General features: G+C 68.8%; 48 protein-coding genes and 3 pseudogenes (2 of these 51 only partly in view). 31 read left to right on the top strand and 20 right to left on the bottom strand.

The features are described 5' to 3' along the window. From ACIQHQ_RS09040 to ACIQHQ_RS09020, 5 genes and pseudogenes are all read left to right on the top strand, one after another. Window positions 1-823, top strand: the 3' portion of a protein-coding gene (locus tag ACIQHQ_RS09040; RefSeq protein WP_402611618.1) for an ABC transporter ATP-binding protein. The gene continues 110 nt to the left of window position 1, outside the view; the window shows 823 of its 933 coding nt (coding positions 111-933); its start codon lies beyond the left edge, outside the window; its stop codon occupies window positions 821-823. Next, the gene (locus ACIQHQ_RS09035; RefSeq protein ID WP_402611091.1) at window positions 820-1,917 is read left to right on the top strand and encodes an ABC transporter permease subunit; all 1,098 of its coding nucleotides are present in this window, start codon (window positions 820-822) and stop codon (window positions 1,915-1,917) included. The genes ACIQHQ_RS09040 and ACIQHQ_RS09035 overlap by 4 nt, the downstream gene beginning before the upstream one ends. 234 nt (window positions 1,918-2,151) lie before the next feature. After that, on the top strand, window positions 2,152-2,388 hold the full coding sequence (locus ACIQHQ_RS09030; protein ID WP_402611090.1) for a hypothetical protein: 237 nt from the start codon (window positions 2,152-2,154) through the stop codon (window positions 2,386-2,388). A gap of 283 nt (window positions 2,389-2,671) precedes the next feature. Continuing rightward, window positions 2,672-3,010, top strand: a complete 339-nt coding sequence (locus tag ACIQHQ_RS09025) for a hypothetical protein (protein WP_402611089.1) — start codon at window positions 2,672-2,674, stop codon at window positions 3,008-3,010. A gap of 319 nt (window positions 3,011-3,329) precedes the next feature. Continuing rightward, window positions 3,330-3,461 (top strand): annotated as a pseudogene (locus ACIQHQ_RS09020) (DUF4158 domain-containing protein); the annotation flags it as partial. Window positions 3,462-3,566: 105 nt separating this feature from the next. Here the strand turns inward: ACIQHQ_RS09020 and ACIQHQ_RS09015 are convergent. From ACIQHQ_RS09015 to ACIQHQ_RS08990, 6 genes are all read right to left on the bottom strand, one after another. Continuing rightward, window positions 3,567-4,817 (bottom strand): NAD(P)/FAD-dependent oxidoreductase, encoded by a 1,251-nt coding sequence (locus ACIQHQ_RS09015; RefSeq protein WP_402611088.1) that lies wholly within the window; start codon window positions 4,815-4,817, stop codon window positions 3,567-3,569. Continuing rightward, window positions 4,781-4,972, bottom strand: a complete 192-nt coding sequence (locus ACIQHQ_RS09010; RefSeq protein ID WP_402611087.1) for a ferredoxin — start codon at window positions 4,970-4,972, stop codon at window positions 4,781-4,783. Before ACIQHQ_RS09010 ends, ACIQHQ_RS09015 begins: the two co-directional genes overlap by 37 nt. Window positions 4,973-5,014: 42 nt before the next feature. Next, window positions 5,015-5,923 carry a pyridoxamine 5'-phosphate oxidase family protein gene (locus ACIQHQ_RS09005; protein WP_402611086.1) on the bottom strand — a complete coding sequence of 303 codons (909 nt, stop codon included), beginning with the start codon at window positions 5,921-5,923 and terminating at the stop codon, window positions 5,015-5,017. Window positions 5,924-6,004: 81 nt separating this feature from the next. Further along, window positions 6,005-6,460 (bottom strand): hypothetical protein, encoded by a 456-nt coding sequence (locus tag ACIQHQ_RS09000; protein ID WP_402611085.1) that lies wholly within the window; start codon window positions 6,458-6,460, stop codon window positions 6,005-6,007. A 100-nt stretch (window positions 6,461-6,560) separates the two neighbouring features. Next, a complete protein-coding gene (locus ACIQHQ_RS08995) occupies window positions 6,561-7,037 on the bottom strand; it encodes a VOC family protein (protein WP_391692302.1) in 477 nt (158 codons plus the stop codon). Between the two features lie 662 nt (window positions 7,038-7,699). Then, entirely contained in the window at window positions 7,700-8,650 is a 951-nt protein-coding gene (locus tag ACIQHQ_RS08990; protein WP_402611084.1) for a DUF6615 family protein, read from the bottom strand. A gap of 1,001 nt (window positions 8,651-9,651) precedes the next feature. Between ACIQHQ_RS08990 and ACIQHQ_RS08985 the strand changes: the two genes are divergently transcribed. After that, entirely contained in the window at window positions 9,652-12,495 is a 2,844-nt protein-coding gene (locus ACIQHQ_RS08985) for a carbohydrate-binding protein (protein ID WP_402611083.1), read from the top strand. Window positions 12,496-12,524: 29 nt separating this feature from the next. Beyond that, entirely contained in the window at window positions 12,525-14,231 is a 1,707-nt protein-coding gene (locus tag ACIQHQ_RS08980) for a ThuA domain-containing protein (protein WP_402611082.1), read from the top strand. Window positions 14,232-14,835: 604 nt separating this feature from the next. Here ACIQHQ_RS08980 and ACIQHQ_RS08975 read toward each other — a convergent pair. The 3 genes from ACIQHQ_RS08975 to ACIQHQ_RS08965 form a co-directional block, all read right to left on the bottom strand. Then, window positions 14,836-16,170 carry a ricin-type beta-trefoil lectin domain protein gene (locus tag ACIQHQ_RS08975; RefSeq protein WP_402611081.1) on the bottom strand — a complete coding sequence of 445 codons (1,335 nt, stop codon included), beginning with the start codon at window positions 16,168-16,170 and terminating at the stop codon, window positions 14,836-14,838. 29 nt (window positions 16,171-16,199) lie between these two features. Next, window positions 16,200-17,690, bottom strand: coding sequence for an arabinofuranosidase catalytic domain-containing protein (locus ACIQHQ_RS08970; RefSeq protein WP_402611080.1), 1,491 nt, complete (start codon window positions 17,688-17,690; stop codon window positions 16,200-16,202). 71 nt (window positions 17,691-17,761) lie between these two features. Continuing rightward, window positions 17,762-21,316, bottom strand: a complete 3,555-nt coding sequence (locus ACIQHQ_RS08965) for a ThuA domain-containing protein (RefSeq protein WP_402611079.1) — start codon at window positions 21,314-21,316, stop codon at window positions 17,762-17,764. Between the two features lie 658 nt (window positions 21,317-21,974). On the opposite strand from ACIQHQ_RS08965, the gene ACIQHQ_RS08960 reads away from it, so the two are divergent. The 7 genes and pseudogenes from ACIQHQ_RS08960 to ACIQHQ_RS08930 all read left to right on the top strand — a co-directional run. Further along, complete coding sequence (locus ACIQHQ_RS08960; protein ID WP_402611078.1) at window positions 21,975-23,486, top strand: sugar ABC transporter ATP-binding protein; 1,512 nt, start codon at window positions 21,975-21,977, stop codon at window positions 23,484-23,486. Further along, window positions 23,483-24,454: an ABC transporter permease gene (locus ACIQHQ_RS08955; protein WP_402611077.1), complete on the top strand. Its 972-nt coding sequence runs from the start codon at window positions 23,483-23,485 to the stop codon at window positions 24,452-24,454. The genes ACIQHQ_RS08960 and ACIQHQ_RS08955 overlap by 4 nt, the downstream gene beginning before the upstream one ends. A 1-nt stretch (window position 24,455) precedes the next feature. Further along, window positions 24,456-25,442 (top strand): ABC transporter permease, encoded by a 987-nt coding sequence (locus ACIQHQ_RS08950; protein WP_402611076.1) that lies wholly within the window; start codon window positions 24,456-24,458, stop codon window positions 25,440-25,442. Window positions 25,443-25,450: 8 nt separating this feature from the next. Beyond that, window positions 25,451-26,623, top strand: a complete 1,173-nt coding sequence (locus ACIQHQ_RS08945; RefSeq protein ID WP_402611075.1) for an ABC transporter substrate-binding protein — start codon at window positions 25,451-25,453, stop codon at window positions 26,621-26,623. Between the two features lie 4 nt (window positions 26,624-26,627). Then, window positions 26,628-27,506 carry a sugar phosphate isomerase/epimerase family protein gene (locus ACIQHQ_RS08940; protein WP_402611074.1) on the top strand — a complete coding sequence of 293 codons (879 nt, stop codon included), beginning with the start codon at window positions 26,628-26,630 and terminating at the stop codon, window positions 27,504-27,506. Between the two features lie 327 nt (window positions 27,507-27,833). Next, a complete protein-coding gene (locus ACIQHQ_RS08935) occupies window positions 27,834-30,134 on the top strand; it encodes a ricin-type beta-trefoil lectin domain protein (RefSeq protein WP_402611617.1) in 2,301 nt (766 codons plus the stop codon). Window positions 30,135-30,399: 265 nt separating this feature from the next. After that, window positions 30,400-30,741: pseudogene (locus ACIQHQ_RS08930) on the top strand (glycoside hydrolase family 9 protein); the annotation flags it as partial. Between the two features lie 55 nt (window positions 30,742-30,796). On the opposite strand, the gene ACIQHQ_RS08925 reads toward ACIQHQ_RS08930, so the two are convergent. After that, window positions 30,797-31,567 (bottom strand): FadR/GntR family transcriptional regulator, encoded by a 771-nt coding sequence (locus ACIQHQ_RS08925; protein WP_402611073.1) that lies wholly within the window; start codon window positions 31,565-31,567, stop codon window positions 30,797-30,799. 158 nt (window positions 31,568-31,725) lie between these two features. Between ACIQHQ_RS08925 and ACIQHQ_RS08920 the strand changes: the two genes are divergently transcribed. From ACIQHQ_RS08920 to ACIQHQ_RS08870, 11 genes and pseudogenes are all read left to right on the top strand, one after another. After that, on the top strand, window positions 31,726-32,997 hold the full coding sequence (locus tag ACIQHQ_RS08920; RefSeq protein WP_402611072.1) for an ABC transporter substrate-binding protein: 1,272 nt from the start codon (window positions 31,726-31,728) through the stop codon (window positions 32,995-32,997). A 175-nt stretch (window positions 32,998-33,172) separates the two neighbouring features. After that, the gene (locus ACIQHQ_RS08915; RefSeq protein ID WP_402611616.1) at window positions 33,173-33,982 is read left to right on the top strand and encodes a carbohydrate ABC transporter permease; all 810 of its coding nucleotides are present in this window, start codon (window positions 33,173-33,175) and stop codon (window positions 33,980-33,982) included. Further along, window positions 33,982-34,809 (top strand): carbohydrate ABC transporter permease, encoded by an 828-nt coding sequence (locus ACIQHQ_RS08910; RefSeq protein ID WP_402611070.1) that lies wholly within the window; start codon window positions 33,982-33,984, stop codon window positions 34,807-34,809. The genes ACIQHQ_RS08915 and ACIQHQ_RS08910 overlap by 1 nt, the downstream gene beginning before the upstream one ends. Window positions 34,810-34,812: 3 nt before the next feature. Next, a complete protein-coding gene (locus ACIQHQ_RS08905; protein ID WP_402611069.1) occupies window positions 34,813-36,018 on the top strand; it encodes a mandelate racemase/muconate lactonizing enzyme family protein in 1,206 nt (401 codons plus the stop codon). Continuing rightward, window positions 36,015-36,263, top strand: coding sequence for an SDR family oxidoreductase (locus tag ACIQHQ_RS08900; protein WP_402611068.1), 249 nt, complete (start codon window positions 36,015-36,017; stop codon window positions 36,261-36,263). Before ACIQHQ_RS08905 ends, ACIQHQ_RS08900 begins: the two co-directional genes overlap by 4 nt. 113 nt (window positions 36,264-36,376) lie before the next feature. Continuing rightward, window positions 36,377-37,225, top strand: a complete 849-nt coding sequence (locus ACIQHQ_RS08895) for an RNA polymerase sigma factor (protein WP_402611067.1) — start codon at window positions 36,377-36,379, stop codon at window positions 37,223-37,225. 382 nt (window positions 37,226-37,607) lie between these two features. Beyond that, window positions 37,608-38,222: an endo-1,4-beta-xylanase gene (locus ACIQHQ_RS08890; protein WP_402611066.1), complete on the top strand. Its 615-nt coding sequence runs from the start codon at window positions 37,608-37,610 to the stop codon at window positions 38,220-38,222. A 240-nt stretch (window positions 38,223-38,462) separates the two neighbouring features. Next, window positions 38,463-39,941, top strand: coding sequence for an RICIN domain-containing protein (locus ACIQHQ_RS08885; RefSeq protein WP_402611065.1), 1,479 nt, complete (start codon window positions 38,463-38,465; stop codon window positions 39,939-39,941). A gap of 40 nt (window positions 39,942-39,981) precedes the next feature. Continuing rightward, a pseudogene (locus ACIQHQ_RS08880) lies at window positions 39,982-40,314 on the top strand (sugar phosphate isomerase/epimerase family protein); the annotation flags it as partial. Between the two features lie 144 nt (window positions 40,315-40,458). Beyond that, entirely contained in the window at window positions 40,459-43,311 is a 2,853-nt protein-coding gene (locus ACIQHQ_RS08875; protein WP_402611064.1) for a glycosyl hydrolase family 95 catalytic domain-containing protein, read from the top strand. A gap of 557 nt (window positions 43,312-43,868) precedes the next feature. Beyond that, a complete protein-coding gene (locus ACIQHQ_RS08870) occupies window positions 43,869-43,994 on the top strand; it encodes a hypothetical protein (RefSeq protein ID WP_402611063.1) in 126 nt (41 codons plus the stop codon). Window positions 43,995-44,179: 185 nt separating this feature from the next. Here the strand turns inward: ACIQHQ_RS08870 and ACIQHQ_RS08865 are convergent, their stop codons facing one another. The 6 genes from ACIQHQ_RS08865 to ACIQHQ_RS08840 all read right to left on the bottom strand — a co-directional run bounded on the left by ACIQHQ_RS08865 (window position 44,180) and on the right by ACIQHQ_RS08840 (window position 48,019). Continuing rightward, a complete protein-coding gene (locus tag ACIQHQ_RS08865; RefSeq protein ID WP_402611062.1) occupies window positions 44,180-44,755 on the bottom strand; it encodes an adenylate kinase in 576 nt (191 codons plus the stop codon). Then, the gene (locus ACIQHQ_RS08860) at window positions 44,755-45,312 is read right to left on the bottom strand and encodes a hypothetical protein (protein ID WP_402611060.1); all 558 of its coding nucleotides are present in this window, start codon (window positions 45,310-45,312) and stop codon (window positions 44,755-44,757) included. The genes ACIQHQ_RS08865 and ACIQHQ_RS08860 overlap by 1 nt, the downstream gene beginning before the upstream one ends. Beyond that, entirely contained in the window at window positions 45,309-47,282 is a 1,974-nt protein-coding gene (gene acs, locus ACIQHQ_RS08855; protein ID WP_402611059.1) for an acetate--CoA ligase, read from the bottom strand. Before acs ends, ACIQHQ_RS08860 begins: the two co-directional genes overlap by 4 nt. A gap of 160 nt (window positions 47,283-47,442) precedes the next feature. Next, window positions 47,443-47,631: a hypothetical protein gene (locus ACIQHQ_RS08850; protein ID WP_402611058.1), complete on the bottom strand. Its 189-nt coding sequence runs from the start codon at window positions 47,629-47,631 to the stop codon at window positions 47,443-47,445. Next, window positions 47,625-47,756 carry a hypothetical protein gene (locus tag ACIQHQ_RS08845; protein ID WP_402611056.1) on the bottom strand — a complete coding sequence of 44 codons (132 nt, stop codon included), beginning with the start codon at window positions 47,754-47,756 and terminating at the stop codon, window positions 47,625-47,627. The genes ACIQHQ_RS08850 and ACIQHQ_RS08845 overlap by 7 nt, the downstream gene beginning before the upstream one ends. 14 nt (window positions 47,757-47,770) lie before the next feature. After that, window positions 47,771-48,019: a hypothetical protein gene (locus ACIQHQ_RS08840; RefSeq protein ID WP_402611054.1), complete on the bottom strand. Its 249-nt coding sequence runs from the start codon at window positions 48,017-48,019 to the stop codon at window positions 47,771-47,773. Between the two features lie 294 nt (window positions 48,020-48,313). Here ACIQHQ_RS08840 and ACIQHQ_RS08835 point away from each other — a divergent pair, with 294 nt between their 5' ends. The 6 genes from ACIQHQ_RS08835 (at window position 48,314) to ACIQHQ_RS08810 (ending at window position 53,440) form a co-directional block, all read left to right on the top strand. Continuing rightward, the gene (locus ACIQHQ_RS08835) at window positions 48,314-49,474 is read left to right on the top strand and encodes a GAF domain-containing protein (RefSeq protein ID WP_402611053.1); all 1,161 of its coding nucleotides are present in this window, start codon (window positions 48,314-48,316) and stop codon (window positions 49,472-49,474) included. 126 nt (window positions 49,475-49,600) lie between these two features. Then, window positions 49,601-51,118: an aldehyde dehydrogenase family protein gene (locus ACIQHQ_RS08830; RefSeq protein WP_402611052.1), complete on the top strand. Its 1,518-nt coding sequence runs from the start codon at window positions 49,601-49,603 to the stop codon at window positions 51,116-51,118. Next, entirely contained in the window at window positions 51,118-51,522 is a 405-nt protein-coding gene (locus tag ACIQHQ_RS08825) for a DUF779 domain-containing protein (RefSeq protein WP_402611051.1), read from the top strand. The genes ACIQHQ_RS08830 and ACIQHQ_RS08825 overlap by 1 nt, the downstream gene beginning before the upstream one ends. A 192-nt stretch (window positions 51,523-51,714) precedes the next feature. Then, window positions 51,715-52,251, top strand: a complete 537-nt coding sequence (locus ACIQHQ_RS08820; protein ID WP_402611050.1) for an ATP-binding protein — start codon at window positions 51,715-51,717, stop codon at window positions 52,249-52,251. 362 nt (window positions 52,252-52,613) lie between these two features. Beyond that, a complete protein-coding gene (locus tag ACIQHQ_RS08815; RefSeq protein WP_318197911.1) occupies window positions 52,614-52,769 on the top strand; it encodes a hypothetical protein in 156 nt (51 codons plus the stop codon). Between the two features lie 530 nt (window positions 52,770-53,299). Continuing rightward, complete coding sequence (locus ACIQHQ_RS08810) at window positions 53,300-53,440, top strand: hypothetical protein (RefSeq protein ID WP_402611049.1); 141 nt, start codon at window positions 53,300-53,302, stop codon at window positions 53,438-53,440. 89 nt (window positions 53,441-53,529) lie between these two features. On the opposite strand, the gene ACIQHQ_RS08805 is transcribed toward ACIQHQ_RS08810, so the two are convergent. The 4 genes from ACIQHQ_RS08805 to ACIQHQ_RS08790 all read right to left on the bottom strand — a co-directional run. Further along, window positions 53,530-54,954 (bottom strand): glycoside hydrolase family 32 protein, encoded by a 1,425-nt coding sequence (locus ACIQHQ_RS08805; protein WP_402611048.1) that lies wholly within the window; start codon window positions 54,952-54,954, stop codon window positions 53,530-53,532. 116 nt (window positions 54,955-55,070) lie between these two features. After that, window positions 55,071-55,943 carry a carbohydrate ABC transporter permease gene (locus ACIQHQ_RS08800; RefSeq protein ID WP_402611047.1) on the bottom strand — a complete coding sequence of 291 codons (873 nt, stop codon included), beginning with the start codon at window positions 55,941-55,943 and terminating at the stop codon, window positions 55,071-55,073. Between the two features lie 2 nt (window positions 55,944-55,945). Beyond that, a complete protein-coding gene (locus ACIQHQ_RS08795) occupies window positions 55,946-56,872 on the bottom strand; it encodes a carbohydrate ABC transporter permease (RefSeq protein ID WP_402611046.1) in 927 nt (308 codons plus the stop codon). Between the two features lie 86 nt (window positions 56,873-56,958). Then, window positions 56,959-57,195: the 3' end of an extracellular solute-binding protein gene (locus tag ACIQHQ_RS08790; RefSeq protein WP_402611045.1), read on the bottom strand. The gene runs 1,029 nt beyond the window's last position; 237 of the gene's 1,266 nt are visible here — the last part of the coding sequence; the start codon falls outside the window, past its right edge — the gene reads right to left on this strand; it ends in the stop codon at window positions 56,959-56,961.

Here is a 57,195-nt window from a genome sequence, read left to right as displayed (position 1 = left end):
GCTGGTCGGCCCCAATGGGGCGGGCAAGACGACGCTGCTGAACATCGCGGCCCATGTTCTGAAGCCGACGCAGGGCTCGCTCAGTCTGTTCGGTGGGGCGCCGGGTTCGGTGGAGTCGGGTCGGCGTACGGCCTTCCTCGCGCAGGACAAGCCGCTGTTCCGTCGCTTTACCGTGGCGGAGACCCTGCGGCTGGGGCGGGAGTTGAACCCGGGCTGGGACCAGCGTGCCGCCGAGGACATCGTCCGCGCGGGCAATGTGCCCTTCGATGCGAAGGTCGGCACCCTCTCCGGTGGCCAGCGCACCCGGGTCGCGGTCGCCCTCGCGTTCGGTAAGCGTCCCGACCTGTTGCTGCTTGACGAGCCGATGGCGGACCTCGACCCGGTCGTGCGCCACGAACTCATGGGCACGCTCCTCGCCGAGGCCGGCGAGCGTGGCACCACCGTGGTGATGTCGACGCACGTGCTCGCCGAGCTGGAGAACGTGTGTGACTTCCTTGTCGTCGTCTCCGGCGGCGGAGTGCGCCTTGCCGGTGACGTGGATGAGCTGATGGCCATGCACACCGTGGTCACCGGGGTCAGGGAGGGCGAGGGTCTGCCCGCCGTCCTCGGGTACCACACCCTCGTGGAGGCCCGGACCAGCGGACGGCAGTTCACCGCGCTCATCCGCCCGGAGGGCCCGGCCACCGGCCCCTGGGAGGTGGCCGCCCCGAGTATGGAGGAACTCCTGCTCGCCTATCTCCGCTCACCCGACGCACCACCGCTGATCACTCCCACCGCCCAGGTCCAGGGCCAGGCGTTCGGCACCGGGACGGTGGCGGCATGAGCACCTTCACCAACCCCTCGACCGACGGCAGGAACGGGACGGCGAACCGGACGATGAACGCGACGATGAACGCGACCAGGAACGGACCCAGGCACGGGGCGGGGAACACGAGCACCACGAAGGCCCCCCGGCGCCCCCGCCTCAGCGGTATGACGTGGCTGGTCTGGCGCCAGCACCGGGCCGCGTTCTGGACCGTCATCGCCGCCACCGTGCTCTGCGTGGCCTGGATGATCTACCAGCGCGCCCAGCTGATGGACTTCCTCAACGCCTACGGCTTTCCCGCCAAGAACCTCGACGAGGCGGGAAGGCGGTTCGACCCCTACGTCGGCGCGTTCTCTTCCGTCACCACCGGTCTCACGGCGATACCCGTCATACTCGGTGTCCTCCTCGGCGCCCCGCTGCTCGCGGGTGATTTGGAGAGCGGCACGGCCAAGCTGATCGCCGCCCAGTCCGTGAGCCGCAACCGCTGGCTGGCCACGAAGCTGGGACTGGCCGGGCTGGTGGTGACGGTGAGCACGGTGACGCTGTCGGCAATGTTCGCCTGGTGGTGGAACCCCATCAAGCTCCATTACGCGGACATCGACTGGACCTCCCGGGAGTTCTTCAACACCACGGGTCCGGTGCCCGTCGCCCTCGCCCTCCTTTCCGTGTTCGGCGGGGTGCTGATCGGTGTGATCCTGCGCCGCACGCTGGCGGCCATGGTCGTGACCCTCGGATTCACCGTCGCCCTCCAGGCCGTCTGGGGCTACTTCAAGCTGTCGCTCGGCGACATCGTCACCGCCACCAGCAAGCCCATCAGCCCCGGCGATTCGGTCATCACTTTTCCGGAGGTGCCCCGCACCGCGCACGTGCTCGACACCTCGTATGTCAGCGGCAGCGGGAAACTGTTCGACCTGACCACGTGCACGGACACGCTGTCGCACGAGGCGACCACGTCGTGCATGAAGAAAGCGGACATCGTCGGCGCGTCGATCGACTACATCCCCATCTCACAGATGAGCAGTATGCAGTGGTACGGAGCATCGATTCTGTTCGCCCTGACCGCCGGCACCGTGGCCTTCCTCTTCATCTGGGGACGTAAGCGGCTCGTCTGAACAGCCGTTCACACCCCCACGGGGGGCACCCCCTCTCCGCAAACCGCCGAAGGCGACGAGCGCTTGAGGTTTCGACGCCCCCGCTCACCTCCGCGGCCCTAACCGCGGCCCCGACACCCCGGTGACGACCCCGTCGAACAGGCCGCGACGTCTGTTCACACCGCCACAGCACCTTCACCAGGCGCCCACCTGCCGCACGATTCCCATCAGTGCCAAACAGTCCCAGGAGAAAACATGCGCACCCGTACAGCTATCACAGCCGTCCTGATCGCCCTCGCCGCTACGACAGCCGCCTGCAGCAGCAGCAGCGACAAGCCCGACCTCGCCGCCTGCAAGGCCGCCATGGAGAAGCAGTACAAGGACGCCAAGAAGAGCGAACAAGACAAGCGCCCCGACGCATGCGACGGCGTCGACACCAAGACCATGGACCGGTACACCCAGGAGATCTTCGACGACCAGACGACCAAGTAAGTCGAGGACCTGGAGACCTCGACGCCGGCTTGAGACGGATCCGCCGGAGTCGTCAGCGCCTGTGGTGGGACTTAGGCCCGCGGCTGCCCACCAGGCGAGGCGTCAGAGCAGGGCGGCCCCGTCAGTCCGGGGTTGAGCGTCGGCTGAGCCAACGGTCAGCCAGGCAGTGAAAACGCCGAGAGCCCCGGTCCAGACGGGATCTGGACCGGGGCTCTGACGAGCACGCTCCCGACAACACTTCTTCCTGCGCTACCCAGGGTTCCTGGAACGTGCCCACGCCGCCATGCCGCAGGCCGTGCCGCTCGGTGACGCCTTCTTGGCCCAGGACTCCACTGAGGTCGAAGCGCCCATGGTCCGCCATCGCTACGGCCCCTGGGGCCACCGCTACCGGCAGTTCCTGGCCTTCCTCGTCTCACGCGAATTGGTCACCGTCACCACCAGCCACAAGCCCGAACGCATCAAGCTCAAGGCCGCCGGCCGCAAAGCCGCGGAGCGGCTCGCGCGCACGCCTCAGTTCCAGCCGCTAATCCGCTGCTGCGAAGCCATGCAAGGCAACCTCGCCGGCATGACCGGCACCCCGCTCGAAGACCGCGCCTCGTCGGCCCGTGCGGCGGACTCGTAAAGCATCTTCCACTGCGTCTTCTCCCGCAGCGCGACGTCGAGGCGCCACAGGGCGGCGATCTGGTTCTCCGCGAGAGCCCTGGTGCGGTCCGGCGGTACCGACCGCCGCTCGATGCCGATCGTGGGATCGCCTTCGATTTTGGGTTCCAGTAGTTCTCGCCGAAAAAACAACGTTGCGCCTGGGCCAAGGGCCTGAACTGGCCTTTCCCCTTTGGTCGCGTCTTCCGTTGCTGGCGTGGGGCGGACTCGTGAGGCCAAGTGAGTGGTGGCCGTGACGGGAGGGGCGGGGCGATGGCGACGCGGGTGTTTTCTCGGATGAGGAGCTGGAGGGGTTGCGTTCCTTCCCAGCGATCGGCAAGGACGAGCTGATCCGCCACTTCACCCTCACCTCGGCCGACGAGGCGTTCCTGCGGAAGTTCCGCCGATCCCAGAACGTGCTCGGCGCCGCCGTGCAGCTGTCCGCTCTGTCTGGCTGGGCTTCGTCCCCGACGACGTGCCCGCCGCGTTGCCTGCGGCAGGCGTCGACCTTGGCGACGTTCACGCCGAACGTGTACGGATTACTCGATACCGGCCGCCAGTTCAGCGGCCAGGCGGCGTTGGTGGCCTGCGATCCGGCTGATCCGGTTGGCGGTCAATACCCCGACCATGTTCCCCTGGCGGTAGTAAACGACCTCAAGGCGCCGAGCGATGGAGTCGCTCTCAACAACCTCCGCCTCGTCACCCAGGGCCGGAATGCCTACGGAGCGGAACCTCACGCCGTATTGGTCGGACCAGAACGACGGCACGGGCAGATAGGGACTCAGCTCGCCTTCCTTTGCCAGGAGTGTTGCTGCTGCAGCCTCCGCCTGCTCGATGGCGTTGCTCCAGTGCCCAAGGGAGATGGCGCTGTCGCCAGCCCAGGGATGAGGCCACTTGGCCACGTCCCCGGCCGCCACCACGGCAGGCGCGGGGCTGCCGTCGGACAGCAAGGCGCGGCAGTAGGTGTCGCAGACGACCCCGCGGTCGAGTAGCAGGCCTGAGTCAGCGAGCCAGTCCGTGTTGGGGACCGCGCCGAGGGCGACGACAGCGACAGTTGCGTCGAGGTCGGTTCCGTCGGAGAGTGTCGCCCCGGTGAGCTGGTCCAGACCGGCGAATGAGCTGACCGAGGTGCCGGTCTTGAGGTCGACCCCGGCGGCCCTGTGGATCTCGGCCAGGAACCGGCCGGCCTCTTCCCCCATCGCACGCCGCAGGGGCTGGGACTCGGCCTCGACCAAAGTGACGTGGGCCCCTAGTTCCCGTGCGGTCGCGGCCACCTCGCTGCCGATGAAGCCGCCGCCGACGACCAGCAGCCTTGCCTCGGTGTCGAGTTGGGAGCGCAAAGCGAGCGCATCGTCCCGGCCGCGCAAAGTGTGTACGCCGCGTGGAAAGCGGTCTGGCCACGGGCGCGCCGCGGCGCCGGTGGCGATCACTAGGCCGGCAAACGGCAATCGCGTGGAGTCAGCGAGTTCGATGGTCCGGGCGTCCAGGTCGAGGCGCACTGCAGGTACTCCCAGGCGCAGCGTGATACCGAGGTCCGGGTCGAGTGGGAAGCTGAGCGCCTCGGGGGCGGAAGTTCCTGCGAGGAGCGCCTTGGAGAGCGGCGGGCGGTCGTATGGGGCGTAGGGCTCGTCGCCGACCAAGGTGAGCTGCCCTCGGTACCCCCGGGCGCGCAGTGCCTCGCTGGCCCGCAGGCCGGCCAGCGAGGCGCCCACCACGATGATGCCGAGAGAAGGCTGACGGCACGTCGTCATCATCAGTGGTCGGCCACGCGGATCGCCCGCACCGGGCATGTCGCAATCGCTCTGGCGACTGCTTCGTGCTGGGTGTCGTCCGGAGTCGCGTCGTAGACCACGTAGTCGTTCTCATCGAATGAGAACACCTCGGGCGCGGCGAAGACGCACTGTCCGTGACTGTCGCACAGGTCCATGTCGATCTCGATTTTCACAGCAGCCTTCCTTTCAGGGCGGAGTTCAGGGTGAATGAGGGCTCAAGGCGCCGGGTTGAAGCGGGAGTACTCCGGCGCGCTCCAGCGCAGCGGGCTGGCTCCGGAAACCTCGACGACCTCGGTGATGTCGAACTCCACCAGGCGCTGCGCGCCGGGAACCTGCGCTGCGTGCTCCGGATTCCAGTCGGTCGAGGCAGTGCCGGTGAGGTGGAGGAAGGACCCGGAATCCCAGTCCGGGATCAACAGCCCGGCCTTGGGGTTGACCAGCAGGTTGCCTAGTGTCATGAACATGGCATTTCCGACGTAGTCCGGCCACCGCAGCTTGGTGGGGGAGAGGACCTCAACGAAACCGGGGTTGCCGCCCCTGTGCGAGGCGTCGGCGTTGCCGCGCTCGTCGGCGGTTGCCACGAAGAAGGTGTCGGCCGTGGTGATCCGCAGTTGCTGGGCTGCGGTGAGGGCAGGTTGCCTGCTCGCCGAGGTCTCCCCTGTGGGTCCGGCCCCCGTCGCGGGGACCGTGAGCTTGCGCTTCTGCAGGTACTTGGGGCAGTTCGCGAAGACTTGGTCGAGGTTGACCCGCAGGCCGCCGCCCTCGGGGCTCGCGGTGCCGTTCATCCGCATCCGGCGGCGTGTGACCGGCTCGATCGCGATCATTCCCACATGGGCCTGGTCTGAGAGCAGTTCGGCCAGCGGATCGAGTGGTCCGGGCAGAGCCTCAATGGCGAGAGTGCGCTCGTCTGCCGCGCGCATGAACCCAGCGGGTCCAGTGAGCAAGGACGACCAGACCTGACCGTGGCGGTCGGTACCGCCGATCACCACCATGGGCTGGGCGGTGAGGAACTCGGCCGCAATGGGCGGGATCGTGTCTTTGATGGCCTGGCCGGACGAGGAGGCCGCGGACTCAAGGCCAGCCCGACGTTGTACCTCGACCTCACCAGGGTGGTAGATCGTCACTCTCGCCCTTCCCATACTCATGTGTTGGTGTGGCGGGGCGCCGGACGGGCACCCCGACAGTGATCGGCTCGGAGAGCCGACTTAGAAGAAGCCGCAGGTGGGGGCAGTTCCGCTGGGGGCGGGGGCGACGTCGGCACCGGTCGGGGTGAAAATCTCCAGCCGGATGCCGTCCGGGTCGAAGAAGAAGATCCCGCCGGAGGCGGCGCGCTCGCGGCGCTGGATGTACTTCATGCAGTTGGGGTAAGCCCGCTCGACGCTCATGACCACTCCGCCGGCGTCATGGCGGAGGGCGCCGTTGATGCGAGCCCGGTTGCGACGGCCGAGGTCGATGGCCAGCAGGCCGGCCCGCTTCCCGCCGGCCGGCCTGCCAGGTTCCGCAAGGGATCGCTGGTCACAGGGGAGCGCGTCGATCCGTACGGTCGTCTCGTCGGCGGCACGCACGAAGCCGGGTGCGCCGACTACGGGCGACGCCCATACGCGGCCTGCGGTGTCTGTGGCGCCCACGATGATCCAGCGCTGCGTGGCAAGGAATCTCATCAACGGTGCAGGCAGGCTGGTGCGGAACGTACGGGCCATGGCCGCGGCCTGCTCGACCGTGCCTGTACCGCCAGTTCACCCTCGTGGTAGTGCTGCGGCATCAGAAGAAACCACAGCTGGGTGCGCCGTCCTCAAGGGTGGGGAGGTGCTCGAGTCCGGAGGCGGTGCAGATCTCGATGCGGATGCCGTCTGGATCGGTGAAGAAGATGCCGCCAGATGCCAGGCCGGGCATGTGGGCCAGAATCCTGTCGTAGATCAGGGGCGTGCCGAGTTCCTGCAGACGGGCTACAGCAGCTTGGACGTCGTCCAGCGTGGGCACGTTGAACGACAGATGGTGCAGTCCGGACCGATCGGCGGCGAAGCCGTCACGACTCTGCTGCCACAGCGTGAGTACGAGTTGATCGCCACGGCCGAGGAAGGCGTAGCGGCGGTCGTCCTCGGTGCTCTCGCCGAGCAGGTCGAAGCCGAAGACCTGCTGGTAGAAATGGATCGAACGGGTCACGTCGGTGACGTTGAGCCCGACATGGCCGGTGGCGGCTGCGGTCACCGGACCTGGCGAGGGCTGGGTCGTGGTCATGGTTCTCCTTGGCAGAGGGATCCTGGACGGGATCGGGTCGGGCGACCCCGAGGTGGGGTGAGCCGGCACGCACCGGCCCTGCCCCGTCATTCGTCTCAGCGACCGAGGGCCGGACGGCCGAGCGGAAGGCCGCGCCCGAAAGTGGCGGGTGGGTGATGGACCGCGGCGGTGTGGCGGCCGCCGTGTCGTGGATGACTTTCATGCCGCATGGTTGGCGGAAAGTTGGCGCCTGCCACGCACGCCCAGCGGCATGTGCCGCCGGGCTATGCGGCCACGATGCCCTCCGCGCGGGTCGCCGATCCGGCTGCTGATCCCCGGATGCGCGGAGTGCTGCTGGACGGACACATGTCCACGACCGGGGCAACGTCGCTTGGTGACCTCCCGGCGGAGGTAGCTCGCCGCCGCGCAGTCCGGCGCTCGTCGAGCGGTTGCAATCCGGCCAAGTGCGCGGCGGCGGAAGCGTGTCCGACGCAGAGATCCGCAGGCTGGTGGCGGCGGCGCTGCGATGACCCGCCGCGAGGCGGGAAACGATCTACGACAGCGCGGGAATCGACCTCCGTGGGTGAACTCGCTGGCGGAGTCTTTCGACGGGCGAGCATGACAGTTGCACGGAAGCGGCCCCGCGGGGCTCGTAGGGCAGCAGTAGTAGAGCGGAGCTGCCTTCACAAATAGGTGATGATGATCTTGTCCACGGCAGCCGTTACCTCGGCAGGCAGACGGTCGACTCGTCCGGCCTCAGCGTCGCGGACGTATTGCGGGACACTGCGGCGCAGGCCCCTCAGCACATCGCGGAAGTAGGGTCGAGAGAAGTGCCCTCGGTCGGCAGGGAGGAGGTCATAGACTGGATTCCCTCGCGGTACGACGGCGAGTTCGAACGAGGGGTGAGCCTTGGTGAAAACCGTGCTGCGCAGGGCTGATACCTGATCGAATAGCTGTTTGGCGACACGCGCCGCACCGTACTGCGGTTGGTTGAGGAACTTCTGTACGTCGCCGGTACAGCTCTCGAAGTTCGTTTCCCACATAGCGCCGTCGGGTGCCTTTGGTGCGACCAAGTCCTCCAGCGGCTGGGACCGTTGAAAGGCTGTCACCGCGCAGCCGGTGGGGTCACGGTCATACAGGTACTCGGCGCCGAGCGCGGAGAGCACTGAGACACCTGCGCGAGGGCAGATCGTGCAGTCGCTTGTCGAATGTGCCCGGCACTGAAGGCCTGCTCTGTACTCTTCGTTGCCGCAGTACAAGATATAAGTGGCGGGGACATCCAATGAGTCCGCCGCGCTCAGCAAGAGTTTGATCTGCATGCCGTTCTTGTTGGCCTGGTCAAAGCCGATCGTCCAGCGTTTGCCGTCCTTCTTCAGATTTTTCGCCTGACAGAGCATGCCGAAGCACCTATCGGTGTCCCGATCGATGAACCACCACAACCAGTCGGCGCCGATGCGTGCCTCCTGGGGCCGGTTGAACGTGATGGGGCGCAGGTACGGAGCAGACTGCTCACACAGACGTGCCGTGGCGGTCTCTTCCTCCCACTTGCCGTTGACAGTCAGCCAGAACGCGACGGTTTCATCTACCGCTTCACGTCCCCGGACGAGTGCGGAGCGTAGTTCAGTGTTGGTCACGTGTGTCCTGGCCTGCTCGTGCTGTCAATGGATCGCTCGGAGAACCGATTGGGTACCCAGTCAGCGGCGGAGCCCTCGGATCGCTGGGACGGCAAGTCGGTGTACACGGTGAGGATATGTGTTCGCCCCTCAGCGAGGGGGCCGTACTTCTTCTTCGTGGCTGTGCCAGAGTCAGGACCCGCCCGTGCCCTCAAGCTGCTCTTGCGCACCGGGCATGCTGCGACATGGGTGCAGACACCGCCGCTGCCAGTGATGCGCCACGTTGAACTCCCACACCGCCCAAGGCGCTCCCCATTCGCCCTTCTCGGTACGCGGAAGGCGGGGCCGAGCCCCGGCCCCGCCATCTCTGCGAGTCCCTACACCGGTGGCAGGGGCAGGGCATGGGTGACCATGCGGCACAGCGCGGGCCGCGGTCACAGCGGCGGCGTCGAAGGTCTCGGTCCATCCGCCGGCGGGCATCCGCTCGACGGTCAGGTAAGGGCCGTGCCCTCGGCGCGCAACTGCTTCAGCACGGTCTGCTCGACGCAGTAGGCGGCCGCGCCAGTGCCGAACAGCCAAGGTGCGCACCACTGCCCAGCCCGAGCCCTGCAGGCGGGCGATGCGGTCCTCGCGGGTCTGGCGTCCTGTGATGCCGATCTTGACCGCGCCGAAGACCACGTGGACCATGAGATGGCACCGAGTCCTGACAGGGCTCGGGCCCTTCGTGATTTTCCTCCTCAACAGACCAAACCCTGGCTGGTCCGGAGGGAAGTGTGGACACATCGGGCTGAAGTCTTCTAGCCTTGCCGGCAGACCTTCACGGTCGTCGATGTGACCCGACAGCGCGGTAGCCATCGACTTCTACTGTTCCGAGCGGTTGCCCCCGCTCGGCCCCGCTCGGCGTAGTGGCCTGCTGAAGCACACCTGGCGGGCCCAAGCGGCGACATCCCGCTACGGCATCGGCGCGGCAGCGCGCGCCCCAAGCCTGGCAGCCACCTGTTCAGGAAGGGGAGTGCATTGTCATGTTCATGAGAATCAGGAGGGCTGCAGCCGCGCGTTGGCCGGCCATCGGTTCGGCTCTGCTCCTGGTCGCGGCCACTCTCAGCGCGGCCTTGTCCAGTGCGGCCCCGGCCTCGGCACACCCGATCAACCCCGCCGACTTCCAGCAGGTCCAACTGGCCCGCGGAGTCGCGGAGGTCGGTGAGCCGATGTCGCTGGCCGTACTCGCCGACCGGTCGGTGCTGCATACCGCTCGCAACGGGACCGTGCGCCGCACGGATGCGGGCGGCACCACCAAGGTGATCGGCAGCATCCCCGTATACGCGCACGACGAGGACGGCCTGCAGGGCATCGGCATCGACCCGGGTTTCGCCACCAACCGGCACATCTACCTCTACTACGCCCCGCCGCTGTCCACACCAGGAGGCGACGCACCGACCACCAACGGCAACTGGACGACGTGGCAGGGTGTCAACCGGCTTTCCCGGTTCACGCTCAATGCCGACTTCACGATCAACCAGTCCAGCAAAGTGGACATCCTCGACGTGTCGGCCGACCGAGGCATCTGCTGCCACGCCGGCGGAGACATCGACTTCGACGCGGCAGGCAACCTGTACCTGTCCACCGGCGACGACACCAACCCGTTCGAGTCCGCCGGGTATTCCCCACTCGACGAGCGGTCCAACCGCAACCCGGCGTTCGACGCGCAGCGCACCGCCGCCAACACCAACGACCTGCGCGGCAAGATCCTCCGCATCAAGGTGAACGAGAACGGGTCGTACTCGATCCCGGCAGGCAACATGTTCCCGCCCGGCACGGCCAGGACCCGCCCGGAGATCTACGCGATGGGCCTGCGCAACCCGTTCCGGATGAGCGTGGACAAGGCCACCGGCATCGTCTACGTCGGCGACTACGGCCCCGATGCCGGCGCCACCTCGGCGCGCGGGCCGCAGGGCCAGGTCGAGTTCAACCGCGTCACGGGCCCGGGCTTCTACGGCTGGCCGTACTGCACCGGCACGAACACGAGCTCCGAGACGTACGCCGAGTGGGACTTCGCCACCAACTCGGCGGGCGCGAAGTACAACTGCTCGGGCGGCCCGACGAACAACTCGTTCCGCAACACCGGCCTGAGCACGCTGCCGCCCGCGAAGGCCGCCTGGATCCGTTACGGCGGCGAGGCCGGCAGCCCGCCGGCGTTCGGCGGCGGCTCGGAGTCACCGATGGCGGGCCCGGTGTACCGGTACGACCCCAACCTCAGCTCGCCCACGAAGTTCCCGCAGTCGTTCGACGGGCAGTTCTTCGCCACGGAGTTCGGCCGCGGCTGGATCAAGCCGATCCACCTCAACGCCGACGGCTCCCCGGGGACCATCGACAGCTTCCCCTGGACCGGCAAGCAGGTGATCGACTCGGCGTTCGGCCCGGACGGCTCCTACTACGTGCTGGACTACGGCGCCGGGCTGTACCAGGGCGACCAGTACTCCGCCCTCTACCGCTTCGACTACGTCGGCGGCGGCAACCGGGCGCCCACGGCGATGGCCGGCGCCAACCGGACCTCCGGCGCGGCGCCGCTGACCGTGACCTTCTCCTCGGCCGGCTCATCCGACCCCGATGGTGGGGCACTGACCTATGCGTGGAGCTTCGGTGACGGCACCAGCTCCACCGCCGCCAACCCGACGAAGACGTACGACACGAACGGCAACTACACGGCCACGCTGACCGTGCGCGACCCGGAGGGTGCCACCGGGACCGCCGACGTGCGGATCACCGTCGGCAACACCGCGCCGACCGTGACCATCAACAGCCCGGCCGCGGGGGAGATCTTCGCCTTCGGTGACACCGTGCCGTACCGTCTCACCGTGACGGATCCGGAGGACGGCACCGTCGACTGTGCCAAGGTCAAACTGACGTACATCGTCGGTCACGACAGCCACGGCCACCCGATCACCTCGAAGACCGGTTGCTCCGGCACGATCACCATCCCGGTCGACGGTGAGCACGACGACGCGGCGAACATCTTCGGGGTCTTCGATGCCGAGTACACCGACAACGCCGGGCTCACCACGCACACGCAGCACGTCCTGCAGCCGAAGCACCGGCAGGCCGAGCACTACAAGACATCGTCCGGCATCGCCGTCCTGGACAAGTCGACCGCCGAGGGCGGCAAGTCCGTCGGTAACATCGAGAACGGCGACTGGATCGCGTTCGAGCCGTACCAGCTGAGCAACGCCACGTCGTTCAGCGCCCGGGTGTCGTCAGGTGGCGCGGGCGGCACGTTGCAGGTTCGGGCCGGCTCGCCGACCGGCACCATCCTCGGATCCGCCACCGTCCCGGTCACCGGCTCGTGGACGAACTTCACCACCGTGGGCGGCTCCATCTCCGGTGCGCCGGCCGGCACCACCACGCTCTACCTGACCTTCGCCGGGGGCTCCGGATTCCTCTTCGACATCGACGCGTTCACCTTCAATCCCGGCGGCGGGCCGACGCCCGGCGCGGGTCCGATCGTGGGGCTCGGGGGCAAGTGCCTGGATGTCCGTGACGGCGGCTCGGCGGACGGGACGGCGGTGCAGATCTCGTCGTGCACGGGCTCGGCGAGGCAGCAGTGGACGGTGACGCCGGGGTCGACGGTCAAGGCGTTGGGCAAGTGCCTGGATGTCAGCGGTAACAGCACGGCCGACGGGGCGAAGGTCCAGTTGTGGTCCTGCAACGGTGGCGCCAACCAGAACTGGCAGGCGAACCCGGACGGGGCGCTGCGGAACCCGCAGTCGGGCAAGTGCCTGGACGTGTCGGGGTCCAACTCCGCGGACGGCACCCTCGTGCACCTGTGGACCTGCCACGGCGGAGCAAACCAGAAGTGGACCCTGCCCTGATTCCTGTCATCCAGAAGAGAGCGACGGACATGCGCAGACAACTCCGAACCCTGCTTGGTGGGGCGACCGCGACACTCGCCGCCCTGGCCCTCCTCGGGCAGCCCAACCCCGCCCATGCCGCGGACGCCCCCTACGACGTCCTCGTGTTCTCCAAGACGGCAGGTTTCCGGCACGACTCGATCCCGGCAGGGATCCAGGCCGTGCGAGACCTCGGCGCGGCGAACAGTTTCACGGTGACGGCCACGGAGGACGGCAACCACTTCACCACCGGCAACCTGAGCCGTTACGAGGCGGTGATCTTCCTCAACACCACCGGCGACGTTCTGAACGACTCCCAGCAGTCGGCGTTCCAGTCGTACATCGGCTCCGGCGGCGGCTTCGTCGGCGTCCACTCGGCCGCGGACACGGAGCACAACTGGCCGTTCTACGGCGATCTGGTCGGCGCCTACTTCGCCTCGCACCCCGCTGTCCAGCAGGCCAACATCAAGGTGGAGGGGCGGGCGCACGCGGCGACCGCCCACCTGCCGCAGACATGGACCCGCACCGACGAGTGGTACAACTTCCGGGCCAACCCCCGTACCACCGCGCGCGTGCTCACCACGCTGGACGAGTCGTCGTATTCGGGCGGCTCGATGGGCGCCGACCACCCGCACTCCTGGTGCAAGACCCACTCGGGTGGCCGGGCCTTCTACACCGGCGGCGGGCACAGCCAGGCGTCGTACGCGGAGCCGGCGTTCCGGGCGCACCTGCTCGGCGGCATCCGGTACGCGGCAGGCCGGGCCAAGGCCGACTGCCGGCCCGAGACCGGCTATACGACCCTCTACAACGGCTCGACCACCGGCTGGTCGCAGGCCGGCCCAGGAGGCTTCACCAACTCGGACGCCACCCTCGCCTCGCACGGCGGCATGGGCATGCTCTGGTACAGCGCCCGGCAGTTCACCAACTACTCGCTGAAGCTGGACTGGAAGATGCCCGGCGACGACAACTCCGGCGTGATCGTGGGCTTCCCACCGTCGAGCGACCCGTCGTCGGCACTGAACAACGGCTACGAGGTCCAGATCGACGCCACCGACGCGCCTGACCGCACGACTGGCTCGATCTACGCCGTCAAAGCCCCGGACACGGCTGCCCGGGACGCGGCACTCAACCCACCGGGCGAGTGGAACACCTTCGAGTTGCTGGTGGAGGGCGAGCGGCTCCAGGTGTGGCTCAACGGCGTGAAGATCAACGACTTCACCAACACCGACCCCGCCCGCTCGCTCGCCGGCCACGTCGGCATCCAGAATCACGGCACGGGGGACGACGTATCGTTCCGCAACGTCCGGATCAAGGAGCTGGGCGGCGGCCCGACACCCGGCGCGGGTCCGATCGTGGGGCTCGCGGGTAAGTGTCTGGACGTCCGTAACGGCAGCTCGGCGGACGGCACGGCGGTGCAGATCTCGTCGTGTACGGGCTCGGCGGGGCAGAAGTGGACGGTGACGCCGGGGTCGACGATCAAGGCGTTGGGCAAGTGCCTGGATGTCAGCGGTAACAGCACGGCGGACGGGGCGAGAGTCCAGTTGTGGTCCTGCCACGGTGGCGCCAACCAGAACTGGCAGGCGAACCCGGACGGGTCGCTGCGGAACCCGCAGTCGGGCAAGTGCCTGGACGTGTCGGGCGCCAACTCCTCGGACGGCACCCTCGTGCACCTGTGGACCTGCCGCGGCGGAGCCAACCAGAAATGGACCCTGCCCTGAGCTGACGCGGCACGCTGGAAGGGCCACCTGCCACTGTGCGGTGGCCCTTCGGAGTTCCCAGGGCCGGGGTGGCTGACGTCAGGCTGTGCCGCGCTCCGGTGCGGGCAGGGCCGAGTACGTGCTCACGAGCAGGCCGGGACGCCCGGCGCATGCGCGTGCGCCCCCGCCTGAAGGACCGCCGCGGCGGCGAGTGCGGGCTCGGCCCGCGTGGTGAGGATACGGCGGCGCGTCAGGATTTCGGGCGCTGGGAGCCGCTGAAGTACATGTTCCGCGTGTACCACTCATCGACGAACGCCGGGTCGGCCGACGGAAGATCCTGGCGGGATCCACTCGGGGTACCGCTGCTTCACGCAGTCGACCATCGAGATGGTCCCGACCGGGTCACTGCCTCCGCCGCGCCGCCGCGCCGTGGCGACGCGACCGCCGGCCGTCCGAGCGACGCCACAGTGATGGCGAGCACCGTGGCGACCGTCATGAAGATCCGTCTCATCTCCGGGCCCCTCGGTAATCGGTAAGACCACGGTGATGGAGTGGTGCGCCCAGCGCTCGCCACGGAGGGAGTGAAGGCGGCACGTGATGTCACGTACCGCCTTCACTCGTGCGTCTATGCCCGCGTCCAGCGCTGGTTGGCGCCGTCGTGGCAGCTCCACACGATGACCGCGGAGCCGTTGGCGGTGCTCGCGCCGTTGACGTCCAGGCACAACCCGTTCTGACCGTTGCGGATCGTGCCGTTGCCGTTGAAGACCCACTGCTGGCTCGCGCCACCGGTGCAGTCCTGGATCTGAACCCGCGTGCCGGCGGCGGCGTCCGGCGGAACGTTCAGGCACTTGCCCAGCACCTGCAGCGCCGCACCATTTTGGGTGAACTGCTGGTTGGCGTTGCCGTGGCAGTCCCAGATGATCATCGGTGTGCCGTTGGCCCCGTTTGCGCCGTCGACGTCCAGGCACCGGCCCGAACCCTCGTTGCGCAGCCGGAACGTGGCCGGGTCCGGCGGCGGGGTGGGCGTCGTGTCGTCGAACTGCGTGAAGAAGTTCCACACCACCGCCCGGGTCCACGACCTCTCACCCGGTTCGTAGTCGCCGGCCGATCCATCGACAGGACCGGGCGTATGACCCGCGTCGAACGCGGCCCATGCCACGGGGTAGCCGGCGCGGCACCCCGAGTAGGTCGTGACGACGTGCGTGAGGCTGCCCCGTGCCGGCTCCGGCGGGTTCTGGGGAGTGCAGCCGTTGTTCCGCACGAACCTGTCCCGCAGCGAACGTCCCGTGGAGATCGGGAGCACCGGGTCCCGCAAGCCGTGCAGTCCGATGTACGCGACCGGCTGGGTGCCGCCGTTGCACCCGCTCAACTGTCCGCCCGCGTAGACGGCGACCGCGCGGAACACTGTCGGCCGGGCGCACGCGAGTGCGAAACTCATGCCGCCGCCGTAGCTGAAGCCACCGGCGAAGCGCTGGTTCGTGTCGACACACAGGCCCGCGTCGATCTGCCTGATCATGTCGTCCACGAAGGTCAGATCCTGGCCATTGGAGTTGGCCCAGCCGTTCCCCAGGCCCTGGGGGGCGACGAAGATCGTGCTGTCGTTCGAGAGCGCCCGCAGGCCGTAGTACGACCAGGAATATCCGCTGGTTCCGCCGGAGTCGACGTCGCCCGCGGTGCCGCCGTTCCAGTGGAAACCGAAGACCAGTCGGTACGGGCGGTTGCTGTCGTAGTTGGCGGGCACCCGCAGGATGTAGTTCCGCGTCCTGCCGCTGCTCTGAATCGTGCGCGGACCGCTCGACAGCGTGGGGGGCTTGCCACATCCGGCGCTCGCGGCGACGGAGTGGACCTCGGCGGCGGCGGACGTCAATCCGATGCCGCTGATGCCGGCCGCGGCGAGTAAGAGCGTGATGGCCACGGCGATCGGCGTGCGCCATCGGTGACGATTGTTGCCTTGTCGCATCACATTTCTCCCTTCATGGATGGAGCGACTCAGCGGTAGCCGGCGGCGACGATGTTGGCTTGTACCGCGTTCTCGGTCGCGTCGGACGGGTATCCGGACACCATCGCGCCCTCGTAGAAGGTGCCGGCGCTGAGGTTCGCGCCGCCGCCGGGCTTGCAGCAGTCACCGCCGCTGCCGAGGATGATGGCGCCCTGCTTCTTCATGGGGCTGTAGCCGGGCGGAAGCGCGCCGTCCCAGAGCGTTGTCAGGCTTCCGGTCTGGCCGTTGCCACCTTTGAGCGCGAAACGGCTCGTCCCGTTGTTCTTCAACATCGCCGTCACGAACTTGCTGGTTAAGGCCCGCTGGTTCGTGTTCCAGGTCTGACTGCCACCGGAGTAGAGCCCCCATTCGAGGTCGGCCTGGACCCATGGGCCGGAGCCGGCGCAGCCACCGAACCAGCACTGGGTGCTGAAATTGATCGCGTCCATCGCCCCGGCCGCGTCGGCCGCCCGGGTCGTCTCACTGTTGCCGTAGTCGAAGCAGCAGCCGCCGTTGACATGGGTGCCGCTGGTCACCATGTACATGCCTTCGGGAGCGCTGCCGGTGGGCACGCCGGTCAGGTGGCCGTCCCGCCAGTAGCTGTTGCCGGGGTTGATGTAGAGCGAGTAGGCCTTGCTGCCGCCGACCGCCAGCGACTCCGACGTCGCGATCGCCGGGCGGCTCTGGCTGGATCCGGGAACCACACTCGACCCCTGGTACCACAGGTCGTTCCCGCGGCCGGACTGGTCGTAGACGACGGTGATGACACAGGTGGTCCCCGCGCAGAACGAGTCCTGCGTCGTCGCGTCGGCGGTCCCACCCGCGCTCCGGACGCCGATGTTCCGGGTCGTGCTGTCGGACGAGCGACGGACCTGGTAGAGGTTGCCGTTGTAGGTGCCGTAGAGCGCTCGTACGGTGCTGTGGGCGGCGATGCAGGGGGTGCCGCCCGAGGCGTAGATGTCGCACGTGCCCGCGCCGCCCGGCACCGGCGGGTTCGGCGGCGGGACCGGCGAGTTCCACTGCTGGTTGGTACCGCCGTGGCAGGACCAGAGGGTGATTCTGGTGCCGTTGGCGGTGCCGCCGGCGTTGGCGTCGAGGCACAGTCCGGAATGGACGCCGGTGATGGTGCCGTTGGGGTTGACGTTCCACTGCTGGTTGTTCTGGCCGTTGCAGTCCCAGATGATGACCGGGGTGCCGTTGGTGGTGCCGCGTCCGCTGGCGTCGAGGCACTTGTTGCCGGAGACGGTCAGTTGTTTGCCGGCGGTGTAGGTCCAGGTCTGGCCGGCCGCGCCGGTGCAGTCCCCGAGTTGGGTCTGGGTGCCGTTGGCGGTGGCGCCGGGGACGGTCAGGCAGCGGCCGGACTGCGCGCCCACGACGGGGGCGCTCTGCCCCGGCTCGATCGGTGCCGCCACCGCGGTGGCGCCGACGGCGACCAGCGCCAGGACGGTGCCCAGCGCGGACAGCCGTCCGTAGCGGCGGGGCCGAGGTATCCGAAACACCATGGCGGTTCCTCACCTGTTCGTAGGGAGGGTTGCCCGGCGCGCAATCGCGCCGGGCAACCCGTCCGGACGGGCTATACGGCGGTGAACCGCCACTGTTGGTTGGTGCCGCCGTGGCAGCTCCATTGCAAGAGTCGTGCGCCGTCGGCCGTCGAGCCGCCGTTGACGTCGACGCACAGTCCACTGGGCAGGCTTTTCACCGTGTACACGCCCGCCGTGGTGGTCGGTGTGACGAGGAACTTCTGCGGGTTGCTGTTGTCACAGGTGGACTGCTGCAGGAACGCGCCCTGGGCGGTGGACCCGCCCGTGACGGCGAGGCACTTGCCGCTGTGCACCGCCTTCAGGTGAACGGCGCCGCCACCGGCGTCGACGGCCTGCCACTTCTGGTTGTTGCCGCCGGTGGCCGGCCACTGCACGATCTGGGCGCCGTCAGCGGTCGCGGCGTCGCCGACATCCATGAATTTGCCGCTGTGCTGTGCCGCGACGGTCCAGGTCCGGCCGGCCACGCCGCCACCGCCGCCGCTGCCCGGTTCGCCGACCCCGTTGCCGCCGAAGGTGACCGAGTCGAGGTCGAACCAGTTGTTCGAGGTGCCCTTGAACACCAGGTAGAGCGAGTGCGAGCCGGCGAGATCGGCTGTGTTCACCGCCGGCGTGGACTGGTAGGTGTTCCAGCCGCCGGTGCTGGGCACCGGTGTCGTGGCCAGGACCGTGCCGGTCGGGGAGTCGGCGCGCAGCTCGATCGATCCGCCGCCGCCCGGCGACGACAGGCGGTAACGCACGCTCGTGACGCCCGACAGGCTCATCGGTTTGAACGCGATCCAGTCACCGTCGGAGATGTTGCCGACCCGCTTGCCGCTCTCCGCGCCGGCCTGCTCGACGATCTGCACACCCGACTGGTCCGTGTAGAACTCGGCCTGCTTGTGCTTGGGCTGGAGGATCGCTTGGGCGTAGCCGGTGAGCGGGTTCGCACCGCCGGGGCCGCCGTCGTCGGTGTAGCGGGCGTTGAGGACGTAGTACAGGTTGGCGCCGTCGGGGTGCCCGCCCAGCAGCGACGTGTCGATGGTGCCCGAGCACCCCGGGTAGTCCGTGGTCTCGTGTTGGTGGTCGTCGTGACCGAGGGCGGGGTTGACGAACACCTTGGCGCAGTCGACGGGCGCGCCGCCGGGGTCCGAGACGGACACCTTGTACGGGACACGGTCGCCGAAGTCCAGCATGCCGCCGTCGGACGGAATCGTGATGGTGACCTTCGGTGCGGTGTTGCCCACGGTGATCGGCACGTTGGCGAAGGCCGTCTTGCCGGTGTTGTCGGTGACTTTGAGCTGGGCGGTGTAGTTGCCGTTGGCGGTGTAGGTGTGTGACGGGTTGGCCGCCGTGGAGGTGGTGCCGTCGCCGAACGTCCAGTGGTAGCCGAGCGTGCTGCCAGGATCCGGGTCTGTGGACCCCGCGCTGCTGAACTGCACGTTCAGTGGCGCGTCCCCGTTGGTGGGCGTTCCGGTGGCTTTGGCGATCGGCGATCGTCCGCCGTGGTTGTAGTCGATGCGGTAGAGACCCGAGTCGTTGTTGCCGCCGGAGAAGTTGTTGCCCCATTCGAGCAGGTACAGCGAGCCGTCGGGCCCGAACTCCATGTCCATCGGCTTGATGAACTTGGCGGCGGGCATGAAGGGGTTGGTCCGGGTGACCGCGGTCGCGGAGTCGAAGTGGACCTCCTTGACGGTGTGGCGCGACCACTCGTAGAAGAAGTGGACCCCGTCGTAGTAGGGCGGGAACTTCGTCTCGGACGGGTTCGCGGCGTTGTAGCGGTAGACCGGTCCGCCCATCGGCGCCGAGCCGCCGGAGCCGAGCTCGGGGAAGTTCGGTGAGACGTCGTAGCCGTACCACATGTTCGGCGCGACGATCGGCTTGAGGCTGGTCAGGCCGGTGTTGTTCGGTGAGTTGTTGACCGGCGCGTTGCAGTTGAACTTGGCGCCGACGACGCGGGTGTCCGGGTTGTAGGGCGCGTAGGCCTGGTTGTTGCCGTGGCAGAACGGCCAGCCGTAGTTGCCCGGGGCCTTGATGACATTGAGTTCGACGAGCCCCTCGGGGCCGCGGTTCGTCGCGGGGCCGCCCCGGTCCGGGCCGTAGTCGGCGAGGTAGACCCACCCGTTGTCCGGGTCGATCGAGAAGCGGAACGGGTTGCGGAAGCCCATCGCGTAGACCTCGGGCCGGGTCTGCGCCGTGCCTTGCGGGTAGAGGTTGCCGGCCGGGATGGTGTAGCCGCCGCCGGCCGACGGCCGGATGCGGAGCAGTTTGCCCCGCAGGTCGTTGGTGTTGCCGGCGGTGCGGGCGGCGTCAAGGTTGGCCTTGCCCTGCCGCCAGTCCAGCGGGGCGTAGCCCTGCCAGTTGGAGTCGAGGTTCGGTGGGACGTCGTCCCCGGTGCCGATGTAGAGGTTCTTGTCGGGGCCGAACTCGATGTAGCCGCCCGTGTGCCCGGGTTCGGCGAACGTGCGGTCCCGGGTCGCGGGGATGTCGATGATCGTCACCTGGCTCGACATGTTCAGGGTGTCGCCGGTGAGCGTGAACCGGGAGACCCGGTTGATGTCGTTCGGGACTCCGGCCGGGGAGTGATACAGGTACACGTAGCCGTTGCTGGCGAAGTCGGGGTCGAGCGCCAGCCCGGTGAGGCCGTCCTCGCCGCCGGTGTAGACGCTGAGCGTGCCTGCTGTCACGGTCTTGTTCGTGGTCGGTTTGAAGATCTTCAGCTGCCCGCCCCGCTGGACGTAGAGCACCCGCCCGTCCGGGGCGACCGCGAGGGCCATCGGGTCCGCGGTGTTGTCGTCGAGGGTGCGCTTCTCGAAGTTGCTCCACACGGTGCCGCCGCAGTCGCCGGGCTCGTTGCCGGCCGCCCACTTGACGCCCCCGAGGACGTGGTTGCGGAAATGGGTCTCGCTGTAGGCCGCGCTGGTGTGCCCCATGCCGGTGGCCCACACGCGGCCGCCACCGGTGTTGCGGCACCAGGAGATGGGGTGGTCAGGCCCCATGCCGCGGGGGCCCGGGTTGTATGTGCGCTCGTCCGCGGTGACCAGGACATGGACGTCGCCGCGGGGGTTGCGGTCGAAGTTGTACCACTCCTCGCTGCGGTTCCAGCGGTCCGGAAGGCCGGCCGTCGACGGGTGCTTCTTGTCCGCGACGATGGCGGTGCCGGGCAGCACGCCGGGGGAGTGCTCCGGCATGTGTGCGCCCCCGTTGATGGTCCGGTCCCACCACGGGTACTCGTTCTCGATGCCCATGTCCGTGGCGTTGTGGATCGCGACGATGCCCTTGCCGCTGGCGAGGTAGCCCTCCACCGCCTGACGTTGGGACGCCGTGTTCCACACCATTCCCGAGGTCTGGAACATGATGAGCACGTCGAAGGTGGCGAGGTTCGCCGGGGTGAAAACGCTCGAGTCCTCGCTGTGGACCAACTCGAAGTTGTTGGCCGCCGCCTGCTCCCGGAACATCGCGAGGCCGGCGGGGATCGAATCGTGCCGGTAGCCGGCCGTCTTCGTGAAGACCAGGGCTCGGAAGGCCGGCGCCGCTGACGCCGGTGGGGCGATGACGAGCGACAGGAGCACGCTCGCGATCGCCCCCAAGACAAATATGATGCGACGCATGCCGTCTCCTATTTCGGCGGAGTAACGATGGCATGACCACGGGCACGCGCCGGCCGCACCTCCGATGCGCCAGAGTGCGTGAGCGCGTCGTAGGCACGCGTGAGCCGTCAGCTCGTCATCCCGTCCGCCGTGACGGGCAGTCAAGTCCCTACGGGAAGAAGGGGCGTCACACCAAATGCGACCGTCTCCCGTGGTCTGCCGGTCAGCATGCAGCGGCGTATCGCAACAGTCAATATGGCTCGGGTGCGGTCGATTCCATAACACATTTTGCGCATCAATCGTCGCGGGTCGGCGCGCGACTGTCGTCGGGCCGATTCCATAACACATTTTGCGCATCAGCCGTCGTGGTTCGGCGCGCGACTGTGGACGGGCCGATTCGATAACAGATTTTGGCGTATCAATCGCTGTCGACTGATCGCCGGTCCACAATGAGCAGTTCGAACGGCGAACGTCCTGCTGTGATGTCCGTTGGTATTGCCAGGCGCTCATCGAGGCATTTACCCTCGGGGCCGCGATGTCACCATCGCGTCCGGCGAAAGTTCGCGGATATTCGACGACAGCTCGCGGGCGGGAGCTGTCATTCCACGCCGGCCGCACCGAACGATTCAGCTATCGGTGACTCAATCCTGCCGACGACGCGAATGTAGAGGGTCCCACGATGTCTGGCCTACTGCCGTCGCCGCTGCTCGCTCTGCGAGGCATCGGCAAGTCGTTCCTCGGCGTGCAGGTGCTCGATGGCGTCGACCTCCAGGTCCGGCCGGGCGAGGTGCACGCGGTCGTCGGCGAGAACGGCGCCGGCAAGTCCACACTCATGAAGGTGGTGTCCGGCGTCTACCAGCCCGACGAGGGAACGGTTGAGTTCGCCGGCGCGCCGCGGACGTTCCGCAGCCCGCGTGAGGCCCAACAGGCCGGTATCGGCATCGTCTACCAGGAGCTGACCCTGCTGCCCGAGCGCACCGTCGCGGAGAACGTCTGTCTGGGCCGCGAGCCCCTGCGCCGCGGGCTCGTCGACCGCAGGGCGATGCTCAGCCACACCGCGGGGCTCCTCGCCTCGATCGGGGAGGGCTCGTTACCGCCCGACACGCGCGTGGGACGACTCGGAGTGGCGCAACAACAGGTGGTCGAGATCGTCAAGGCGCTCGCCCTCAACGCGCGGCTGCTCATCATGGACGAGCCCACCGCGGCTCTCGCCGACCACGAAGTCGACCGGCTCTACGCGCTCGTACGGCGGCTGCAGGAGCACGGGATGGGCGTGCTGTACGTCTCGCACCGCCTCAAGGAGGTCTTCGACCTGTCCAGCCGGATCACCGTGCTCAAGGACGGCCGGGCGGTGGCCACCTTGGACACCGCGGACACCAGCGCCGATCAGCTGGTGCGCCACATGGTCGGCCGCGAGCTGTCGAGCTACTACCCCGACCCGGCGAAGCCGCAGGAGCTGGGCCCGGTGCGGCTGACTGTCCGGGGCGCAGGCAACCGGAAGCTGCGCGGCATCGACCTACGGCTGCGCGCCGGCGAGGTGCTCGGCGTCGGCGGCCTGCAGGGCTCCGGCCGTTCGGCGTTGGCCCGCGCACTGTTCGGCGCCGCACCGTTCAGCACCGGCCAGGTGACCGTCGACGGAGCGCCGGTCCGGCTGCGCTCGCCCCGGGCCGCGATGCGGACCGGTATCGCCTACGTCTCCGAGGACCGCAAGGGCGAGGGGATCGTCGCCGAGCAGTCGGTGCTCGACAACGCGCTGTTGGCCGGCCGCGCCGTCCGCCCGCGCCGGCTCGGCCGCGGTGCCCGGACCGCGCGGGTCCGGGAGCTGCTCGCGGCCGTTGAGCTCCGCGCCGCAGGGGAGGACCAGGAGATCCGCTTCCTCTCCGGGGGCAACCAGCAGAAGGTCGTGTTGGCCAGGTGGCTCGCGCTCGCCCCGAGGATCCTGCTCTTCGACGAGCCGACCCGGGGCATCGACGTGGGCGCCAAGGCGGCGATCCACGATCTCGTCCGCCGGCTGGCCCGCGACGGTGCCGCCGTGCTGATGGTCTCGTCCGAGCTGCCCGAGCTGCTCGGCATGAGCGACCGGATCATCGTCATGCGCGACGGCCGGATCGCCGGCGAGTTACCCGGCGGCGCGACGGAGGAGGATGTCGTCGCCCTGGCGGTCGGCACCGATCGGGAGGCTGCCGGATGAGCGGCGCGCTGTCCCTGCCGGCCCGGCGGACCCCGCCCGGCGTGTTCGTCGCCCTGGTCCTCACCCTGGTGATCGGCTGGCTCGTCGTCACGGTCGACGGCGGCCGGCTGTTCAGCCTGCCGACGACGGTGAGCCTGCTGCACGTCGCCGCCGGTCTGGGCCTCGTCGCGGTCGGCCAGACGCTGGTCATCGTCGGAGGCTCGCTGGACCTGTCCGTGGCGTACGTGGTCAGCCTGAGCACCCTCGTCGCCGCCGAGACCATGGCCGGTGACGACGGTGCGCTGCTTCCGGCGATCGGCCTGACGCTCGCGGTCAGCGGCGCGATCGGCCTCGTCAACGGCCTGCTCGTCACCGCGGCGCGGATCAACCCCTTCATCGCGACCGTCGGCGTCGGACTGCTGCTGAAGGGATACCTCGACAACGGATACGACGGCCCGGCCGGCAAGACCGCACCCGCCCTGGTGCAGGGCCTGGGGTACCAGCGCATCGGCCCGGTGCCGCTGTCGTTCCTGCTGCTGCTCGCCGTCGCCGCCGCGGCCTGGTTCGTGCTGGCGCGCACCCGCTTCGGCCACCACCTGATCGCCGTGGGCGGTGACGCGGAGGTCGCCCGGCTCTCCGGCGTGCGGGGCAGCCGGGTCCTCGTCACCGCCCATGTGCTGTGCGCCCTCTGTGCCGGCCTCGCCGGGATCTACCTCGCCAGTCGGCTCGGCGCCGGCGCACCGAGGGTGGGCACCGAGGGACTGTACGACCTGGAGTCGGTCGCCGCGGTGGTGCTCGGCGGCACCGCCCTGGCCGGCGGGCGCGGCGGCGTCGGCGGCACGGTCGGCGGCGTGCTGCTGCTCGCGAGCATCGACGCCATCTTCAACCAGCTCGAGGTCGACGCGTTCTTCAAGCAGGTGATCCGTGGCGTGATCATCATCGCGGCGGTCGCCGTCTACGCCCGCCGCGCGATGCGAAAGGCGTCATAGCATGCGGATCGCGCGCCCACTGCGGCTCCTTGAGTTCCGCTTCGGCGGCCTCGCACCGATCATCGTGATCCTGGCGGTGTTGCTGGTTCTGCTGACCGCCCGCCAACCGGACTTCCTCTCGCCGCCGTCGCTGATGTCGTTCCTCGGCCGCTGCGCGCCGATCGTCCTGCTCGCCGCAGGCCAGTACTTCGTGATCGTCTCCGGCGAGTTGGATCTGTCCGTCGGCTCTCTGGTCACCGCGCAGGTGGTCATCGCCGCCCGGCTGATCGACAGCGATCCGTCGGCCGGCTGGCCTGTCGTCGTGCTCCTGCTCGCGTTCGGCATCACCGTCGGCCTCGTCAACGGCCTCGTCACCACGCGGCTGGGGGTGCCGTCGTTCATCACGACCCTCGGGATGTTCCTGATCCTCGTCGGTGCCGTGTACCTGTGGTCCGACGGTGCCCCGAAGGGCGGCCTCTCCGAGGAGTTCCGCCGGCTCGGCCGGTCGGCGTTCGAGGACGTGCCCGCGCTGGGCCGGATACCGTACGCCCTGGTCGTCCTGCTGGCGGCGGCCGCTCTCGCGCTGGTGCTGACGCGTTCGGACTTCGGTCGCACCCTGGTCGCCGTCGGCGGCAACCCGCGGACCGCCGAGCTGAGCGGCGTGCGCGTGTGGCGCGCCAAGACCATGGCGTTCGTCCTCAGCGGACTCGCCGCCACGCTCGCGGCGATCCTCATCGGCGGGTACAGCGGAGTGTCGTTCCAGGCCGGTGCCGGCCTCGAGTTCGGCGCGATCACCGCGGCGGTCCTCGGCGGCGTCGCTCTGGGCGGGGGCCGCGGTTCGGTCGTCGGCGCGATGCTGGGCGCGCTGACCCTCGAGACGCTCTTCACGCTCATGAACTTCTACGGCGTCTCCGGCGCCCTCAAACCGACCATTCAGGGCGCGATCATTCTGTTCGCCGTGGCGGCGGCGTCCTTCCGCTTCCCGTCCGGACATAAGGGGATTCAGTGAGGTATTCCATGACGGTGCTGGTTGTGAGCACCTTACTGGTGCTGGCCGGATGCGCCACCGACGAGCCCACCACCGGCGCATCGGGTTCGCCCTTCGCGGGCAGCGGGTCGGGCACCGGGGAGCAGTCGAAGTTCTTCGTGCGGGCCGACTACGACAAGCAGCTCGCGCTCCTGGACGCCGCGCCGTCCGGGCCGGCCGGCAAGCCCTGGGAGCAGGCGCTCAACCCGGCGATGGTGGAGACCGCGAAGTTCACGAAGCCCGGACCGCACAAGATCTGCTTCTCCAACGCGGGGCTGAACAACCCCTGGCGTCAGGTCGGTTTCAAGACCATGCGGGCCGAGGTCGACACGCACCGCGGCCGGATCTCCGAGTTCGTCCACGTCGATGCCGAAGGCAAGGACCAGAAACAGATCGCCGACATCAACGACCTGCTCGGCAAGGGCTGCCACGCGCTCATCGTCTCGCCGAACACCACCGCGACGCTCACCCCGGCCGTGGAGGCCGCCTGCCGGAAGGGCCTGCCGGTCATCGTCTTCGACCGCGGCGTCGACACGAGGTGCCCGGTGACGTTCATCAACCCGATCGGCGGCTACGGATTCGGCCACGTCGCGGCGGAGTTCGTCACCCGGAAGATGAAGCGGGGCGGCAAGGTGCTCGCGCTGCGCATCCTGCCCGGCGTCGACGTGCTGGAGACCCGTTGGTCCGCGGCGAAGGTCGCCTTCGACAAGGCGGGCGTCGACGTCGTCGGCGTCGAGTTCACCGACGGCGACCCGGCCAGGACGAAGAAGATCGTCAACGACTACCTCCAGCGGTACGGCACGATCGACGGCGTCTGGATGGACGCAGGGGCGGTCGCGGGCGCGGCGGTCGAGGCGTTCGAGGACGCCGGCAAGCCCGTGCCGCCGATCAACGGCGAGGACCAGCTCGACTTCCTGAAGCTGTGGAAGGACAAGAAGCTCACGGCGATCGCCCCGACCTACCCGACCTACCAGTGGCGCACCCCGATCATCGCCGCGCTGAAGATTCTCGACGGCGAGCAGGTGCCGAACCCGTGGAAGCTGCCACAGCCGACCATCACCCAGGACAACCTGGACGAGTACGTCGACCCCGCCATGCCGCCGCTGCACTACGCGATGTGCGGCTGCACGGACCTGCCCGGTTATCCGCGGCGCTGGAAGTAGTCCGGTGTACACCATCGGTGTCAACCCGTGGGTCTGGGCCTCGCCGGTCGACGACGAGGTCATGGCCGAACTGGTGCCGCGGATCGCCGCGTTCGGCTTCGACGCGGTAGAGCTGCCGATCGAGCAACCCGGCGACTGGGACCCGGCCCGCACCCGGGACATGCTGGCGGCGTACGGCCTGCGCGCGGTCGGCGTCTGTGCGGTCACCTCGCCCGGACGTGACCTCGTGAACGCCCCGCCGGAGGTTGTCGCCGCCACCGTGGCGTACCTGAAAACGTGTGTGGACAGTGCGGTGGCCGTCGGCGCGCCCTGCGTCGGCGGCCCGGTCTACGCCGCGGTGGGGCGGACCTGGCGCATGTCACCGTCTGAGCGCGCGGCCTGCTACGCGGACGTCCGCCGAGCTCTGCGGCCAGTGGCCGACCACGCGGGGGAGCGGGGCGTGAGCATCGGCGTGGAGGCCCTCAACCGCTATGAGACGAGCGTCGTCAACACGGTCGAGCAGGCGGTGGAGCTGATCGACGGCCTGCCCGCGAACGTCGGTCTCATGATCGACACCTATCACATGAACATCGAGGAGGCCGACCCCTACGAGGCGCTCGTCACGGCTGGCCCGCACATCAAGCACGTCCAGGTCAGCGGCACCGACCGCGGCACCCCGGGCGCCGACCACTTCGACTGGCCACGCTTCCTCGCCGGCCTGGCCACGACCGGCTACCGCGGCGCGGTGTGCATCGAGTCGTTCACCGCGCAGAACGAGGCCATCGCCACCGCGGCCTCGATCTGGCGGCCGCTCGCCCCGTCGCAGGACACCCTCGCCCGTGACGGGCTGTCCTACCTCCGAACAGTCCTCCACGGACTGGAAGACGCTCCTTCGACCGGGTGACAGGGGTCGCTTTGGTTTCCGAACGACGGCATACGTCATATGAATTGGCCCACGGGGAACCGCACTACGGTCCGAACGGTCCGTGCGCCGACCGCCGGACAACTCGCCGACGGTACGGCGGTCGGCGCCGAGCGAAGCACACCGCCCACGCCCGGACATCGTGTCCCCTCCTCGAGCCCTCATCACCGCACGCCGAGTAGCCCGGTCGCGCCGCCATCCCCTTCCGCCCGGGAACCGCCATAAGGAGAAAACGTGTTCACAGCTCTCACGATACGAAGGTGGCTTCGGGTCGCAGCCGCCACAGTCGGATTAACCGCGACCGCCGTGATGGCGTTCCCCGCACCCGCATCCGCAGCTCCCCGCACCGTGTACGTCTCGCCGTCCGGCACCGGCACTGACTGTTCCAGCGCGCAGCCGTGCTCACTGACCACCGCGCAGGCGACGGTGCGGTCGCTCAATGACGCCATGTCGGACGACATCGTGGTGCAGTTGGCCGACGGTGTGTACCGGCTGGCCCAACCCTTGCGGCTGACGGCGGAGGACTCCGGCTCAGGCGGTCACAGGGTCGTGTGGCAGGCCGCCCCGTCGGCGCGTCCGGTGATCACCGGTGCCCGGGCGGTCACCGGCTGGTCGGTGGCCGACGCAGCCAAGAACATCTGGAAGGCCGACGTGCCGACCGGTCTCGATACCCGGCAGCTCTATGTCGACGGCGCCGTCGCCACCCGGGCACGCACACAGGTGAACAGGGCCGATTTCACGGCCACCAGCGCCGGAATGAGGTTCTCGAGCGGTGCGCTGAGCTATCTGAACAACCTGGCCAACCAGAGTCGGGTCGAGGTGGAGAGCGTCAACTCCTTCACCGACCGGTACTCGCCGGTGCAGAGCATCAGTGGGAACTTCATCACGATGCAGCAGCCGGCGTGGAACAACAACAACTTCGGCTACGACACCCTCATGCGGCCGCACCGGGCCGGTCCGTTCTACCTGGCCAACGCGTACGAGTTCCTGGACTCGCCCGGCGAGTGGTACCTCAACCCCACGGCCGGCGCCTTGTACTACATCCCCCAGGCCGGGCAGAACATGAGCAACGTCAGCGTGGAACTGCCGACGCTGCAGTCGCTGGTGAGCCTCGGGGGCACGTACAGCGAGCCGGCGCACCACATCACGTTCAGCGGGATCACCTTCACCGGTACGAGCTGGCTGGGCCCCAGCAGCAACCAGGGTTACGTGGACCAGCAGACCGGCGCGTACATCGCCGGCAACTGGAACTGGCCGAGCTTCGACTCCTGCCACAACGGCTGCACGCAGTTCGAGGCCGCCCGGCCACACTGGCTTCAGATGCCGGCCGCCGTGCAGATCTCCGCCGCCAACACCATCACCCTCAGCGACTCCCGGTTCGTCAACCTGGGCCAGACGGCCATCGGTATCGGCAACGACGCCAACGCGCACGCCAGCGGCGTCGGCCTGGGCGCCCGCGACATCACGGTGACCCGGTCGGAGATCGCACGGAGCTCAGCCGGTGGCATCCTCGTGGGCGGCGTGCGCGCCGACGCCCACCACCCCAGCGACCAGCGCATGGTCAACAGGGACATCACGGTGAGCAACAACCGCATCCACGACCTCGGGGCGGACTACCGGGGCATCGTCTCTGTCCTGACCACGTACGTCACCAACAGCACCGTCGCCCAGAACGAGGTCTACAACATGCCGTACTCCGGCATGTCGATCGGGTACGGCTGGGGCGCCAACGACGCGGGCGGCAGCAGCCACTATGCCAACCGCGGCCTGTACAACTACCAGCCGCGCTACACGACGCCGACCACCGCGTCCAACAACCGGCTCATCGGCAACTACATCCACGATGTCATGCAGCAGATGAACGACGGTGGCTGCATCTACACGCTCGGATGGAACCCGAGCGCGCAGATCAGCCGGAACCACTGCCTGCGGACCAACGGATACTTCGGGACGTACTTCGACGAGGGCTCGAAGTACTACACGGTCACCAACAATGTCTTCTCGAACACCGGTACGTGGGCGACGGCCAACTACTGGGGCGGCGAGAACATGGGGAACTGGACCGTCACCAACAACTGGTCGACCAACGGCAGCACGAACGTGACCAACGGGGACCGCGGCAACGTGGTCTCCGGCAATGTCACGGTCACCAATGGCAACTGGCCTTCCGGTGCCCAGGACGTGATGGCGTCCGCCGGACCGAAGGACACCCCACCGCCGACAACGGCTCAGCAGATCGTGGGCGCGCAGTCCGGCCGCTGCCTGACCGTCCCCGGCGCCGGCACCACCAACGGCACCCAGGCCCAACTCGGGGACTGCACCGGCGCGGCCGGCCAGACCTGGACCTACACCGCCGGCAAACAACTGACCGTCTCCGGCAACAAGTGCCTCGACGCCAGCGGACGCGGCACCACCAACGGCACCGCCGTCGTCATCTGGGACTGCAACGGCCAGAACAACCAGCAGTGGAACATCAACCCCAACGGCACCATCACCGGTGTCCATTCCGGACTGTGCCTCGACGCCAACGCCGGCGGCACCGCCAACGGCACCAGGATCACCCTCTGGTCCTGCCACGGCGGCACCAACCAGCAGTGGGCACTGCGATAGCGGGATCAAGGCCCATCCGCTCCTTTGGGACAGGAGCGGATGCCGGCGGTGGGGCCCGAGTGGGTGCGGGCCCCACCGCGCCTCGGTGGATCTGTGGACACCTGCTGCATGCGGCACGCCGTCGCGGCCCCTGCCGGCCCCTTCCCCTCGTCGCGCGAGCCCCTGGACGCAAGGCCGGTGACTCCGACTCTTTCCGGCCGTTCAGCGGGGGTGCCAAGGCCCGGACAGGTGAAGTCGGGTCTGCAGCACCGGCAGCGTCGTCGTCAACCACGCGATGGTGCTCGCGACGGCGTTCGACCTGACCGGGGGCGTCCGCTGCCGCGGCGGTGCCGTACAGGCGATGAACTACCTCTTCGGCCGCGACGCCCTCAACCACTCCTACGTGGCCGGTTGGGGCGAGAAGAGCGGCAGAACAGCACAGCCGCATCTTCGCCCACCTGCTTGGTCCCGCCCCGCCGGACCCGCCGACGGGCTCGCTGGCCGGCGGCCCGAACGTCGGGCTGCGGGACCCGCCCGCCAGCGGGCTGCACACCGATGTTCTGCTGTCTCGGCCACATCGACTCGTGGTCGACGAACGAGGTGGCCGTCAACTGCCACCAGGAGATGACCACCTGCGCTGCGATGGCATCGGCCTCGCTCGCGGCAGGACCCGTCAGCCGCCTCTAACGCAGCAGCCGGGTCGGCTCGCCCGGCCCGCTGCGGCGCACCACCCACGCCTCGGTGATGTGGGTGAACATCGCCTCGGCCGCACCCTTGGGGTCGTGCGCTGCGATCCGCTCGTAGATGCGCCGATGGCCGTGGTTGGACGCGACGCAGAAGGCGCGGCCGGTTCGGCCCATGTAACGGGCGGAGTTGATGACCTGGCGCTCCAGCGAACGGACCACGGCACGGCCGATGCGGTTCCCCGACGCCTGCATGACGGTGTCGTGGAACGCCCGGTCCTCTTCCTGGTACGAAGCGGGGTCGTCGACGAGCTCATCCATCCGCTCCACCAGCTCGCGTAGCTGGTCGATCACCTCGGTGTTCGCCAGGCGGGCGGCGACGTTGGCCATATCGGACTCCAGCACGCGGCGGGTCGCGACGAGGTGATCGAGGATGGCCAGGCTCTCGTCTTCGGCGATGGTCGCGCCGAGGACCAGCTCGTCAAGCATGTTCCACATCGCCGGCGGGGTGACCATCGTGCCGGCGCCCTGGCGGACGTGCACCAGCCCCTTCTCCTGGAGAATCTTCACCGCCTCGCGGACCACGGTGCGGCTGACCGAGAAGGTCTCGCAGAGCACGGGCTCGGGGGGGAGCGGCGAACCGGACGGATGGACTCCACGGACGATCCGGTCCACCAGCTCAGCCGTGACCGCGGCGGCGAGGTTCGCCGGGCGCCGGCTCCAGGCGGGGGCCTCGGAGGCCTCTGCGGATGACTGCGGTACTGCCGTCATGACACCCCCCGGGACCCGTGCGGCACCACGGATGCCCGCCTACTATACGGCATTCGGTTGACATCATACGTCATACGGGTTACATACGTCATACGAGTTGCGTTCCTCCTCAACCTCAATTGCCGGGCAGCCGGCCACCTCAGGAGAGCGGGGCAGCAATGAAGCAGCGAACACTGTGGTCGGCGATCCTGGTTGCCGGGCTCGTTGTCTTAGCCGGCTGCGGAAGCGCCTCCGACCCGGATTCGGCGTCCGGTGGTTCGCAGGGCAAGCTCGTCGTCTGGGACTGGAAGTCCGGCGACGCCACAGCGTCCTTATACGTCAAGAAGGCCAAGGCCGACTTCGCCAAGCACCACCCCGGCGTGACGGTCGAGTTCGTCGCGCAGCCGTTCGAGCAGTACTACACCCTGCTCGGGGCCGCCATCCAAGCCGGCAAGGGGCCGGACGTCATGCTCTTCAACGGCGGCGGGCAGATCCGTGACCGCGTGGACTCCCTTCTGCCGTTGGACGAGTACGTCCGTGATGACAGGAGGCGGCTGGCCGGGTGGGAGGCCTTCACCAAGGACCGCAAGACCTACGCCGCTCCGGTGACGTTGCAAGGTCACCCGATCTACTACAACAAGTCGCTCTACCGGAAGGCAGGGCTGGACCCCGAGCAGCCGGCCACCGGCTGGGACGAGTTCGTCGCCGACTGCCGGGCCATCAGCAAGGCGACCGGTGCCAGGTGCTTCGCGCAGGGCAACAAGGAAGGCATCGGTATCCAGTTCTTCCTGTCCGGGCTCGGCTCGGGCATCCTGTCGCCCACGGAATACGAAGACTGGATCGCCGGCAAACGAGACTGGTCTTCGCCGGCGGTCAAACGGGTCTTCTCGCTCTGGAAAGAGGTCAACGACAAGGGCCTGAACAGCGACGGGGCGAACTCGACGGCGATGTTCAACGACGCGTTCGCGGTGTTCCAGACCAGCAAGGCCGCCCATGTCATCGGGTTGATGTCGGACATCGGGCACTGGAAGGACTTCACCGAGTTCCTCGACGCCGGCGATGTCGGCGTCATGAAGTCGCCGGTCGTCACGGCCGGCGCCACGCCGAGCCTTCCCTACGACGGCGGCATCGGCTACGCCGTCGCGAAGTGGACCAAGGACCCCGAGGTCGCCGCCGACCTGGTGCGCTCCCTGACCTCGACCGAGGCACTGAAGTCGTTCTACACCGACGCGGGCGCCATCGCGGCCGACCGCACGGTGGACGTCTCCAGCGGTGGCCCAGCCGTCGCCACCATCGTGTCCGAGGTCGACCGTGGCAAGCCCGCCCTGCACGTGGCCCTGCCCTCCAAGACCGTGGACCTGATGGGGCGGCTGTCTCAGCAACTGCTGAGCGGATCGGTCACGGTCGACGAGGCGGTCAGGCAGCTGGCGGCGTCCGACCAAGAAGGCTGAGGCCGTGCCACCCGTTGGTTCGTCGGTCCGCGCTGCTCAAGCAGAGCCTCCCGACGGGACGCGAGCAGGTGAGGCGGTAGGTGGCCGCGGCCCTACGTCGAAATCTCCCCGACGCCGCAGCGGCCGGCGCGCCGAACGCCTCGCCCCCTACGTCCTGGTCGCTCCCGCTGTCCTGATCGTCGTCGTGCTCCGGCTTTGGCCACTGGGGTTGGGCGTCAACTTCTCCTTCATCGGTGACGGCGAACGCGACGGCGTCACGGTGGGGCTCGACAACTACGCGGAACTCATCGACGACCCGCTGTTCCGTACCGCACTGCGCAACGTCGGACTGCTGGTGCTGCTGCTGCCGGTCGCGGTCGCGATCCCGGGCCTGCTCGCCACCTTCATCTACCTGCGGGTGCCGGGACACCGGTTCTTCCGGAGCGTCTACTTCTTCCCCGCTGTGCTCTCACCGGTGATCGTCGGCTCGATCTTCAACCTGCTCCTGGCCTTCGACGGTCCGCTGAACACCGTGCTCGGCGGCCTGGGGATCGGCCCGGTCGATTGGCTCGGCGATCCCGACGTAGCCATCCTCGCCGTCGTCGGCGTGCACATCTGGGCGACGCTGGGGATGGCGCTGGTGGTTTTCCTGGCCGGATTCGCGACCCTGGACACCGCACTTCTGGACGCCGCCCGGGTCGACGGCGCCTCGCTCGCCCGGACCATCTGGCACGTCATCATCCCGGGTCTGTCCCGCACCATCCAGTTCGTGGTCGTCACCACGATGATCGGGATGCTGACCTCGATGTTCGGGCTGCTCTACGTCATGACCAGTGGTGGCCCGGAAGGGTCGACCTACCTGCCGGAGTACTACATCTGGATCCAACAGGGGCAGATGAGCCGTCCGGCGCTCGCGTCGGCCGCGTCCACGGTCCTCTTCCTCATCATGCTGGTCGTGGGCCTGCTGCAGGTCGGCCTGCTGCGCCGGGCGGGAAGGGAGGACTGATGTCTCGACTGGGGCCGAGCAGATGGCTGGTCGCCGTGCCGATGGTGCTCCTCGCCCTGGCGACGATCTACCCGCTGCTGTTCACCGCCAACGTCGCGTTGAAGAGCCGCCGGGAGTACATCCTCGACCGGTTCTCCCTGGCAGGCACTCTCCAGTGGGACAACCTCAGCACCGCGTGGAACAGCGTCGGCATGGGGCGGTACTTCCTCAACTCCGTGATCGTGGTGGTTTGCGCCGTAGCGCTGTTACTGCTCATCGGGTCCATGGCCGGGTTCGCGCTGGCCCAGCTGCGGTTCCGTGGCTCGTCCGCGCTGGTTCTGGTCTGCCTGGCGGCACTGTTCATCCCGTTCCAGGTGATCATGGTGCCGCTGGCCAGGATCATGGCCTACGGCGGTCTCATCGACACCTATCCGGGGCTGATCCTCGCCTACGTCGCGCAGTTCCTGCCGTTCACCGTCTTCTTGATGACGAGCTACTACCAAGCGGTGCCGACCGAGATCGTCGACGCCGCACGGATCGACGGAAACACCCCGTACGGCGTCTACCGGCGCATCATGCTGCCGATGGGTGCTCCGGCACTGCTGTCGGTGGGCATCCTCGACGCGCTGTTCTGCTGGAACGACGTGCTCATCTCGCTGCTGATGATGCCGTCGGCCGACCATCGCACCCTGATGGTGGGCATCACCTCACTGCGCGGCCAGTACTCCGCCGACATCCCCACCTTCGCAGCCGGTGTCCTGATCGCCGGGCTACCCGTGCTGGTGACCTACCTGTTCCTGCAACGCCAGATCGCTGACGGCGTGACGGCCGGCGCGACGAAGGGCTGACGCATGCGCATCACCGGGTACAGAACCCTGACGACGGCGCAGCACTGGGGCCGACCTGTCGGTGACGCCAACGGCGTCTACGCCGACGGGGTCATGCCCGTGCCGGTCGTCATCGTCGAGACCGATGAGGGGATCACCGGAGTCGGCCTGGGACCGCACGTGGAAGCCGAGGCGATTTTCGCCGCCATCGACGGCCAGGACCCGCGCGCGGTGACTGCCCTCTACGACCGCATGCTGCGGCACACCTTCAAAGCCGGGCATGCCGGCGTGGTGTTCGGCACGATCGGCGCGTTCGACACGGCATTGTGGGACATCAAGGCACAGGCCGCGGGTGAGCCGCTGTGGCGGTTGCTCGGGGGCAACGACCGCATGGTCCACGCCTACGCCTCCGGTCTGGACATCGGCCTCACCGACGACGAGCTCGTCGCCACCTACCAGGTCTATGCCGAACGCGGGCTGAGGGCGGCGAAGCTCAAGGGCGGCCTGAACATCGAGCGGGACCGGCACCGGCTGCTGCTCGTACGCGAGGTATTGACCGAGGCTGCGCACGGGACCCGGCCAGGGCTCATGCTGGATGTGAACGAGTCCTGGAACCGCAAGCAGGCGGTACGCCACGTCGGTGAACTGGAACGCACACTCGACCTGACCTGGATCGAGGAGCCGGTCCGGCGCTGGGACGCCGACGGCCTGGCCGCTGTGAGCCGTGGCGTACGGGCGGCGGTCGCCAGTGGGGAGAACCTCACCGGCCTCGAGCAGTTCCGCCCGCTGATCGCGGCGGGAGGCGTCGACATCGTCCAGACGGCCGCGGTCTGGGGAGTCACCCACTTCCTCCGTGTCGCCGCGCTGGCGCACGCCTACGACCTGCCGGTCAGCCCGATCGGCAACACGCCTGTCGCGCTGCTGCACGCCGCGACGTCGGTGCCCAACCACCTCGTCAGCGAACTGCAGGGCATGCAGCCGCCGATCGGCGTCGCGATGGACCTGCACGTCGAGGACGGCGCCTTCGTGCTCGGCGACACGCCGGGCCTGGGCATCCGGATCGACGAAACAACGGTGATGACCGCTGCCCGTGAGCGAACGGCACACGCACCCGACGGACCGCACGTACGGCCGGAGCGGGCCGGCCGGCGGCTGCTCGCGGTCACCCCTGGACCAGACCGATCCGCCGCGGAAGGGACATTCGACACCATGGGGATGGAGGATCGATGAAGGCGGTTGTCTACCGCGGGGCCCGCACCTTCAACGCCATCACACCGGGCCACATCGCCACCGACGGCACCGAGGCGTTATGCGCCGACCCCCAGCGCGACCAGACGATCCTTGACCGGATCCCGGCCGGTCCCTCAGGACGCGCCGACGACCTCGCCGGGGCCGGGGTGCCCCCCGCCTACCCGGCGCCGGACTACGTCGACGGCATCGTTCTTCCCGTTGATGGCGGATGGCTGGGGCGATGACGGGCCGCCAGGTATTACCGGCCGGCCGCGCCCGAGCCGATCGTGCGTGCGAACCCGAGGGCGTGTGCGGCACCTGGGGCGGCCTTGCCCGAGGCAAGGTGTACGGGCTCGTGATGCGAGCCAGCCGAGCCGACGAGACGAGCCTGGTCGTCGCCGCACAGGCTGGCGATCCACGAGCACTAAACGACCTGGCCGCGACGTACCTGCCGCTGGTGTACGCGATCGTGCGCAGGGCACTGGGTGAGCTCGCTGACGTCGACGACGTGGTGCAGGAGACGATGCTGCGGGCACTTCCTGAGCTACGCACGTTGCGCGCCCCGGAGAGCTTCCGGCCCTGGCTGGCCACGATCGCGACACGACAGATCAGCACCCATCTGCACCGGCGGCAGGCGGACGCCGAACGGACGGCCCCCCTCGACGAGATGACCGACCCGCCGGACGCGGACGCCGAGAGCCTGGCCCTGATCCACGTCGAGCTGTCCGGTCATCGCCGAAAGACCGTACGCGCCAGTCGATGGCTCGACCCGGACGCCCGGGCGCTGCTGTCACTGTGGTGGCTGGAGACCGCGGGCCGGCTGACGAGGGCGGAGCTCGCGGCGGCGCTGGGAACGAGCGTGGCTCACGCGGGTGTGCGCATCCAGCGGATGCGCAACCAACTGGAGCTGAGCCGGTCACTCGTCGCCGCGCTGGAAGCCAGCCCCCGGTGCCCACAGCTGATCGCCGCACTGGAGGGCTGGGACGGCGGACCGAGCGCGCTGTGGCGTAAGCGCATCACCCGGCACACCCGATCCTGTGCGGACTGCGGCCGGGCCGCCGACGAACTGGTACCCCTCGAGCGGCTGATCGTCGCCTTCGCGCTGCTCCCCGCCCCGCCGGCGCGGTCGGCCACGGTGCTCGACAAACCCGCGCTCGCCGGGCCGGTCGCCGGCGCCAAGGCTGGGTTACTCGGCCAACTCGCCTGAGGCCGCTCGAGTCCGGCACCCAAGTCTTCGCATTCGGCGGCGGCGCCGCGCTTTTCGGCACTACGGCGACTGCGACTGTTCAAACTGGCCGCCGATAACGAAAACCGCCGCGATTTACACGCGTCCGTCACCCCGATTCGCCGCCAAAAAGAGTTATGAGGAGTGGTCGTCAATAGTCCCGCTTCTCCGGTCGGTTGCACGACGGATTAGGCCCACACATATCGACGGTTCCCTCTTGAATGGACCATGGCAATCTGTCAATCTTCTAGTCATCGACGCGTAGCGTTCCTCATTTCTGACCTGTGAAAGCGGAAGCCAAAAACGATCTACGGATGCTGGCGCTGGCACGGTGAGGTGACCCCGACTCCGAAAGGTGCCGGAGATGAACGAATTCGTGCACTTGGCTGGTCCGCCGCGGCGGCCCCGGGCCCGAGCGATCCTGCCCCTGCTGTCAGGCGGGTTGGTCGCGGCCGGCACGGTGCCGCTGTTCATGGGCACCGCCGACGCGGGCTCCACATTGGGCGCGTCGGCGGCGGAGAAGGGCCGCTGCTTTGGCGCTGCGGTCGGAACGTACAAGTTCTCCAACAGCACCTACATGTCGGTCCTCAACCGCGAGTTCCACAGCGCCGTCGCCGAGAACGAGATGAAGTGGGACGCCACCGAGCCGCAGCAAGGCGTCTTCAACCACAGCGGTGACCGCATCGTCAGCCATTCCCGGGCCAACGGCATGAGCATGCGCGGCCACACGCTGCTCCGGCACGCCCAGCAGCCCGGCTGGGCGCGGGGCCTGTCCGGCGGCGACCTGCGCAACGCCGCCATCAACCACGTGACGGCCTTGGTCGCGATCGGCGCCGGCTCGGCGTCGGCGGCGAGTGTCGACCCGAGCGCGTGGTGCGTGCTGGTGAACCGCAACAGCGGCAAGGCGCTGGATGTGCACAACCTCGCGACGAACGATGGTGGACGGATCATTCTCTCCCTGCCGTGGCGAATGGGGTGACTCACTCAGACCGACTCCACCTGCTGACCGGAGATCCGGGCGAAGCCGGGGAGCGAGGCTTCCAGGCGCCACGGCAGCGGCATGACGCTGACATGCTCGCTGCGCGAGCGATCTGGGAGGGGGCCGGCGCGGAGAGGGCAAGCTCCGCGCCGGCTCGGCCGGCTGCCGGCAGGCGGCCGACGTCAACAGATCCCGCACACCGCAGACGTGACCACACCCCCAACCGGGAGGGACACGACCATGCCCCACACCCATCGCCGGCGCCACCTCGCCCGGGCGCTCGCCTGCATCCTGACCGCTCTCAGCGCGCTGGCGTTCGTCGAGCACCAGAGCGCCTCGCCGGCCGCCGCCGACACCACGCAGTTCCGGGGCGTCAACTGGGCCCGGCTCGGTGACAACTTCCACGGCGGACCGCTGGTCCTGCACGGGTTGAGCGGCTCCGACAGTTACCAGACGGTCGTGGCGAAAGCCAACGCCATCTACACAGGCTTCGAGAACAACCTCGGCGCCAACACCGTTCGGCTACCGATCAACACGTACACAGTCGGGACGAGCTGGTGGAGCGCGTACACGGGCGCGATAGACGCGGCCACCGCGAAGGGATTCAAGGTCGTCCTCTCCTACTGGGACGACGGGGTGGCCGCCCGCGGCGGTCGCATCGTCAACCCGAGCGCCTTCGACACCATGTGGAACACCGTGCTTGCCCGGTACGGCACCAACAGCCTCGTCTACTTCGAGCCGATGAACGAACCGGGAGGGCACAGCGCCGGCGAGTGGGCGAACGTGGTGAGCAACTGGATCAGCAGCCGCCCCTCGATTCCACGGAACCGCATCTTCGTCAGCGGCGCGGGCCTGAACACTGACATCAGATCGATGTGCGCCGACCGCCGCCTTGACGGGACGTTCCTGTCGCTGCACCACTACACGTTCTTCAGCGGCGCGAAGACCTACGACGAGTGGGTGGCGTACCTGCGGAACGCGATCGGCCCCTGCGCCGACCGCACTGTCGTCGACGAGTTCGGCGCGCCGATGGATACCGGGCTCAATTACCACGACGCCGGCAGCACCGACAACTTCGTGCGCTACTTCCGGGCCACCACCACCGTGCTCCGGGAACTGCGGATCGGCTCCATCTACTGGCCCGGGCTGGGCGGGAAGATCCGCGCCGGCCAGGGCGACGACTGGTACGCCATGCAGAAACTGCACGGCACCGGTACCAACCTCACGCTCAGCACTCCCAGCACCAGCGGCCGCGAGCGCCTCAGGTACGGCTGGGGCCTGGACGGCGACGTCCCGGCCCCGACCAGCCTGCTGCGCAACGTCAGCACCGGGCGCTGTCTGGACATCCCCGGCGGGAGCACGGCGAACAACCAGGTCCGGGTGTACACCTGCGCCAACACGGCCGGCCAGCAGTGGACCTTGACGGCTGGCGGACAGATCACCGCCCGTGGGGGCCAGGAGTGCCTGGATGCGTACAACAGGGGGACGACGAACGGCACCGTGGTCGGCACGTGGGCGTGCAACGGCGGCGACAACCAGCGTTGGACGGTGGGCGCTGACGGCACCATCCGCGGCGTTCACTCCGGCCTCTGCCTCGACGTGAACACCGCCACCTTCAAGGTGCAGCTGTGGGCGTGCTGGGGCGGCGACAACCAGAGATGGCAGATCACGCCTGACGCACGACGCGACGCCCGACTCGGCGGACACGGTGGACGGTGACCGCCGGCCGCGGCCGAGCCGATGGCAACCGGCCACGGCTCATGACTTCACCGACCGGATCTGCCACGTCGACCGCAAGGACGCGAAGGTCCGTACCGTCGACGGCCGCCGCGGCCGGATGAGTTCCCCTCTGCCCTGGGCCGACCGCGGCCGGGGCTGGGACTTCGTCTCCGCCGGCCACGGCGACGTGCCGTGGGAGAACTGCTTCCGCGCGCTGAACGCGATCGGCTACGACGGGCCGACTTCAGTCGAGTGCGAGGACGCCGGCATGGACCGGCTGATCGGAGCGCCCGAGGCGCTGGCGTTCGCTCGGAAGTCGGCGTTCGACTCGCCGGCCGCCGCATTCGACGCCGCATCCGAGAGGAAGGACTGAGCCCGGCGCAGGGACGGTCACCCAGCCGATGGCCGGCCTGCGGCTCGGCGGAGAAGAAGGCGCACGGCCGGTCGCCTTTCTCACCGGCGGTTTGTCATCACCGAAGTCAGCGACCTGCTCCCATCCTTGAACGGAGAACGACATATGTCCGAGGTGACACGCAGAGGGTTTCTCGCCGCCGGGGCGGCGGCTGGAGCAGGGATCGTGTCGGCTGGGTGGACGGCCACCGCCAGGGCCGGCTCGGCCGCGCCGCCGGAGGTTCTGGCCGCCAACGACCTCGCCCTGTGGTACGACAAGCCGGCCGGCGCGGACTGGCTGCGGGCCCTGCCGATCGGCAACGGACGCCTCGGCGCGATGGTGTTCGGCAACGTGGACACCGAACGGCTGCAGCTCAACGAGGACACCGTCTGGGCCGGCGGTCCGTACGACTCCGCCAACACCCGCGGCGCGGCCAGCATCGCGGAGATCCGACGGCGTGTCTTCGCGGATCAGTGGGGGCCGGCGCAGGACCTGATCAATCAGACGATGCTGGGCAGCCCGGCCGGACAGTTGGCCTACCAGCCGGTCGGAAACCTTCTGCTCTCCTTCGGCAGCGCTACCGGTGCGTCGCAGTACAACCGGACGCTCGACCTCACCACCGCCACGGCCCTCACGACCTACGTGCTGAACGGCGTGCGGTATCAGCGTGAGGTGTTCGCCAGCGCACCTCACCAGGTGATCGTGGTCCGGCTGACGGCCGACCGGGCCAACTCCATCGCCTTCAACGCCACGTTCGACAGTCCACAACGGACCACGGTGTCCAGCCCGGACGGGGCCACGATCGCCCTCGACGGCATCTCCGGCACCATGGAGGGCATCGCCGGGCGGGTCCGGTTCCTCGCCCTGGCCAACGCCGTGGTGACCGGCGGCACGGTCAGCAGCTCGGGCGGCACGCTGCGGGTCTCCGGCGCCACCAGCGTGACGGTGCTGGTGTCGATCGGTTCCAGTTACGTCAACTTCCGGAAGGTCGACGGCGACTACCAGGGCATCGCGCGGAGCCGCCTCAGCGCTGCCCGCGACGTCGGCATCGACGAACTACGCAGGCGGCATCTCGCCGACTATCAGAAGCTGTTCGACCGGGTGTCGGTCGATCTGGGACGTACGACGGCGGCAGACCAGCCGACCGACGTACGGATCACACAGCACGCACAAGTGAACGACCCGCAGTTTTCCGCCCTGTTGTTCCAGTTCGGCCGGTATCTGCTCATCTCGTCCTCGCGCCCGGGCACCCAGCCGGCGAACCTGCAGGGCATCTGGAACGACCAGATGGCTCCCTCCTGGGACTCGAAGTTCACCATCAACGCCAACCTGCCGATGAACTACTGGCCCGCCGACACGACGAACCTGCCCGAATGCTTCCTCCCGGTCTTCGACGTGATCAACGACCTGACCGTGACCGGCGCCCGGGTTGCCCAGGCGCAGTACGGCGCCGGGGGCTGGGTGACGCATCACAACACCGACGCGTGGCGGGGCGCCTCGGTCGTCGACGGAGCGCAGTGGGGGATGTGGCAGACCGGTGGCGCATGGCTGGCCACCCTGATCTGGGACCACTACCTGTTCACCGGTGACGTCGACTTCCTCCGCTCCAACTATCCGGCCCTGAAGGGCGCCGCCCAGTTCTTCCTCGACACCCTGGTCGCCCACCCGACGCTCGGACACCTGGTCACCAACCCGTCGAACTCTCCGGAGCTCGCTCACCACGCGAACGCCACCGTCTGCGCGGGGCCCACCATGGACAACCAGATCCTGCGCGACCTTTTCAGCAGCGTCGCCCGCGCCGGCGAAATCCTCGGCGTGGACGCCGCCTTCCGCGCTCAGGCAGTCGCGGCCCGGGACCGGTTGGCGCCGATGCGGGTGGGCTCCAGGGGCAACATCCAGGAGTGGCTGGCCGACTGGGTGGAGACCGAGCGGAATCACCGGCACGTCTCCCACCTGTACGGATTGCATCCGAGCAACCAGATCACCAAGCGCGGGACACCCCGGTTGCACGAGGCCGCGCGGCGGACGCTGGAGCTGCGCGGTGACGACGGGACGGGATGGTCGCTCGCGTGGAAGATCAACTTCTGGGCACGGATGGAGGACGGTGCCCGGGCCCACAAGCTGATCCGGGACCTGGTGCGGACGGACCGGCTCGCGCCCAACATGTTCGACCTGCACCCCCCGTTCCAGATCGACGGCAACTTCGGCGCCACCTCGGGCATCGCGGAGATGCTGTTGCAGAGCCACAACGGCGAACTGCACGTGCTGCCGGCGTTGCCGGCCGCCTGGCCCACCGGGCGCGTGAGCGGACTGCGCGGCCGCGGCGGATACACCGTCGGCGCCGAGTGGAGCAGCGGCCGGACCGAGTTCGTCGTCACACCCGACCGAACCGGCGTCGTCCGGGTGCGCAGCCGGATCTTCGCCGGCGACTTCACGCTGCGGGACGATTCGAGCGGCGAGCCGGTCCAGCCGAAGCGGCTCGAGGCCGATCTCATCGAGTTCGCCGGCCAGGCAGGCACCACCTACCGCGCGTCCGCCCTCAGGTCGGGGCCGGTGGAGGCCGGCGTGGCCTATCGGCTGGTGGCCCAGCACAGCGGCAAGGCTGCCGACATCGACGGTGCGTCCACGGCCGCCGGTGCGCGGCTGATCCAGTGGCAGATCACCGCCGGTCTCAACCGTCACTTCGAGTTCCTGCCCGCCGACGGCGGGCACTACAAGACCCGGGTTGGGCACAGTGGTCTGGTCCTGACCGTCGCCAGTAGCAGCAGCGGCGCCGACATCACTCAGCAGCCGGATACCGACGCCGCTGGCCAGCAGTGGCGGATAGTCGACCACGGCGGTGGCGTGATCAGTCTGGTCAACCGGCAGAGCGGCCTCACCCTGGACGTGTGGGAGGCCTCCACCGCCGACGGAGCCCGCATCTCCCAGTGGGCAGCCACTGGTAGCACCAACCAGCGATTCCAACTCCACCGCATCTAGCCCCAAGGCGACCTGCGGCCCGACCAACAAGGAGAGCCATGTCACCGAGCAGCGAGAGAGCCGCACGATGTCGATCCGTAAATTGTCCTTGGGGCCCGCCGCGGTAGCGGTACGGCGTGGCAGGAGTCAGCGCTGCGGCTAGCACGTCGCCCACCGCCGGGGCCACTCTTGCGGGGACTGAGTGAACCGGGCCGACCGTACGGCCCGCCGGCTGCTCGGGAATTCTTTGGGGAAGCGCAGCCGTTGCTTTCCGATCTGGCCGTTCGGCAGGGTTTCCGGCTCGGTTTCGTTCCACAGAATTGCCGCGGGGAGAGTCCCCTGGGTCAGGTCTTCCTGCATTTTGTTCACGAGAACGAGGACGACGTCCAGCAGATCCGTTCCGTCCCTGACCAGTCGTCGACGTGGCTCGTGGATCAGCTGACTGAGTTCGAGGTTTCGAGCTCCCCTTCGCGGCCCACCACCATGCGCCGAACGTATCCCCGCGTGAGGCTCCGAGTCCGCGGAATCCCGGCGCTTTGACCGGGGTGAGGCGAAAGCGCGCGGGCCAGGCGGGGAGCATGAATCACATCGGACTGCTGCTCTTCGACGGAGTGGAGGAACTGGACGCCGTCGGGCCGTGGGAGGTCCTCGCCTACCGGACCCAGGAGTTCCCCGAGGGCGGCTGGAGCGAACGGAGCATGTGACCGCGAGAAACCCGCCGGAGGCGATGAGCACGGTGACCACGCCCCGGCGGCGTGCCCTCCCGCGTCTCGTCGCGACACGATTGACGTCCGATGCCGGCGCGCCCGAGCGCCCGCACCGGGAACGTCCCCCACTGTCCGGCCCTGCGTCCCGCGAGGCCGGTTGCCTCCCGTGAAGGACGAGGTGATCACGGTGCGCGGCGAGGGTGCCGGGCCAGCTCTCCCGACAGTCCGCTGAGCGCCCGCCCGGCGATCTCGTCGATCGGTCCTACGGCCTGAACGGTCAGCAGGATGTCCGCGTAGTGGTCGAGCAGAGGGGCGGTCTGGCGTTCGTAGACCCGCTGCCGATGGCGGATGACATCCTCGGTGTCATCCGGTCGGCCGCGGTTCAACAGCCGCTTCACCACGATGTCCTCGGGAGCGGTGAACTCCACCACCGCGTCCAGTCCGGCTCCGGTGGAATCCAGTGTCGCGGCGAGTTCCCGCGCCTGTGTCAGGGTCCGCGGGAAGCCGTCCAGAAGGAAGCCGCGCCGGGTGTCGGACTGTTCCAGCCGCTGGCGGACCATGCCGCCGGTGACGTGATCGGGTACGAATTCGCCGGTGTCGAGATACCGCTTGGCTTCCTGTCCGAGTGGCGTCCGGCGGGTGACGTGCTCGCGGAACAGGTCCCCGGTGGAGATGTGCGGGATGCCGAGTTCCTCGCTGAGTATGGCTGCTTGGGTGCCCTTGCCCGCTCCGGGAGGGCCGATGAGGACGATTCGCATCAGCGCGCGCGTGCCTTCCAGTGGTCGTTCCTGGTCTTCGTTCCTGGTCTTCGCTGTTGTCGGCGTGCTCCGGTCAGGCGGCCCGTGACGGGCGGAGAGGTCCCTCGGCCGGGACCGGCACCGCCCCGGGTGCCCGGTGCGCGCGGCGTGCTGGGGAGGCCGCGCAGCGCGTCGGCGTTCGCCCTGCGGGACGCGTCCGCGCCGACCGACGGACCGGTCACGATGGTGTGGACGCCGGTGCCGGGCGTCGGTTCGGCCGCCGGCCACCCGGCGAGCGCGGGAAGTCCTGCCAGGGCGGTGTCCTGAGACCGCTCCCGGACCGCATCCGTGATCACGTCGACGACCGGTCCGCCGTGCGCGGCCGTCCGGCGCCGGCCGGCTCGCCGCACGCAGCCCGGCGGCCTACCCGGGGCCCTGGACCGGACCTCGCACAGGGCGAGGTGATCCAGGCGCCCGCGACGGTCGACGACCGTTCCGACGGCCCGCACGGGGCCGCCGGCGGTGCTCGCTCCGGTGAGGCGCACGCCCCGGCCCGGCGACAGGCCGCCGCCGCTCATGCCGGGCCCGGCTTGTCCTGCTGACCGCCACTGAGACCGGCGTTGATCCGGTCCATCACGGAGGCGTCGGCGAGCGTCGTGACGTCTCCGACCTCCCGGTGCTCGGCGACGTCGCGCAGCAGCCTGCGCATGATCTTCCCGGACCGGGTCTTGGGCAGTTCGGGGACCACCATGATCTGGCGGGGCTTGGCGATCGGGCCGATCTCCTGTGCGACATGCTCGCGCAGCGCCGCCGTGAGGTCCGGGTCGGCGCCGGCGCGCAGGATGACGAAGGCGACGATGGCCTGTCCGGTCGTCGGGTCCGACGCGCCCACCACCGCGGCCTCGGCCACCGCGGGGTGCGAGACGAGCGCCGACTCGACCTCCGCTGTGGAGATCCGGTGTCCGGAGACGTTCATGACGTCGTCCACGCGGCCCAGCAGCCAGATGTCGCCGTCCTCGTCGTAGCGCGCGCCGTCCCCGGCGAAGTAGTAGCCCTGGTCGGCGAAACGAGACCAGTACGTCGCCCGGTACCGCTCCTCGTCGCCCCAGATCCCGCGCAGCATGGAGGGCCAGGGCTGGTCGAGGACCAGATAGCCGCTCTCGCCGTTGCCGACCTGACGGCCCTGGTCGTCGACCACCTTGGCGGACAGGCCCGGCAGCGGCGCCTGGGCCGAGCCGGGCTTCGCGCCGGTCCCTGCCCCAGCCCTGGGGGGCTGGGAGGTGCTCCCGGGCAGCGGTGAGATCATGACGGCGCCGGTCTCGGTCTGCCACCAGGTGTCCACGATCGGCGCCCTGCCGGCCCCGATGTGCGTGCGGTACCAGCGCCACGCCTCGGGGTTGATCGGTTCGCCGACGCTGCCGAGCACGCGGATCGAGGAGAGGTCGTAGCGGGTGGGGATCTGCTCGCCCCACTTCATGAAGGTGCGGATGAGGGTGGGGGCGGTGTAGTAGACCGTGACGCCGTACTTCTCGATGATCTCGAAGTGCCGTCCTTCGTGCGGGGTGTTGGGTGTGCCCTCGTACATGACCGAGGTCGCCCGGTTGGCGAGCGGACCGTACACGATGTAGGAGTGCCCGGTGATCCAGCCGATGTCGGCTGTGCACCAGTAGACGTCGGTCTCGGTGTCGAGGTCGAAGACGGTGCGGTGGGTGTAGGCGGCCTGGGTCAGGTAGCCGCCGGAGGTGTGCAGGATGCCCTTCGGGCTGCCCGTCGTCCCGGAGGTGTAGAGGATGAAGAGCGGGTGCTCGGCGTCGAAGGGTTCGGGGGTGTGCTCGTCGGACTGGGCGTCGACCAGGTCGTGCCACCACAGGTCGCGGCCCTCGGTCCACGGCACGTCGGTGCCGGTGCGCCGGACCACCAGGACGTGCTCGATGCTCGGGGTGTCCCTGGTCGCCTCGTCGGTGTTCGCCTTCATGGGCTCGGCCCTGCCCCGCCGGTACTGGCCGTCCGCGGTGATCAGCAGCCTGGCGTGGGCGTCGTCGATGCGTGACTGCAGGGCGGCCGGGGAGAACCCGCCGAACACGACGCTGTGCGGCAGGCCGAGACGGGCGCAGGCCAGCATGGCGAAGACCGCCTCGGGGATCATCGGCAGCTGGATGGCGACCCGGTCGCCCGGCGTCAGACCGAGGCGGAGCAGGGCGTTCGCCGTGCGGCAGACCTCGCGCCTCAGCTCCGCGTAGGTGATCGTGCGGGTGTCACCCGGCTCGCCCTCCCAGTGGAAGGCGACCCGGGCGCCGTGCCCTGCCTCGACGTGCCGGTCGACGCAGTTGTACGCCACGTTCAGCCTTCCGCCGGTGAACCAGCGGGCGAAGGGCGCGTCCGTCCAGTCCAGCACCTGGTCCCAGCCGGTGTCCCAGTGGAGCTGCCCGGCCTCCTGCGCCCAGAAGGCGAGGTGATCGTCCGCGGCCCGCTCCAGCGGTCCCAAGACGGCGCCCCGGGGAGTGGGCGGGTTCTCTGGAAGGGCGGGGTGGGCAGAGCTCGGAGACATACCGGATCCTCCAGTGGGGTGCGGGTGCTGACGGCACGGGTGCCGGTCCGAGGGCGCGGCCGGCCGTCGCCAGGTGGACACGGTGGCGGGTGAGGGTTGGCGGGAGGTTGGCGGCGGGCCGGGGGCCGCGGCTATGGCCGCCCTCCGGCGGTCCAACGGCTCACCAGGCGCAGGGCGAGGCGCGGCCGCAGCGGTGCGGTGGTCCCGCGCCGTAGGGCGCCCCGCCAGACCCCCAGCCGTAGGCGAGGTCGTCCAGACGACGGATCGCCAAGTGCGGGAGGGGGCCGAGCGAAGTGCCGGAGCGGCGGTGGTCCACCAGCCCCTCGACGACGGCGGCGGCGATCAGCACGTACCGCGCGCGCCGGTTCGCTGGAAGCCGGCCTCGACCTCGTGGTCCTTGGGGTTGGGTGTCACGTCGTGCCAGACGACGGGCCGCAGGCCGACCCTGCGCAGATGGCCCACCGCCTCGTCCACCCAGCCCGCCTTGATCAGCCCGGGTCGGTGACGAGGAACGGCCGACGGCCGCCGAGCCTGAGCGCGCAGTGACCGAGCTCGGTCAGCGAGCCGGGTCCGAAGAGGACCTCGGGCACATGGAACTTTGCCATCCTGGCGGACTGCCGGGGACCCCCGGTGCCCGTCCCTTGCGGCCCCAGGAGTTCGCCGTGGCGCTCGTCACGGCTCCAGTCGGCACTCGGGTCGATACCGCTGGTCACCATGGCTCCGGAGGGGAGCGACATGCGACCTCCAAAAGGGCGTGCAGTCCGCAACCTGTGCGAAACCTTGATTTCACCGCTTCATTCGCCGATAACACTGTCGTCAAACGTAGACCAAGCTAGGGCGTGCAACCGGACGCGGCACCTGCCCGTCCGGACAGGGGAACCTGCCTGATCGGGCAGGTGCGCTCTGTGCGGTTGAGGCGAATAATTGTGATTCGCCCCTTCTTTACGACAGGGGAGTACATGTCACAGCGTAGTGACCTTCGGCAGCGCAGGGCAGCACTCGAGGGTGAGTGGTCCCGGACGGTGTCGCTGGTGAAATCCACGGGCTCGGCGCCGAGCAGCCACGAGGCGCTGCGCCATGAGGTGGCCGACTCCTGGACGCGCTCCCTGGTCAACGTGGACCCGGCCCGGGACAGCGCGCCGGTCGACGACGGCACGGTCCGGCACCGCTGGACCGACTCGCTGCTGCGCCGGCCGATCGACGCCCTTTCCGACGAACTGCGCAGCATCGCCGACGACGCCGGCTTCGTCGCCGCGGTCACCGACGAGTCGGGAACGATCATGTGGACCTGCGCCGGCCAGGACATGCGCCGGCGAGCCGAGCGGGTCAACTTCGCCCCGGGGGGTCGCTGGAACGAGCAGGCCATGGGCACCAACGCGCTGTCCCTGGCGCTGCGCACCGGTCGCCCCAGCACCGTCTTCTCGGCCGAACACCTGGTGGCCGCGCTGCACGGCTGGGTCTGTTACGGCGCGCCGATCCACGGACCCGACGGGCGCGTCCTCGGCGTCCTGGACCTGTCCACCACCTGGGACCGCTCACACCCACTGGCCATGTCCACGGTGCGCGGTCTGGCGTCCGCCATCGAGGCCGGGCTCCGCGCCGAACTGCCGACCGGGCCCCGGGACGACGTGCCCCAGGTGCGGCTGACCTGCATGGGCGAGGAGAAAGCCACACGCGAGGGCGTTCTGCTCGCTCTGCGGCCCCGGCAACTGGAGATCCTCACCCTCCTCGCGCTGGAACCGGACGGCTTCTCCTCGGAGCGGCTGCGCGACGCCCTGTACGGCGACCGGCCCGTGACGGCCTCCACGTTCAAGGCGGAGATCTCGCATCTGCGCCGGGCCCTCGGCGGCGGCATCGCCGCTCGCCGCTACGCACTCACCGCCCCGGTCTCCTGCGACGCCGTCGACGTGCTGCGCGCACTGGAGCGCGGTGACACGGACACGGCCCTGCGCCTGTACCGCGGTCCGCTGCTCCCCCGCTCCGAGGCTCCCGGCATCGAGGAGTGGCGCACCCGGCTGGAGGTGGCCGTACGGGAGGCGGTCCTGGCGAGCGTCCGCCCGGAGCACGCCCTGCGGTACGGCGAGCGGGCGCCGTACGACGCGGAGGTGCACGAGCACGCGATGCGCCTGATCGGTCCGGGCGACGCCCGCCGGGCGATCGCGGCCGGCCGGCTCACCACCGCCCTGCGCTGACCCGGCGCCATCGGCGTACCGGCGTCGCCAACCTTGCGCCAACCTCGCGGGCCCACAGTGATGCACACCACGACGGCGAGGGCCGTCGTACACAGCACTCACCATCGCCCACCGAGGAGAGCCGCCATGGTGTACGCGCAGCCGGGAACGGACGGCAGCATCGTCAACTTCGCCCCGCGATACGACAACTTCATCGGCGGCGACTGGGTCGCCCCCGTGGAGGGTCGCTACTTCGAGAACCTGTCGCCGGTGAACGGAAAGGTCTTCTGCGAGGTCGCCCGCTCCTCCGCCGCCGACGTCGAACTGGCCCTGGACGCCGCTCACGCCGCGGCCGACCGCTGGGGCCGCACCTCCATCACCGAGCGGGCCAACCTCCTCAACCGGATCGCGGACCGGCTCGAGGAGAACCTCGAGAAGATCGCCGTGGCCGAGACCTGGGAGAACGGCAAGCCCGTCCGCGAGACACTGAACGTCGACATCCCGCTCGCCGTCGACCACTTCCGGTACTTCGCGGGCGTGGTGCGCAGCCAGGAGGGCTCGGTCGGCGAGATCGACGCGGACACCGTCGCCTACCACTTCCACGAGCCGCTGGGCGTGGTCGGCCAGATCATCCCGTGGAACTTCCCCATCCTGATGGCCGCGTGGAAGCTCGCCCCGGCCCTGGCGGCGGGCAACTGCGTGATCATCAAGCCCGCCGAGCAGACCCCGGTCAGCCTGCTGTACGTGATCGACCTGATCGCCGACCTGCTCCCGCCCGGCGTGCTCAACGTCGTCAACGGCTTCGGCGTCGAGGCCGGCAAGCCCCTCGCCTCCAGCCCGCGCATCGCCAAGATCGCCTTCACCGGCGAGACCACGACCGGCCGGCTGATCATGCAGTACGCCACAGAGAACATCATCCCGGTCACCCTGGAGCTGGGAGGCAAGAGCCCGAACATCTTCCTGGCCGACGTCATGGACGCCGACGACGCCTACCTGGACAAGGCCGTCGAGGGCTTTGTGATGTTCGCGGTCAACCAGGGCGAGGTGTGCACCTGCCCGTCCCGGGCCCTGATCGCCTCCTCGATCTACGACGAGTTCATGGCCCGCGTCCTGGAGCGCACCAAGGCCATCAAGGGCGGCAGCCCGCTCGACCCGCAGACCATGATCGGCGCCCAGGTGAGCAACGACCAGTTCGAGAAGATCCTGTCCTACATCGACATCGGCAAGCAGGAAGGCGCCGAGTTGCTCACCGGCGGCGGGCCCCGCACGGTCCCCGGCCTGGAAGGCGGCTACTACATCGAGCCGACCGTCTTCAAGGGCACCAACGACATGCGGATCTTCCAGGAGGAGATCTTCGGCCCGGTCGTCTCGGTCACCACCTTCGACTCCCCCGAAGAGGCCCTGAAGATCGCCAATGACACCCTCTACGGCCTCGGCGCCGGCGTGTGGTCCCGCAATGGCAACCACGCCTACCGGCTCGGCCGTGAGATCAAGGCAGGACGTGTGTGGACCAACTGCTACCACGCCTACCCGGCCCACGCCGCCTTCGGCGGCTACAAGGGGTCCGGTTTCGGCCGCGAGAACCACAAGATGATGCTCGACCACTACCAGCAGACGAAGAACCTGCTGGTCAGCTACTCGGAGCAGAAGGTCGGCCTCTTCTGATGGGAACCCGGGTGCGGCGGGTCGAACTGACCGACGCGGCTGACGAGTTGGTGCGACAGCTGACGGCTCGTCACGACCCGCTGATGTTCCACCAGTCCGGCGGCTGCTGCGACGGCAGCGCTCCGATGTGCTACCCGCGCGGCGAGTTCCGCGTCGGCGCCGCGGACGTCCTGCTCGGCCACGTCGCCGGAGACACACCGTTCTGGATGAGCGCCGGCCAGTACGCGTACTGGCGGCACACCCACCTCACCGTCGACGTGGTCCCGGGCAGGGGCAGCGGCTTCTCCCTGGAGGCCCCGGAGGGTGTGCGGTTCCTGCTCCGCTCCCGGTTGTTCACCGACGAGGAGTGGGAGCGCGCGGAGGCGGAACCGCCCCTGCCGACCGGGGCGGAGACGACGGGATGACCTGACGCGTCGACGCGCCAGGCCATCCGGCAGCCACCGCATCCACGCAGGCGGTGGTGAGGGTGGGGCCGGACTGCAGGGCGTCCGGCCCGCCTTCCGTCACGGGGTGCCCCGGCACCTCGTGACGTCACGACATACGAGAGGGCCGTCGAGCACCGCTTTCCTGCACAAGCCCAGCCACGGGGACCGACGATGAGCACCAGAGCCCTTCCCGGCACGACACACCCGAGCATCGTAGGAGGCGACCCCACCCCGCCCGGGGCGGGACGTCCCGGCCCCTGCTCCGATACCACTCCCGCCCGGACAGGGCCGGCCCTTCCCCGCGGTGCGCGGACCGCCCCCGCCCGCCGTGCGGTCCTGGCCCTTCCCGCCGAGGTCCGCTGGGTCCCGGTGGCACGCCGCAGCGCCACAGCGGCCCTGGCTCACTGGCATCTGCCGCCCCCCGACCTGGCAACCGCCGAACTCGTCGTCGGTGAACTCGCCGCCAACGCCGCCGAGCACGGTCACCGCGACATGACCATTCATCTGTCGCTCGGCGCCGGGGCCCTGCGGATCTCCGTGACGGACTCCGGCAGCCCGGCCGGGTCACGGCGCCCGCATGACGACGCTCCCGACGAGCACGGCCGGGGTCTCACCATCGTCGAACACCTGACCAGCGAGGTCCGCGTCCGGCAGAGCCCCGTCGGCCGCCGGGTCAGCGTGCTCATTCCTACGGCCCTTGCCCACTGACCCGTCGTAAGGGACCACCGCGTTGGCAGTCGACGAGCCCCGCGTGCCGCCCTCTACCAGCAGGTCCGTGCCCGTGACCCACTCCTCCGCGTTGCGACACGAGCCACTGCACCGCCCTCGCCGCGTCCTCCAGCCCTCCGATGCGGGCCAGCGGCAGGCCGGCCGCCGTCGTCTCCTTGCCCGGCTTCCACACGAACGTGCCATCGGAGGGCGTGAACACCGTGTCACCGGGCACAAGGGCTATCGCACCGAGGTCCTGGCATTCGGAGCTGGTCGGGATCTACCCACCAAGCGACGAACTCAGGCCCTTGTGAAGCTCACACGCACACGCGCCTGAGCCGGAATCGACGATGGGGTATAAAATGATCATTCTTGGGCTTATTCTGCTGATCATCGGCCTGCTTGTCGGCATGGGTCTGCTGACGACGATCGGTGGCATCCTCATTCTGGTTGGCGCCATCCTGTGGCTCCTGGGTGCGACCGGTCGCGCGGTCGGTGGACGCAAACACTTCTTCTAAAGTCAGGGCGCCTCACCACACCGCGAGGAGCTTCTGAACCACTCGAGGCCGGGACGAGGTGAGAGCCCGGCCAGCGAGACAGTTGGGAACCCCGTGGGCGGGACCATGCGCCGGCCCCGCCCTGTCTCGTTGACGATGGGTTTGCCCTGAGCCGGGCCCTGCCCGCCGGTCGTCGAGGGCAGAGCCTGGCTGCGGGGTGAGGCGGATGCTGCCGCTTTGGTCAGGAAGTGACGGGCGTGCTGCATCGGTGCCCACAGTGCCCTCCCGATCAAGCTGAACCCGTGCGGGAGCGCCTGGGGCGCAGGGTGGAACGGGCTCCGGACCACGGTGCGCTCGGGCCCGTCCAGGAGAAGCGTGTTGTGCACGACGCCGATGCCGCTCTGCACGTGGTCGAGGGTGTCCCCGGGACAGCATCCCAGCAGGCGGTTGCGGTGAGATAGCCGACGCCGGTTCAGGCGTGCAATGGCGCCATAGCGGAGTACGGAGACAGCGTCGTCCAGCCCGGGGCTGAGCACGGCCATCGTGCTCGGATGCGCGATGAGGTTCACGCCGAGGGTGCCGGCGAACTCCTTGTTCGTGGTGCGGACCGGCTCGGCGAGGAACTGGCGCGGGCCACGGGGGAGTTCAGCACGGCGAGGACGGGGGCGAAGTGCTCCGTGGTCAGTTGGTGAAGCGGCGTTCCCCGGAGAGGAACGAGGTTGCCAGGTGTTCTGCCCTGGGCGGGTTCGCGCCGGGGACGGAGCAGGTCATGCAGCGCGTGTTACGCGTCCCGCCCTTGGCTCGCCAGCAGCGGTTCCTGACGGATTCCGCCCGGGGTCAGGTCCCACGCCTCGACGCTGAAGTCGCTGCGGCCGGTGCCCGTCGTGCGGGCCTGCAGCCGCCAGGGTCCCTCGGCCGGCGGATAGAACCTGAGGGTGAGGACCCGGCCGTCGCCGAGATAGACCTCGGCGATCGAACGGTCCACGATCACGCGTAGCTCCACGGGGGTGCCGGCCATCGCCGTTGGGCCCGGGACGGCATACGAGCCTCCCCGTGCCCTCGCGTCCAGTGACGCGTGGCTGCGGTCCACGGTGAGCCGGCCGGTGGTGGGATCGAGGCTGATGTCGAGGTACTCGGTGTCGTCCGCAGAGGTGACCAGGCGCAGGCCGCTGGTGCCGGTGATGTCCGGGGTCAGGACGGCGGTGAGGTCGAAGGTGCGGCTGATATGGCCGAGTTCGGCCGTCCCGGACTGTGTGAGGTGCCCGGTGTGGTGCAGTACGCGTTCGCCGCGCAGCGCGAGCAGTTCGCGAGCGGGGCGTTGGACGACCGTTCCGTCGGCGGTGAGGGTCACCTCGCGAGGGAGGGTGAGGGTGCCTGCCCAGCCTGCTTCGTGCGCCCAGGCGTCGTCGCGGGCCTCCCACGCCCAGCCCCACAGCAGCCAGCGGTCTTCCCCGGGTGCCTTCAGCAGGGCGGGGGCGTAGAAGTCGGGGCCGTGATCGAGCGGCACCGGGGCTGCGGTCGCCGTGAAGCGTCCGTCCTGTTCGCGGCCGGTGTGGACGGTTGTGTGGCTGGGGCCGTCCTGCGGGGTCCAGTCGCTGATGACCAGGATGCCGCGGTCGCCGAAGGTGGCGTACTGGGGGCACTCCCATCCGATCGGGCCGGAGCCGGCCTCGGCGTCGCTGGTGTGGAAGGGGCCGCGGTACTCCCAGTGTTCCAGGTCGTCGGACTCGTACAGCTGCGCCGCGGCGCGGTTGTCGGCGAGGGCCGAGCCGACCAGCATCCGCCAGCGGCCATCCTGCTGCCAGACGTAGGGGTCCCGGTACATGGTGGTGTCTGCGGGCGGCTCGGGGATGAGCAGCTCCGGGCGCTTGACCCAGGTGATTCCGCCGTCGTACGACTCGGCGGTGGTCACCGGCTGCCACCAGCGATCGGTGCGGTGGGCGGAGTAGAAGGCCACCATGCGGCCGTCATCGGAGACGGCGTTTCCGGAGAAGCAGCCGTCGGCATCGTAGCCGCCGGGAGTGGGGGTGAGGGCCACCGGGAGAAGTTCCCAGTTGACCAGGTCAGGGCTGCGGTAGTGGCCCCAGTGCACGTTCGAATGCCGCGGGCCGTACGGGTTGTACTGGAAGAAGACGTGGTAGTGCCCGTCGTGGAAGACCAGCCCGTTGGGGTCGTTGATCCAGTTGCGCGGGGGGCGCAGATGCACGGCCGGAAGGTGGGGGTCAGCAGGCGGCGTGGACACACGGGGCCTTTCTCGGAGTGCGCGAAGCACAGGGGAAGAGAGAAGTGGGGAAGCGGCGCGTGGCGCAGGGATGTGTGAGCTCAGCCCTTCACGCCCGTCGACGCGATGCTGTTCACGAACGACCGCTGGAACGCCACGAACAGGGCGAGGATCGGCACGGTGATCAAGGAGGAGTACGCCATGATCTGGCCCCAGCCCACGTTCAGCTGGAAGAAGTAGGAGATGCCCACCATCACCGGGCGCAGTTCCTCGCTCTGGACCACCATCAGCGGCCAGAGGTAGGAATTCCATGCGGGCAGGAAGGTGAGGATGGCGACGGTGGCGACCGCCGGGCCGGACAAGGGCATGACGATACGGCGGTAGATGGTGAACCACCCGGCTCCGTCCACGACTGCCGCCTCGTCGATCTCCTTCGGGATGCTCTGGAAGTACTGGTGGAAGAAGAAAACCGAGAAGGCGTTGGCGACGAACGGCAGGATCTGGACCTGATAGGTGTCCATCCAGCCGGTGGTCAGCTCCAGGTGGAAGCCGTTGACGCGGAGCAACGGCAGTTGGTTGATCCACCACACCAGCGGCACGGCGAAGGTCTCGAACGGCACGATGAGGGTGGCGATGACGGCGGTCAGGACCGCCTTGCGGCCGGGCATGCGCATCCGGGACAGGGCGAAGGCGGCCATGCTGTTGACGACGATGCCGAGGACCACGGTGATCGACGAGATCAGCACGGAGTTCAGCAGGAAACGTGCCGCCGGAACGCGGTCGAACACACCGGTGTAGTTGTCGAGTGACAGGGCGCCGACCGGCACGAAGGCACGCCAGGAGCCGAGATCGGCGAAGATCTCGTCGTCCGGCTTGAACGACGAGATCAGCATGAAGACGAGCGGGAGCGCGAAGACCAGGGCCAGGACGACGCGGCCGGCGTGACCGCCGAGGTGCTTGAGGAAGGAGGTCATGGTCAGTCCTTCTCCCGGGTCAGGAAACGCTGGACGAGGGACACGGTCAGGACGAGCACGAAGAAGACCAGCGAGATGGCCGCCGCGTATGCGGTCTGCTGCTGCTCGTAGCCGGTGCGTACCGCCTGGTAGACGACGGTGGTGGTGGAGTCGAGGGGCCCGCCCTCGGTCATCACGTTGATCTGGGTGAAGAGGCCGAATGCCGCGATGGTGATGGTAACCAGCACAAACGTGCGAGTGGCGCGCAGGCCGGGCCAGGTGACATGGCGGAAGCGGTGCCAGCGGGTGGCTCCGTCGAGGTCGGCGGCCTCGTACAGCTCGGCGGGGATGGTCTGGAGACCGGCCAGCCAGATGATCATGTGGAAGCCGACGCCCTGCCACACCGACATCAGGATGATGGCGGGCATCGAGGTGGCCGGATCGCCCAGCCAGTCGCGGCCCTCGACATGGCCGAGGGTGAGCGCGGACAGGACGTGGTTGATCAGGCCGTCCTGACGGTAGAGGAAGGTCCACAGCAGGGACACCACGACCATCGAGGTGACGACCGGCAGGAAGTAGACGGTGCGGAAGAAGTTGACGCCCCGTACCTTCGCGTTCACCAGCAGCGCCAGCACCAGGGCGAGCCCGGCCTGGAGCGGGACGACGACGGCGGTGAAGTACACCGTGTTGCGCAGGGACTTGAAGAAGACCGGGTCCTCGAAGAGCCGGGTGAAGTTCCTCAGGCCCACGAAGCGCGCCGGGGTGGGCGAGACGAGCCGCGCGTCGGTGAAGGCCAGGGCGAAGGTGAGGGCGAGCGGTACGACGACGAAGACGATCAGCAGGACGACGGCCGGGGTGGCCATGCCGAGGGCGGTGAGGTTCTCACGGCGACGGGTGTGGGCCGTTCGGGTTCGCCGCACCGGACGCAGCCGGGCGAGGGCTGCGGTCATGGTGGTCACGGTAGCTCCAGGGGGGTGCCGGTCCGGTTCGGGCGCGCGGGGAAGGCGCGGTCGGGCCCGAACCGGACCGGAGCGGGTCAGCCGGTGTAGTGGTTGTTCGACTTCAGGTCGTTGTCGATGTCCTTCGCGGCCCGGCCCAGAGCGTCCTTGGGGTCGGCCCCGGACAGGATGTCCTGGGTCGCCTTCTGGAACTCGGTGGAGATGTAGGGGTAGGCCGGGGTGACCGGGCGCACTTCCGCGAACTTCTGCGCGAACTGGACGAAGACGTTGAACTTGCCCCCCGGCTGGTAGTCGGTGACCTGCTTCGCGGCGGC

It is taken from the genome of Streptomyces sp. NPDC092370 (assembly GCF_044755265.1).
Taxonomy (GTDB): Bacteria; Actinomycetota; Actinomycetes; order Streptomycetales; family Streptomycetaceae; genus Streptomyces.
Note: the sequence above shows the minus strand (reverse complement) of the source record. Positions and strands in the feature narration are given on the sequence as shown.

What these genes read in the sequence shown, in the direction of transcription:
- ACIQHQ_RS09035 (WP_402611091.1), top strand. Translation starts at nt 820, where the DNA reads ATGAGCACCTTCACCAACCCCTCGACCGACGGCAGGAACGGGACGGCG.
- ACIQHQ_RS09030 (WP_402611090.1), top strand. Translation starts at nt 2,152, where the DNA reads ATGCGCACCCGTACAGCTATCACAGCCGTCCTGATCGCCCTCGCCGCT.
- ACIQHQ_RS09025 (WP_402611089.1), top strand. Translation starts at nt 2,672, where the DNA reads ATGCCGCAGGCCGTGCCGCTCGGTGACGCCTTCTTGGCCCAGGACTCC.
- ACIQHQ_RS09015 (WP_402611088.1), bottom strand. Translation starts at nt 4,817, where the DNA reads ATGCCCGGTGCGGGCGATCCGCGTGGCCGACCACTGATGATGACGACG.
- ACIQHQ_RS09000 (WP_402611085.1), bottom strand. Translation starts at nt 6,460, where the DNA reads ATGAGATTCCTTGCCACGCAGCGCTGGATCATCGTGGGCGCCACAGAC.
- ACIQHQ_RS08995 (WP_391692302.1), bottom strand. Translation starts at nt 7,037, where the DNA reads ATGACCACGACCCAGCCCTCGCCAGGTCCGGTGACCGCAGCCGCCACC.
- ACIQHQ_RS08985 (WP_402611083.1), top strand. Translation starts at nt 9,652, where the DNA reads ATGTTCATGAGAATCAGGAGGGCTGCAGCCGCGCGTTGGCCGGCCATC.
- ACIQHQ_RS08980 (WP_402611082.1), top strand. Translation starts at nt 12,525, where the DNA reads ATGCGCAGACAACTCCGAACCCTGCTTGGTGGGGCGACCGCGACACTC.
- ACIQHQ_RS08975 (WP_402611081.1), bottom strand. Translation starts at nt 16,170, where the DNA reads ATGCGACAAGGCAACAATCGTCACCGATGGCGCACGCCGATCGCCGTG.
- ACIQHQ_RS08970 (WP_402611080.1), bottom strand. Translation starts at nt 17,690, where the DNA reads ATGGTGTTTCGGATACCTCGGCCCCGCCGCTACGGACGGCTGTCCGCG.
- ACIQHQ_RS08965 (WP_402611079.1), bottom strand. Translation starts at nt 21,316, where the DNA reads ATGCGTCGCATCATATTTGTCTTGGGGGCGATCGCGAGCGTGCTCCTG.
- ACIQHQ_RS08960 (WP_402611078.1), top strand. Translation starts at nt 21,975, where the DNA reads ATGTCTGGCCTACTGCCGTCGCCGCTGCTCGCTCTGCGAGGCATCGGC.
- ACIQHQ_RS08955 (WP_402611077.1), top strand. Translation starts at nt 23,483, where the DNA reads ATGAGCGGCGCGCTGTCCCTGCCGGCCCGGCGGACCCCGCCCGGCGTG.
- ACIQHQ_RS08950 (WP_402611076.1), top strand. Translation starts at nt 24,456, where the DNA reads ATGCGGATCGCGCGCCCACTGCGGCTCCTTGAGTTCCGCTTCGGCGGC.
- ACIQHQ_RS08945 (WP_402611075.1), top strand. Translation starts at nt 25,451, where the DNA reads ATGACGGTGCTGGTTGTGAGCACCTTACTGGTGCTGGCCGGATGCGCC.
- ACIQHQ_RS08935 (WP_402611617.1), top strand. Translation starts at nt 27,834, where the DNA reads ATGGCGTTCCCCGCACCCGCATCCGCAGCTCCCCGCACCGTGTACGTC.
- ACIQHQ_RS08925 (WP_402611073.1), bottom strand. Translation starts at nt 31,567, where the DNA reads ATGACGGCAGTACCGCAGTCATCCGCAGAGGCCTCCGAGGCCCCCGCC.
- ACIQHQ_RS08920 (WP_402611072.1), top strand. Translation starts at nt 31,726, where the DNA reads ATGAAGCAGCGAACACTGTGGTCGGCGATCCTGGTTGCCGGGCTCGTT.
- ACIQHQ_RS08910 (WP_402611070.1), top strand. Translation starts at nt 33,982, where the DNA reads ATGTCTCGACTGGGGCCGAGCAGATGGCTGGTCGCCGTGCCGATGGTG.
- ACIQHQ_RS08905 (WP_402611069.1), top strand. Translation starts at nt 34,813, where the DNA reads ATGCGCATCACCGGGTACAGAACCCTGACGACGGCGCAGCACTGGGGC.
- ACIQHQ_RS08900 (WP_402611068.1), top strand. Translation starts at nt 36,015, where the DNA reads ATGAAGGCGGTTGTCTACCGCGGGGCCCGCACCTTCAACGCCATCACA.
- ACIQHQ_RS08895 (WP_402611067.1), top strand. Translation starts at nt 36,377, where the DNA reads ATGCGAGCCAGCCGAGCCGACGAGACGAGCCTGGTCGTCGCCGCACAG.
- ACIQHQ_RS08890 (WP_402611066.1), top strand. Translation starts at nt 37,608, where the DNA reads ATGAACGAATTCGTGCACTTGGCTGGTCCGCCGCGGCGGCCCCGGGCC.
- ACIQHQ_RS08885 (WP_402611065.1), top strand. Translation starts at nt 38,463, where the DNA reads ATGCCCCACACCCATCGCCGGCGCCACCTCGCCCGGGCGCTCGCCTGC.
- ACIQHQ_RS08875 (WP_402611064.1), top strand. Translation starts at nt 40,459, where the DNA reads ATGTCCGAGGTGACACGCAGAGGGTTTCTCGCCGCCGGGGCGGCGGCT.
- ACIQHQ_RS08870 (WP_402611063.1), top strand. Translation starts at nt 43,869, where the DNA reads ATGAATCACATCGGACTGCTGCTCTTCGACGGAGTGGAGGAACTGGAC.
- ACIQHQ_RS08865 (WP_402611062.1), bottom strand. Translation starts at nt 44,755, where the DNA reads ATGCGAATCGTCCTCATCGGCCCTCCCGGAGCGGGCAAGGGCACCCAA.
- ACIQHQ_RS08860 (WP_402611060.1), bottom strand. Translation starts at nt 45,312, where the DNA reads ATGAGCGGCGGCGGCCTGTCGCCGGGCCGGGGCGTGCGCCTCACCGGA.
- acs (WP_402611059.1), bottom strand. Translation starts at nt 47,282, where the DNA reads ATGTCTCCGAGCTCTGCCCACCCCGCCCTTCCAGAGAACCCGCCCACT.
- ACIQHQ_RS08840 (WP_402611054.1), bottom strand. Translation starts at nt 48,019, where the DNA reads ATGTCGCTCCCCTCCGGAGCCATGGTGACCAGCGGTATCGACCCGAGT.
- ACIQHQ_RS08830 (WP_402611052.1), top strand. Translation starts at nt 49,601, where the DNA reads ATGGTGTACGCGCAGCCGGGAACGGACGGCAGCATCGTCAACTTCGCC.
- ACIQHQ_RS08825 (WP_402611051.1), top strand. Translation starts at nt 51,118, where the DNA reads ATGGGAACCCGGGTGCGGCGGGTCGAACTGACCGACGCGGCTGACGAG.
- ACIQHQ_RS08820 (WP_402611050.1), top strand. Translation starts at nt 51,715, where the DNA reads ATGAGCACCAGAGCCCTTCCCGGCACGACACACCCGAGCATCGTAGGA.
- ACIQHQ_RS08815 (WP_318197911.1), top strand. Translation starts at nt 52,614, where the DNA reads ATGATCATTCTTGGGCTTATTCTGCTGATCATCGGCCTGCTTGTCGGC.
- ACIQHQ_RS08810 (WP_402611049.1), top strand. Translation starts at nt 53,300, where the DNA reads ATGCGCGATGAGGTTCACGCCGAGGGTGCCGGCGAACTCCTTGTTCGT.
- ACIQHQ_RS08800 (WP_402611047.1), bottom strand. Translation starts at nt 55,943, where the DNA reads ATGACCTCCTTCCTCAAGCACCTCGGCGGTCACGCCGGCCGCGTCGTC.
- ACIQHQ_RS08795 (WP_402611046.1), bottom strand. Translation starts at nt 56,872, where the DNA reads ATGACCGCAGCCCTCGCCCGGCTGCGTCCGGTGCGGCGAACCCGAACG.